Raw genomic sequence first — 57,671 nt, 5'->3', positions numbered from 1 at the left:
ATTGAAGAAGGAAACGAAGTGATTATTGTTCATGGCAATGGCCCGCAGGTAGGTCAGATCGTAGCGGCTTATGAAACCGCTGCGGCGACGGATAAGAAAAATGAAATGATGCCTTTTCCGGAATGTGGTGCGATGTCTCAGGGATATATTGGCTACCATTTACAGCAAAGCATTCGTGAAGAAATGGTAAAACGAGGCATCAAAAAAGAAGTAGCCACCGTCGTGACGCAAGTAGTGGTGGATGAAAAAGATCCCGGATTTCAAAACCCGACAAAACCGGTAGGTTCCTTTTATTCTAAAGAAGAAGCGGAAAAAATGGAAAAAGAAAAAGGATTTGTTATGAAGGAAGATTCAGGGCGTGGTTATCGAAGAATGGTGGCCTCCCCAGAACCTTTGGATGTGGTAGAAGCCAATCTAATCAAAAGCCTGGTAGACCAGAACCATGTGGTGATCGCTGGCGGAGGTGGCGGTATTCCGGTAGTTGACAAAGGTAATGGTGTGCTGGAAGGAGTTCCGGCCGTAGTGGATAAAGATTTTATATCGGCAAAAATGGCAGAACTGATGGACGTGGATTTACTGATTATCTTGACAGCGGTAGAAAAAGTAGCCATCCATTTTGGCAAACCAAACCAGAAAGAATTAACAAGATTGACAAAAGAGGAGGTTTACCAGTATATTGAAGAAGGGCATTTTGCTCCCGGCTCAATGCTTCCAAAGATGAAAACCGCCTTACGATTTGTTGAATCAGCACCGGGACGAGAAACACTGATTACCTCTTTAGAAAAAGCCAAAGAAGGAATTGAAGGGAAAACAGGCACGACCATTGTTAGCACTTAATGCCATTCTCATGAACCTTCTTTTGGATCTTATACAACCTTTGCAACGATTACATCCCTTGTTATCCTTCGGGTACTTCAAGGGATGTAATGTATCACCGGTTAAGGAGTGAGTTCATTGAGTGATAACATCAAGAAGATGGTATTTAGTCAAACCATTTATTCGATTTTCAAAAGTTTTATCATGATTTTTGTTAATATTTATCTTTGGCAAACAGGTGAAAGCATGCAAGGGGTAGCTCTTTTTAATATATTCAATTATACAGCTGCCTTCTTGTCTTTCTATATAGCGAATAAAATTGCATTGGTTAATATGAAATTAAATTACATAGGGTCTTCTCTTGCTTTTATTCTGTTATTTACCATAACAGCTATTTTTCAGGAAGGTGTTAACGATTATGCGGCGTTGATGGGAATCTTTGGAGGAATAGGTGACGGCCTGTTCTTTTTTAATATGAATTACTACCAAGCCTACCAACTGGACCGGGAAGAAGCGGATACGTTTATGAGTATGGTAGGCATGGTTACCAAAGCTTCTTCTATCGGAACACCGGTTATTTCTGGTATGGTGATCAATCGGTTTGGGTTTAACGCCATGATCTATGCACTGCTACTACTGGTTATCGCGCAAATGCTCAATGCCATTTCCCTTCCAAAAGCTAACATCCAACATATGTTTCGCATCAACTTCAAAAAAATGCTTCAGTGTAAAGATCAAAAACGGATCCTTCTGACCCATGCCATCCATGCTCCTTATGGTCAGTTTATTATTATGGCCAACAGCGTCTTCCTATATTCTTTTACCCGAAGTGAAGTGGTGATGGGTTATCTGAACACCCTCTTTGCCATTGCCTCCATCCTATTGTATATGGTTTACTTGAAGCTAAGAAGTCATTTCACCAGAAAAAACATGACCCGTATTGGGGTATTTGCCTTAGCATTTTCAATCATGGTGCTTTTTCAACCTAATTTCTGGACGTTTATTATCTTCAGCCTAACCGTAGGATTAGGTGACGCGTTTTTTAATAAACCCCTTACAGGAGCCCAGATTTACTATGCCAAACAGTACTCGGATGATGAGAGAGAAGTTCTTGGAAATCTAATGACACGAGTATTTCTGTTAACAACAGGCCGATGTGTGTTTTATTTATTAGTATTCTTTTTTTACAAAGATTATACCTCTCCTATTTTCACCATTTTTCTGGGGTATAATTTATTATCGCCTTATGTGAGTTATCGGTTAGCGAGAAAACAAATGGAATAGAGGTGTGATCATGACCAATATAACAGGCATCACAGTCAAAGAACTATTAGAGGCAGATTTTATGAGCAACGCCGATGTCCTGGCGGGAAAAAAAGGGCTGGAGAATATCATTCAGAAAGTGAACGTCATGGAAGTTCCGGATATCGTAGACTGGGTAGAAGAAGGAGAACTGTTACTAACCACCGCCTATGTGATAAAAGATGATCCTGACAAATTATATGATCTGGTGATAGAGCTTCACCAAAAGGGAGTGGCCGGGTTAGGGATTAAAACGCATCGGTATATCAAGGAGGTTCCTTCGTATATACTTGAAGAAGCGGATAAACGAGGCTTTCCACTGATTAAACTGCCCTATGAACTTTCTCATTCCACAGTGATTGCCAACAGCCTGACAAAAATCATTGGACAGCAGACGGAACTGTTGGAACGCATTGACCGGGTACAGAATAAACTGTTGAATACCATGCTGCGAGGCGGAGGCCTAGGAGCCATTGGAAAAGTCATTTGTGAAAGCCTTGAAAAATCCACCTTAGCTATTCGGGAATATGTGTTTGAAGAAAACATTATTTTCTGTAACGAAAAAAAGAAAGAAGCACTGGAAGAAATACTCAAAAAAGATCGGGAAAGTGGCAATGAATACGAATTGTATATGGAAAATGATTTCCGTCATTTTGAAACAGTAGATAATTTGAACGGAGAAAAAGTAAAACGCTATACGATTCCCATTTGTACCCAAGATCGAAATTTTGGCGCTATTTATATCTGGGACAGTGATCAGCGGCTAACCAGTCTGGAAATACGGATGATCAAATCTTCCAGTTCCATTATTGCGCTGGAAATATTAAAAAAACTATCCATGTTTGAAATTGAAAGTAAATACAAAATAGAGTTTTTTGATGATCTGTTTTCTAAAAACAATATGAAACAAAACCGAGCCTTGGAAAGAGCCGCTTATTTTGATTTTGACAAAAATTTATCCTATTCAGCCATCGTCATTTCTATCTCTGAACATCGGCGTCATAAAAAAGGAGAGCAGCTTCAAGCTCACTTAATGCATAAAGTGAACATTCGTATTTTAGGACTGGTTCAAAGATTGATTTATCACCATAAACAAAACATGATTTGTGGAAATAAGAGCGATAAAATCATTATTCTTTATGGATCTTCCAAAGAAGGAGATAGCACCGCTCTGAAAAAAGAAATCCTCTCTTTTTGCAATGAAATCATTCATTATTCAGATTTAGAAGCCATGAAACATATTCAAGTAGGAATCGGACGAAACTACAAAGATCCTAAAGCGCTTTGGCGCAGCTATCGGGAAGCCAAACGAGCTATCAGAGGCATGGAGATGGATGATAAAAAACGCATTGCTCATTATGCGGACCTAGGAATTTACAAATTACTTACCTATGACGAACTGGAACCGGAGCTTCAGGAATTTTACCGTGATATCCTAAAACTTTTAGTAGAATATGATAAAGAAAAAAACACAGAACTGGTTCCAACATTGAAAATGTATTTTCGTTTAGGTGGCAACCTGAAGAAAATTTCCAAAGAAATGTATACCCATTACAATACAATTATTTATCGGGTTCAACGAATCGAAGAGATTACAGGAACTAATCTGGAAAACTATGACGATCGGTTAAATCTGCAAATAGCACTAAAGATTTATGACATCATCGATGAGGAAAAGGTTTAGTAAAAGGAGAGAAGATAGAAAGTTCGACCTGTTTAGGAATAGTTAACAAAAGACAAGGATTTCTTTTATTCATTCTCACTAATGAATTGAAGCCGGTGTTAAGGTATCATTATAGACAAGGGTTGATGGCAATGAAAATAGATGGAATGGATCAACATTTTTATCAAGAATGCGTTACAAAAAAAAGGATAGGTTTTCGGGTACATTCCGTTTTTGAAAGTGCGGTTAACCTTATCAGCCAGGAAGGAATCTGGGCAACGGTGGTTTCAAAGGGCCGCTGGTTACCACCCAATGGTTTCCGGGTAAAAAATTTTCCAGAACTAAAGGAAAGATTGAAACAAGAAGACAGCTTCTGGATGGATGAAAACATTTTGCCCGACAAGCTTATCGATCTTCATATCCATCGCATCACCGAAAAGCCAGAACAAAGAGAATCCATGGAGATACTGGAAAAAAAAGTAGAATATTTACAGGAATATCTGAATATTTTTGGAAAAGAAGGATTTATGAGAAAGCCATTACCGGAAAAAATTCAATTATCCCTTACGGCCTTCGATCAAGGGTTGGATAATCAAGATGAAGAAAGGGTGAAAGATTCCCTTCAAGGCCTTATTGGGTTTGGAAAAGGATTAACGCCATCAATGGACGATTATTTAGCCGCTCGGATCCTTGTCTGGAAAATCTGGAAACAGATTTATCCCATCAAAGAAACCATTCACTTTGGTGATTTTGTAGTAGATGGGGCCGTACAAAAAACCACGGTTGTTAGTGAACGAATGCTTCAATTTGCCAATCAAGGCAGATGTTCAGAAGATTTGTTAAGACTGTTCAGAATGATGTTTCTTTCTTCTAAAGGACCAGAGTACGAAGATGCCATTAAAGAAGTAATGGAGATTGGCGGTTCCTCCGGAGAAGATTGGATTTATGGAATAATAAAAGAAACCAAACGTTTACTAGTGAACCGTAAAGGAGGAAACAACGCATGACCTTGAAATCCCACGTAAAAAAGAATGCTTACTATGACTCTGTGGTTCTGATGCAAGTAACCAAAGAATTGAAAAAGACAGAAGGCATCCAGGAAGTGATTGTCGGCATGGGAACAGACCTCAACAAAGAACTGGCCGAAAATCTGGGCTTGCTGACTGAAGAAATTAAAAATGCAACCGCTAACGATTTCTTTGTGACCCTTGAAGGAGAAGAAACGATCGATATGGAGGATATCCTTCTCAAGATCAAAACATTATTAAACCAGAAGAAAACCTCTGGAGGAGAAGATTACCGACCGGCAACTTTACGGTCAGCCATGAAAGTAATGCCGGAAGCAAACCTGGCTATTTTTTCGATTCCTGGCGAATATGCCTTTGATGAAGTTAAAAAGGCTTTGGAGCAAGACCTTCATGTCATGTTATTTAGTGATAATGTAAGCATTGAAGAAGAAAAAGAGCTCAAAGAATTGGCTCAGGAAAAAGGATTGCTGATGATGGGACCGGACTGCGGTACAGCCATCATTAATCAGACACCACTGGCTTTTGCCAATGTAGTAAAACCTGGAAATATTGGTATTGTAGGAGCTTCCGGAACCGGAACCCAGGAAGTTTCTGTGATTATTGATAAACTGGGTGCCGGTGTATCTCAAGTAATTGGAACCGGTGGAAGAGATCTAAAAGAAGAAATTGGTGGCATTATGATGCTGATGGGCATGGATGCGTTGGAAAAGGATGAAAAGACAGAAGTTATTGTCCTGATTTCAAAGCCTCCCAGCGAAAAAGTGGCCCACAAAATTCTTGAACGAGTAAAAGCTTGCCAAAAACCGGTAATTGTTGATTTTATTGACGGTGATCGGAAAATGATAGAGTCCTATGGTGCTTATGCTTGTATCAGTTTAGAAGATACGGCTCAAAAAGCGGTAGCCCTTTCAAAGGGTGAAAAACCGAAAGATTTTGACGGTTTTTCAATAGATGAGAAGCTAATTGACGAAATGGTGGAAAAAGAACTATCAAAATATTCACAGAAACAAAGATACGTGCGGGGCCTTTATACCGGAGGAACTTTGGCAGAAGAAGCACAAACCATTTTAACCGAAAGCCTTGGAGAAATTTTTTCCAATAAACCAAAAAAACCGGAACGAAAACTGGCCAACGTTTTTAAAAGCGAAAAACATACCGTTGTCGATTTGGGCGAAGACGAATTTACCATCGGAAAGCCTCATCCAATGATTGATCCTTCCGGAAGAGCCGATCGAATCGTAGAAGAAGGACAAGACGAAGAAGTAGCGGTACTGTTGATGGATATGGTGCTGGGATATGGAGCTCACGAAGATCCGGCCGGCGAAATGATTGAATCCATCCAACAAGCGAAAGCTCAGATGGAGTCCGTTAATGGTCATCTAACCGTGGTGGCTTCCATCTGTGGAACAGAAGGCGATCCGCAGGATATGGAAGAAAGCCGGAAAAAGCTGGAAGATGCCGGCGTTATCTTATTACCATCCAATGCACAGGCCGTAAAATTTGTAGAAAAAATACTGAAACGGATTCAGTAAAGCAAAAGAAACGGGTAATAAGTGAGGAGGACAGATATGTCAAAAGTTAACCAATTATTTGACAGTGAGCTAAACATTGTGAATCTGGGATTAGAGTCTTTTTCCAAAGAACTGAAATCTCAAAAGAAAAAGGTAGTACATGTGGACTGGAGACCTGTAGCGGGAGGCAATAAAAAATTGGCTGCCCTATTGGAAAAACTATCTTAAAAAAAGATAGTCAAAGACATACAAACAAGATGGGAGTGAGTCAATTGCTAAAACAAAAAATTCAAGAGGCAAATCAAGAAGCCATTGAAAAACTATTGAAAGCTCAACCCACTTTGGTGGGTATAGGGGTAGCCGGTAAGGATATTCCAGGCATGGATAAAAAAACCATATTGCATGCAGGGCCACCAATTCAATGGGAAAAGATGAGCGGGCCCTTAAAAGGAGCCGTCATTGGCGGATTGATTTATGAAGGACTTGCCGCCAACGAGAAAGAAGCCATTCAACTGGTAGAAGCAGGAGAAATCACCTTTGATTCCTGTCACCATCATCAAGCCGTAGGTCCAATGGCAGGGGTTGTGACGGCATCGATGCCCGTATGGATTATTGAAAATACTACTTTCCAAAACAAAGCTTACTGTACCCTTAATGAAGGACTTGGGAAAGTGTTACGCTACGGTGCGTATGGAGAAGATGTGATTAAGCGGTTAAAATGGATGGAAGAAGTTATGGCACCGGTATTAAAAGAAGCCTTAGAAAAATCCGGCCCCATCGACTTAAAAACCATGGTGGCACAAGTGGTTCAAATGGGCGATGAAGGGCATAATAGAAATAAGGCGGGTACCTCTTTGATCATTAGAGAACTAGCCCCTCATATCATAGAAACTTCTTTTGATAACCAGCAAAAGGCAGAAGTAATGAAGTTTATCAACAGTAACGATCATTTCTTCTTAAACCTGACCATGCCAGCTTTTAAGTCCAGCTTGGATCCTCTGGAAAACATTCCTTATTCAACCTTGGTATATACCATGGCACGAAACGGAACCGAGTTTGGAATACGAGTATCTGGTCTGGGAAATCAATGGTTTACAGCACCAGCGGAAATCATCGATGGACTGTTTTTCCCAGGATATAGCAAAGAAGATGCCAATCCAGATATTGGAGACAGCGTTATCACAGAAACAGCAGGCGTAGGTGGCTTCGCCATGGCCGCTGCCATTCCTATTGTACAATTTGTAGGCGGAACGCCACAAGACGCTATTAACTTTACAAAAAGCATGTACGAAATCACCGAAGAAGAAAACGATACCTATAAAGTACCTGTCCTGGATTTTAAAGGAACCCCGACAGGCATCGATATCCGCAAAGTAGTAGAAACCGGTATTCTACCGATTATCAATACGGGAATAGCCCATAAAGATCCGGGAGTAGGCCAGGTGGGAGCTGGTTTGGTAAGACCACCAATGAAATGTTTTGAAGATGCCCTAGAAGCTTTTAGTGAAAGAGTTGGCATTCTTTAAGATATATAAGACGTATCATAAGTGACTCTATAAGATGTACAGCAGGATGAAAAAGGTAAAAATATAAATCATATAAACACTATTCTAAGGAGGAATTATCAATGAACATTATGGATCTATGGAAAAACGTAAAAACCTATGATTTAACTCAAAATCTTAGTACTCAAACACCACCTTGGCCAACGTATGAGCCATTACAGTTAAAATTCTTCAAACGATTATCGCCAAACGGTGCAAACGGTCAACTAATCACCACATCTAACCACGTAGGTACTCATTTGGACGGCCCACTACATTTTGATACGGCGGGAGCGGATATTGCTTCTTTACCAATGGACAAACTAATGGGTCCGGCGGCGATTGTAGATCTTTCTGATATTGCGGAAGACTATGGTATCTATACGCCAAAAGATATTATGGAACGAGTAGAAGTGAAAAAAGGAGATATTCTAATCATCAACACAGGCTACCATAAATATGGTTGGGACCAACCAGAAGCTGATGAAAGAAGATACATGCTTCGTCATCCAGGACCTTCTATGGACTTTGTAGACTGGGTAAAAGAAATGGAAATTAAATGGATTGGTGTAGACTGCGGATCCGCTGACCATCCTTTCAACACAAAAATTCGTGATTGGGAACCAGGCGAAGCAAAAATGGCTGATGAATATCTAAAAGGAAAATACGGTAAAGGCCTGAACGAAATCTATGAATGGCCAAAAACGTATCAAGCAATGCATGTACAGGTATTCCCAAAACCACATGAAATTATCCACGCTGAAAACGTAGGTGGAGAAATCGATAAGGTGCTAAACAGAAGAATGATCGTAGGATGCTTCCCATGGAAATTTGTTGGTGGAGAATCCAGTATTTCCAGAATCGTTGCTTTTGACACAGAATAATCCTGGAAACAGAATGAGGCCCGCTTAGCGAAAACTAGGCGGGCAAATTACTATCATCAATCAAATCTGACAACAATCAAATCCAACAGATGGGAGGCAATAAGAGTGAAAGAACATATAGCCGCTTGCGTGCAAATTGCAATTAAACCAAATAACATCAAAGAAAATACGGATAAAGTATGCCATTGGATGGAAAAAGCCGCTAAAGAACATGAAGCCGAACTATTGCTGTTTCCGGAAAGCATTACCACCGGTTTCACACCGAATATGCCAAAAGAAGCGTTTTATGAATTATTACCGGAATCTGTGGAAAGTCACACTACTGAAGTCCGAAAACTGTGTAAAGAATTAAAGGTTCATCTGGTTTATCCTATTTACGAAAGAGGTTCCGAGAAAGGCGAAATCCTGAACAGTTCCTTACTGATAGATGATCAAGGCCAGATTTTAGGAAATTATCGAAAAACCCATCCTTTTCCTACGGAAAGACAATGGACAACGGCAGGAACAGAAACAGCGGTCATCGAAACCAAGTTAGGGAAAATTGGAATGATCATCTGCTATGACGGAGATTTTCCAGAACTAAGCCGAGTGCTAACCTTAAAAGGAGCAGAAATCATCACCAGACCTTCCGCACTTTTAAGAAGCTTTGATATATGGGAACTTACGAATAAAGGCAGAGCCTATGATAACCATGTATACCTGTTGGGCGCCAATGCTGTAGGGCCAGACGCCGGTGATAATTATTATTTTGGGCATAGCATGATTGTTAGCCCTATTGCACAGATCCTTGGTCAGGCAAGAGGAACAGAAGAGATTGTTTCTGCCAAACTGGATCCAAACCCCATTAAAAACGTAAGCTATGGTACCCGCTCACCGATGATCTTTGATCATGTAGAAGATCGTAATGTAGATGCCTATAAAGAAATTCTCACCGAAGGAACCTGCGCTTTCGAACCGGCTAAAAGAATTCCTTACCAAAAAAAGTAAGGGCAAGCAGGAACTCAAATAAGCAAACGAACAGGTAATCAAACAGGTAATCAAACAGGTAATCAAACAGGTAATCAAACAGGTAATCAAACAGGTAATCAAACAGGTAATCAAAGATATCATTAAACAAGTGAATATATCATCAGACAGCTAAGGAAAAAGAGGCATTATTGGAACCGTTAAGCAATAAATCAGCTAAATAATGAAGAAAAATATCCGGAAAGTCATCTGCAAGAAATAATGGAAAGTAGTGGAGGAGTGATGAGATGGAGTACGCATTGGAAAATGTAAAAGTGCTGGATCTGACCCGAGTTTTGGCAGGACCTTATGCTACCATGATTTTAGGCGATTTGGGAGCCGATATTATTAAAATAGAAATGCCGGGAATGGGCGACGATTCCAGAGCCTTTGGTCCTTACGTAAAAGAAGAAAGTGCCTACTTTATGAGCTTAAATCGGAATAAACGAAGCATTACCCTGAACCTGAAAGAAGAAGAAGGGAAAAAAATCTTTAAGGACTTAATTAAAAAAGTAGACGTGGTCGTCGAAAATTTCCGTCCAGGAACCATGGAAAAACTGGGCTTGGGTTATGATACCCTAAAAGAAATAAACCCAAAATTGATTTATGCTGCTTCCTCCGGTTTTGGTCATACAGGACCTTATAGCAAAAGAGCAGCCTACGATGCGGTAGTACAAGCCATGGGCGGAATAATGAGCATCACCGGTCAGGAAAATGGAAAACCTACCAGAGTAGGAACTTCCATTGGAGATATTAATGCCGGTATGTTTACGGCTATCGGTATTCTTTCCGCCTTATACCGAGTTAAAGAAACCGGGCAAGGACAAAAAGTAGACGTGGCGATGTTAGACTCTCAAGTAGCAATCCTTGAAAATGCCATTGCACGGCACGTGGTAACCGGAGAAATCCCCCAACCTCAAGGCAATCGACATCCAGCCATTGTTCCTTTTGAAACCTTCGAAACCCAAGACGGCGAAATCATGATTGCGGCAGGTAACGATGCTTTATGGAAAAAACTTTGTCAGGCCATGGATCATTCAGACCTTAGTGAGGATCCAAGATTTAAGACGAATCCACTCAGAAACGAAAATCACTCCGCTCTTAAACCAATCCTGGAAGAGATCACACAAGGGAAAACCACGGCTCAATGGCAGGACATACTGGACGAAGCTGGCGTGCCCAATGGGCCCATCAATACCATCGACAAAGTATTAGAAGATCCTCAGGTAAAAGCACGGGAAATGATTCTGGAAATGGATCATCCAAAAGCAGGTAAAATGAGGGTACCAGGAATACCAGTGAAGCTCAGCGATACACCCGGAAAAATTCGTCGTCCCGCTCCGCTTTTGGGAGAACATACAGAAGAAATATTAAAAGAATACTTTGACTATCAGGACGCAGAGATCGAAAAGTTAAAAGAAGACAAGATCTTATAAGCGAAACGAAGCGAAGTGAAGTAAAACACAACAAAGCATCGAAAAAAAGCAACGTTGAAAACCATCCCTCCAGCCTCAAAGACACGAAACCAAGCGTCAGGTCTTTAAGGTTGGAAGGGATGGTTTTTTAGAGCAAAACGGGATGCAGACATAATTTATATTGTGTAGCAAATAGAAAAAGAGTATAATGTTTATATGTGTTTCCAATTTTCTGATTTTGCAATATATGTCTAGGAAACCAATAATGAGCCTAAGGGCAAACAAAAGGAGGAGTAATCCATGAAAAAAAAGATCGCACTCATTCTCTGTTTCGTTCTTATAATAGGAGCTCCCGTTTTTGCCAGCGAACCAGTCGAAGGTGGATATTCACAAGAGACAACAGCAGAAACAACAGAAACGGCAACGGCGGAAGAATCTAGCGAAGAACAAAGTCAAAGCAATGAAGAAGAACAAAGTCAAAGCAATGAAGAAGAACAAAGCCCAGACAATGAAAAAAATGAAGAGAATAAAGAGAATGAAGAGAAGGTAGGATCTGACGAAGGGCAGGAAGAAACAAAAACATCAGAAGAAAAGACAGAGATAGTGAGCGATAAAGAAGAAGCAGCAGAAGAAGTATCTGACACAGCCGAAGATAAGGAAGCAGAAACAACAGAAGTGATAACGCCGGAAGAAACTAAGGATGAAAAAGAACAGGAAGCGTTAGTTGGCGGTGCTGAACTGGAAAAAGAAGAAGATATTGATGAAGAAGATACGGATAATGAAATAGCTTATCGTATGTTTAAGAATGTAAAGGGAAGCAATATGAACGCCCTTATAGAAGCATACCATCAAGAGATCAAAGAAGAAAAAGGGCTGAATAGAGATGCATACACGGTGCATATTTCAGAATATGCATACATCGATAAGGATAGATATATCATGTATATGCCGGAGCAGATAGGATCAGTGCTTATCAAGATTGACACGTTAGAGCAGCGGGTGTCCTTTCTGTCAGAAATAGAAAAGGTATATATTTTTATGTTACTACCGGAATATTAATGAGTGATAATACCTTAACAAAGGAGGTAGCTATGCATGGGGAAATCATATCAGCAATTCAAAAAAATCATCAGCATGACTCTTATCGCAATATTATTATTAACGTCGATTAGCCCTGTCTATGCAGAAGAAAATTACGAAGTAAAAAGCAGCGAAACATACCTAAAACAAGGACATCTTATCCTTACAGTACCTTCTTACTATGAAGGATGGGAGTTTTCCTTTGAAAATAGAGAAGGAAGCACGATAGAAAGACATGTTCAGATAGAAGAAAGAAAAGTAAGGGTCAGCGATCATTTTTCTACTGGAGATGGAGCGACTTCTCTTAGTGAACTGCAAGAATCTATTAATATAGCCTTAGGAGTTATGGGACACCCACCCATTAATGATTTAAGAAGTGAGACAGGAGAGTACGACCAATCTGAAATGGCAAATGGCTATACTTGGACCGTTGAAAAATCAACGATAGAACCTTTGGAGTATGTAGAAATAGTTGTTTATATTTTTACTAGCGATGGAGATTCTTTTGCTCCATCGGCCGAAGGAACAGAAAAAATTTACTTTGAATGGATCGACGAGCATGGAGATTCCGTCAGACATGACCTTGACTCAAATGAAGCTTGGCATGCTTTCCAAGTTCCTGAGGGGACTATTTCTTATACCATTGAATCGGCAGGGTCTGTTGATGATGATCACTTTTGGATTTATGGAGAAGGGTGGTTTTGGCAGGGTGGTTCTCATATGCGTACTGAACCATGGAGAAATCGTGAAGAGAAAGAAATAGAAAGCTACCCCTTGAAACATACAGGGACTTTAGAGATTGATTCAACCATAGAGTTTGAGTCTATCATGGGCGGTTATTCCTTTGAGGTGATTTTCTTTAATGCGATAAATGAAGATTTAAACCAGTTTGGAAAAAGCGAACTGCTGGTTGATTTTCGCTCTAGAATGCCTAACAATCCGCAGTGTCATCTGTATGGATCTTTAGAAGGAATAGAAAGCATAACCTTTGAATGGGAAGAAAATGGAATAACAGAAAGTGAGTCCTGGGAAGCTGAAGCATTGGTAGAAAATGGAGGATGGCTATCTGTTTGGTTACCGGAAGGAGAAGTTCAGTACACCGTCACCTCCAAAGGAGAGGTAGATGAAGACCATTACTGGATTTTAGGAAATATTGAATCTTACCGAACCTGGGAAACATGGAAATATAGACAGGAAGCAGAGAAAGAAGCATTTCCACTATCATACACCGGATCTTTTACCTTTTCTAATAACCGGGCACCGAGCAACGATTATGAACCTTACATTACCTTTGAAATGTTTAATGTCGCTCATGACGATCCAGGTACTTTTGGGAAATACGAAGTTATCATTCAAACTTTTTCTTTATCTTATCCAGATGAAAGCTGGTATGATAATCCAAGCGAAGGGCTGAAAAACATTGAATTGGAATGGAAGGGGATTGATGGCTCGAAAAAGTCCACTATTATTAATAGTATAGATTTAGAAGGCTGGGATGATTTAGTATCTATATGGATTCCAAGGGGAGAAAAACTTCATTATCGGATTAATACCAAAGGAGATACAATAGACAATCAGCAGTGGGTAGTAGGGGAAGTGTTTCAATGGGAGCCATCTGGGGTTGATAGAACCAGAATACAGGTACCTTGGATGGACTGGCTACTTCGGGAAGATGATTTATCGGAAGAAACGATAGAGCATACCTATGTTTATACAGACAGTTTAATAGTCAATAAGAATATAGGGATGGGTATAGAACTGTATGAAGTTAAGGATTCGTTAACAGAAGATCCAGAAGATCCTCATACAATTACAGTAGGGACATATGATTTAAACCCATTAGATCATATCGAGTTTATTGAGTTTGAAAAGAGCGATGGAGAAATAAAAATGATCGACTTAAATGACTTTATGGACAACTTCATGATTAACGTGTCTGTTCCCGCTGGCACTACGGCAATAAGAGTGAAAATGAAAGAGGATGCCGATTACAGGCTAAGATCAATTGAACCCATTCAAGCAGGAAATTTCTATGCCATGAGAGAAAGTGCTAATCCCGAAGATTATCCTCTAGAGCATGAGTTTATAATGAATGTAAGAGGTAGTCTAAGACTAGATTTAACGTTTAAGGATTTTGGTCGTTGGGTTGATGATTATGATAAAGATACTCCTAAGGAAATAGAAATAAGGGTTATTGAAGCTAAGGAAAAAGAAACATCAGAAACTTCTCAAAATCCAAGTTTGGGAACCGTGATCTTTGAATCTATCGATGAAAATGGTGAACCGGTGAAGATACAAGGAAGCTTAGGCTTAAAACCGAAAAACCGTATCAGAATAAGAGTTGAGATACCAGAAGGAAGTGATTTTGATAAAGTAAATGAATGGAGACTAGAGCCCATTAAAGAAGATGGTGGACCTGATGATGGGGGAATACCAATCGGATAACCTTCGAACAGAAAGATTCTTCTGTACCCTACAATACGACCTGATTCACATTAATGAATCTGAATCCCCAGGTAACTGTGCAAATCCCTGGGTGCTTATATAGATGAATACAACACGTGTCGACCGTATTCATCCCTTGGGGGTGTATGTCCTGAAGTATTCTAACATCAAGATCAATTAACCCTGGTTTCATAAAAATCAAAAGATGGAAAGGAGCTTAACTTAAAAAGTCCATTTTGTGTCTTGAAAACGGGGAGCATTATAGATGCTTAATCGAAGGGGTGATATAAATGAAAAGAAGTTACTTAGTATTTTTCCTTGTTCTATGCTATTTTATGGTTACAACCATAGGGGCTGTCTTTGCCTCCCCTTCCGTTGAAAATAATACGGAAAACTTTAAGATCGTAGACTGGGGTAATGATTGGATAGAATTAGAGTACGATAGATTTGATCTAAACGAGGTCGGGTTGACAGTAGATTATGTATTGGGACAAACGCCAGACCCGGACCCCGTTGATCCGGACCCAGAACCGACTGATCCGGACCCAGAACCGACTGATCCAGACCCAGACCCACCAGGCCCAGGTCCAGGCCCAGGTCCAGTTCCAGAACCGGTCGATCCGGACCCAGAACCGACTGATCCAGACCCCGTTGATCCGGACCCAGAACCGACTGATCCAGACCCCGTTGATCCAGATCAAGACCCAGATCCAGCAGGTTCAGATCCAGACCCGGAACCAGTCGACCCGGAACCAGTCGACCCGGAACCGGTTGATCCAGACCCAGATCAAGACCTAAACTTGACTGATCCAGATCCAGAGCCAGTCGATCCGGATCCGGAAATACCAAAATTTATAGTTCCTCCAGATCCAGAAAGTGGACCTTCTTATTTTATACTTGAGGATCCACATGGTGTTGCATTAGGAAGATATACGAAAATGACAACAGAAGATGGACAGTCATTTTATATAGATGAAAATGGCATTCGGATTGGTGGTCCAAGATTGCCGCAAACAGGAGATTCGACACCAATTGCTAGATGGTATGTGATGGTGATATGGTCACTTTTGAGTGCTTTTTGGATATTTAAGAATGAAAGAAATGGAGATGTAAAGAATTGCTGAAGAAGCATATCAAAAAAATGGCTGGCTGTGGATGCATTCTCATCGCATGTTACTACAGTATTTTGCTTTTTCAATACTATCAAGAAGCATATGTAACCCAAGAGACCTTTGAGATGATGAAGGAAGAACATAGGACAGATCAAAAAGACAAGAAAGAGATAGAAAAACTAGCATTATCATTGGTTCATCAAGAGACTAGCCGGGTACCGTTTATAGAAAGCTTGATGAATGAGAATGAAGATATTTTTGGGTGGATACGAGTAGAAGGAACACAAATTGACTTTCCGGTGATGTTTACACCGCAAGACCCGGAATATTATATCAACAGGGATTTTTATCAGAAAAAAACTACTAGAGGGACACCGTTTCTCGATGGCCGATTTAAGGATAATCATTCAAACTATATTATTTATGGCCATCACATGAAAGACGGCAGTATGTTTTCTGATCTTCTGAGATATACAGATGAGACTTTTTTTAAGGAGAACAGGATAATACAGTGGATCACACTTTATGAAGAGAAAGAATTTCACGTTATTGGGGCATTTTATTCAGAGTTGCATATGCTTCGCAATGATTTTCCATGGTATGAGTATCTGGAGTTTGAGAAACAGACGGAGTTGGATGACTTTATAGATCAGGTGCAAAGGGTTTCTCTTCATAAGATCAGCACCGACGTTGATTTCGACGTTGATTTTTCTGACCGGTTTATTACGCTGGTTACCTGTTCTTATCATGATGATACTGGAAGATTTGTAGTGGTAGGGAGAGAAGAGATTTTGGATCATTAAACCATCCCTCCAGCCTCAAAGACACGAAACCAAGCGTCAGGTCTTTAAGGTTGGAAGGGATGGTTTTTTACATAACCTCCGGCAAAAATAAATATAGTTCTTCTGATTTATCATAAGAAAGGCGAATGCCGTTGTGATATTCCACCGTCAGTATCAGATTCTCAAAAGCAGCACTGCCTTTATGAGCAGGAAAATCAAGGATCCACAGGGTTTCGCCAGAAGGCTCACCACCTATCAGCGATTCCTCCTCTTCTTCTCTTAAAGCTTGTTGAAACACTTTACCATTCATCCGAAATTCAGCTTCGACGGTTTTAGGAAGATACCTTAACTCCGGATATTCTTCCCAAAGACCATTGGAAGCACTTTGTTCGTCCAGCCGAAAGCCTATATATTTATCTCCGGTCTGATAATTTGGTTCATTACTGTGATGAATGGAATAAGTGGTAATAGAGGGGTTTGGTGGCTGGTATAAGTAGTAAGGGACAGAGCTGGGCCGGTTCAAGGTGGTAGCAGCACCCTTTGAAAAAGGTTGAACTTGATAATCATGAGCCGGAGAAACCTCTATTTCCGCCTGAAAACGGTTTAACCCTACCATTTCCGCTTCTTTTATTGTCCACTGATGTACACCCTGCTCCTGAGAAAATCCTTGATTTCTCTCAAGTTCCAACAGCTGTAACCCGATTTGTGCATCTTCCCATACTTCTCGCAAAGACCATTCATAATGAAGGGTGATCAGTTGCTTTTCCAGATCAACGGCATTCACAGACCAGCTTTCGTTAAAAATCATGGCTTCTTCCTGATTAAGTTGTTGAATTTCATGAGAAAGCATTGCTATTTCATTGGAGCCAACAAGGTGGTGCAGCTGATTATCAATACGGCTTACCTGAAGATCCAAGCGATACATTTGCATCAATAATAAGAGTAAAAAAACAATGATGCCTGAATTTGAACCAATATCTTCCCAAAATCCTTTTTTCTCTTCCATGAACAGTCCTCCCAAGGCGTAAGTAGTATGTTGATGGTACTCGTTTTGATTGTATCACAACAAGGATTTTTTCCAAAGAATGGCCAGGCTGTTTTTTTATCCGACGACAATTGCCACAAACACTCCTGTTGATCAGCAGGATTCTTTGCTTAAGCCTGGGGGAAGGGGGTAGATATGAAGCATAACAACTGTGTTTTAGAGAATTTTGTTTCAGAAAAATGACTAGTACTGTCGTATTAATTTTGGAGGTGAAAAGATGAAATCAGGGCTTCTCTCGTTATTTTGTTATCAATTATCCGTTGTCTACCGATCCGGTATTCCGCTTCTGGACGGGCTGAAAATTCTTTCAGCTGAAATAAAAGAGCCACAACTCAAACAGGCTGCCCAGGAAATTCAAGAAGAAATTAAAGAAGGAAAAAAACTTTCGGAAGCCTTGGAGAAACAACCCTTTTTTCCGGCTTACCTGAAAGGAATGCTTCGTATTGCAGAAGAAGCGGGTACTCTGGATGAAGAAACCTATCGCTTATCTGATTATTACGAAAAACAGGAAGAAATGGAAAAAGAAATGAAAAACGCCGTTGCTTACCCCCTTATCTTATCCGTTCTGATGGGAGCGGTGGTACTTATTTTAGTCCTTCAGGTGATTCCTTTGTTTCATCAGATATTACTAGGAATTGGCGGAGATATTTCCGGCAGCACACAAATGATGATAAACCTAAGCCAAAGCTTAAGAAATAATCTGGGGATATTGGTACTCCTTTTGATGGGACTGGCATTGGCTCTTCTAATCTTTGGAAGAAACAAAGGAAAAAACGTTACAATAGACCGATGGAAATACCATCTTCCGGTTTTTGGATCCGTTAACAGACAATGGTTGGCTTTTCGTCTGAGTCACGCCCTTCATATGCTGGTTTCAGCCGGACTTGCTTTTGATGATGCCCTCCATTTGTCAACATCAGCCATAGGGAACGAATATGCCAAACAAAAGATGGAAGCCTGCCGTCATAAAATTAGTGAAGGCATGGATATAGCACAGGCGATGGAAGAAATGAGTTTACTGCCGAAAATGATGATTCAGATGATTCGTATGGGAAATCAAACCGGTGAAATGGAAGGTTTTCTGAAAAGAAGCGCTGATCTTTATCAACAGGAATCCAGCAGAGCTCTTAAAAAAATAACGGTTGCAGTGGAGCCAACCTTGGTAACGATCCTTTCTCTTATTGTAGGGATTATTTTACTGACCGTAATGCTCCCATTGATTCAAATCATTTCCACCATCGGATAAAAGCTATGAAAGCGATGAAGGATTTTTTAACCGTATTAGTATAGCCGGAAGCATGTAGCAGGAGGGATCATAAGATGAAAACGGAAAAAGCAGGTATCGGGATCTCTTTACTGATCATCCTGGTGGTGACAGTCACCTTGTTTAGCAGCATCCACAGAGACTTGAACCAAGCCGGAGAAGAAAGCCTGCATCATATCACAGAAGCTGTTAAAAGAGCTGCTGTTCAGTGCTATGCTCTGGAAGGCAGCTATCCGCCGGACTTAGAGTATCTGGAAGAACATTATGGGCTGGTACTGAATCGGGACGCCTATTTTTATCATTATGAAATCATTGGATCGAATATTATGCCACAAATAGGAGTTTATCGACGATGGAACTAAGGACGGCAGCGAATCCTGGTTTCCTTTTATAAGGGAGGCGATAAAAATGAACAAGATCCGTCAACCGCAAGGCTACTCTCTGATAGAATTGATACTGGTCATGGCGCTGCTGGTGTTTTTAGGGCTGGGCACCTTCACCCTCATTATCGCCAGTAATGAAGCGACTCATCGAATGGTAGACCGTCAGGATCAACAATCACAGCGGCGAGTAGCGGCATCCTATATCAATACCAGACTTCGTCAAAACGACAAGGCCGGTGCCGTCAGCCTTCGAACAGATCCAGCATTACCCTCGGAAGCCTTAGTGATTGAAGAAGTCTATTTTGGAGAGATTTTTGAAAACTGGATTTATCAGGAAGATGGGAAGCTAAAAGAAATTATTATCAGTCCGGGTCAGGAACGGCGGCAAGATTTTAGTTATATCATTACTGAAATAGATTTTTTTGATGTTGAAAAAGACCCAGTATTAGGTGGACTATGGTTGTCTGTTGGTCATAATCTGGAGACGGATGAAGGATATCCGTCCGAAGATGTTCGACGCTTAGAATGGTTTTATCACATCAAAACCGAAGGAAAGACAGTAGAGGGAGACAGTCTAGAGACAGCCCAAAAAAACAGGGGTGAAGGCAATGACTAAAAAACAGGAAGGGTTTTCCTTGATTGAAGTAATCATTGCAGTGGGGATCTTGGCGCTTATCAGCGTATACGTATTGCAGGTACTGGTAACTTCCAGCCGGTTAAACGAAAAAGCAGAAGATCTGGACAATAGTGTATTCAAAACCAATCAATACATTCATCTTTTAGATGCTACGAATTCAATCGATGATTTTTTACGGCATGAAAGGATGCTCTTTGCTGATGTTGAAGAAGAAAATGGCATCAAAAGGGCAACCCTCTATTTAGATGCAACCTGGCAACCAGTAGAAAGAAGCCTGGCAGATGACGGGTTGACACCAGAGGCCGCATTTCGAATACAAATCTTTCTTGAACCACAGGAAATTCTTCTGTTGGAAGGAAGTCAGCTTGTACGCCTGACACTGAAATCTGAAAAAATTGGTTCCTATCTACTAGAAACTGAAAAAAATCCGTTGATTTACCAAATAAGTACCACCCGCTATTTACCCTAACAGGAGGGTTTCTGATGAGAAAAAAGCCTACGCATAGGAATAAAGATAACAACCTAAGGGAAACAGGAAACGCCGCCTCCCGAAGGGGAAGTGCAACGGTAATGGTGATCATGATGGTGATGACCCTCATGTTGTTGGGCGTTTTCTCCATGATGGCTTCTTATTCAGGACTAGCCATTGCCCGTCGTAATGCTGAATGGACAGAACATCATTATCAGCAGGAAAGTCAGGCGTCAGAAAAATTATTTCTTACACACCAAGCTCTTCATACAGCCTGGGAGAAGGTGAATCATGAAAAGGAGGAAAACGGCGAAAAGGATGAAACCAATAACTGGCATATGGTTTTTTACCAGGATGCTATGAAAACATTAGAAGAAATCTCCCTTCTTGAAACGGTTAGCTTGGAGCCATCCTTAAAAACAAGAGATACTTCATCGGAATCAGCCTTTTTTGCAGGAGAAATTCTTGTTTTAGCCGATAAAGAAGGCAAAACCCAGGATTTTCTGGTAGAATTTAAGGTAATAGCTCAACTACAGGCACCGCCGGAAATCAATATAACAAGCTGGCGAAGCATTCCGGAAATTTTTGAGTATGATGATGGCATCCTGTTTTGGGACGTGGAGGTGGATTAATTGATGCATGATGCAGAAACACTTTTAGAAATAGCGGTAAAGGAAGAAGCATCCGATTTATTTATTACGGTAGGCAGGCCTCCTACACTAAAGATTAATGGACGGTTCAGGCCTATGGAAAATGATTGTTTGAGACCGGAAGATACGGAAAAACTGGTGAAAAGCCTTTTTCATAAAGAAAAACATTACGAAGAATTTATAGAAAATGGAGAAAAAGACTTTTCGGTTTCGCTCTCCGGTATTGGACGATTTCGTGTAGCCGCTTATACTCAACGTAGTACCAGTGCGGCGGCCATCCGGGTACTTAGCTTTGAGCAGCCAGACCCAGAAGCTCTGGGAATTCCTTCTGGCATTCTGGATTTTTATCAACGAAAAAAAGGTTTGATTTTGGTGACAGGGCCAACAGGCAGCGGAAAATCCACCACCCTTTCAGCTATTATTCATTTAATTAACCAAAACAGGGAATGCCATATCTTAACCCTGGAAGATCCGATTGAATACCTGCATCGGCATCAAAAAAGCCTGGTAGATCAACGGGAAATTGGCATGGACACCAAAAGCTATGCCAAAGCCTTGCGCTCCGCCCTTCGACAAGCTCCCGATGTTATCCAAGTGGGCGAAATGAGGGATCATGAAACCATTTCCATTGCCTTAACGGCGGCTGAAACCGGTCATTTAGTGTTTTCTACTTTGCATACAGTAGGAGCAGCTAAATCCATCGATCGAATTATCGATGCTTTTCCTGCCAATCAACAAGATCAAATAAGAGTACAGTTGTCGACTGTCTTATATGCCGTTGTATCGCAACAATTAATGCCGTCAAAAGAAGGTGGATTGGTGCCAGCCTTTGAAATCTTAATTGTCAACGGTGCTATTCGAAACATGATCCGTGATGGTAAAATTCCACAAATAGATGCCGCTATTCAGACCGGTAAGGCTCAAGGCATGATCAGCATGGATATAAGCCTGGCAAAATTGGTGGAGGAAGATAAAATACATCGAGAAGATGCTCTGACTCACTGTGTTCATCCAGAAGTCTTAAAGAAATATTTACGTGGCTTTTCGTCATGAATTTGTAAGGTTTATTTAGGTGACAGCGGGGTAAAAAAATAGTATAATATTATGTAAACTCATAGAAACTTAGAAATCTAGTCCAATGAATAAAACAAGGTATAAAACAAGGTATAAAATAAGGGATAAAATAAAGAAGGTGGTAACCATGAGAAAATGGATAATCATGCTGTTGATAATGGGGTTTATGGTGGTGAATCCGCTGAAAGCAGAAGCTTCCGGTCCTGTTTTTGATACCAGTGATCTGGATAGGGGGGTTGTTCATGTTCATTACAATGCTTCCCATGACCGACCTTTAAGAGTGATGATTACAAAAGGTGATCAGCGATATACCTATCAATTAAAACCGGATGGCACCGTGGATAGTTTTCCGTTACAAATGGGCAACGGAACTTATAAGATAGACGTGGTTCAAAACATAGGCGGGAACCGGTACAGTTTTGTGGATAGTACGCAAGTGAACCTGGCTTTAGAAGATCCAAACCTGGTTTTTCTTAACTCGATTCAGGAAATTCGCTGGGCATCAGAAGATCCACCGATACAGAACAGTGCACGGATGATTGGTGATAAAACCAGCAAAGACCAACAAATCCAAACCGTTTATGAATATATAATCAATAACTACCGGTATGATTTTGATAAGATCCCGACGCTTACTTCAACGTATTTGCCGGATATCGTTCAAACTTATAGGGTGAAAAAAGGTATCTGTTATGATTATTCGTCTCTTTTGGCCGCCATGAAACGAAGCGAAGCCATCCCTGTTAAACTGGTGAAAGGATATACTTCTCACGTTGATGAATATCATGCCTGGAACGAAGTATACCTAAACGGCAAATGGCATATCATCGATTCCACCGTAGATGCAGTTTATCAGCAGCATGGAAACGATTTTACCATGATAAAAAATCCAAGTGAATATCAGAAAGTATACGAATATTAATCGCTTCTTTAAAACCTCGCCATGGTTGCTTTGCTAAGGCGAGGTTTTTAGATTTATCCTAAGAAAGATCATCATAGAATCACTACATCGCTGATTATTTCGTCTTGACTAATGGGAAGGGCTGTGCTAATTTTAAATGACTAAAAGGTTTTAGTTACCGTATAAGGGGCTTATCCAATGATTACTATTAAGGACATTGCAAAGAAAGCAGGCGTTTCCATTACAACGGTTTCTCAGGTGCTAAACCAAAAAGAAATTGGCATTAAAAAGGAAACCAAGGAACGCATTTTAAGGATTGCCGAAGAATTGGACTACAAGCCCAACTATTTGGCCCGAGGGCTTATCACCAAAAAAACGAATACCCTTGGCCTTATTATTCCCGATATCACCAATCCCTTTTTCCCCCAGGTGGTTCGGGCTATCGAAGATACCGGAAATCATCGAAATTACAATATCATTCTTTGCAATACCGATAATAATCAGAAAAAAGAAAAGCTCTATTTAGAGATGTTACAGAAAAAATATGTGGATGGCATTATTTTAACCAGTTCCACCCGAACCACAGAAGAGCATGGCCTCTTATTAGAAAAACTTAAATTACCCCTGGTATTACTGGATCGGGCCGCTGCCAGTCCCTTTGATTTTCCTAGCGTTTATACCTGTGGGTATCAGGGTGTGATGCTGGGAGTCAATTATTTACTGAAGCAAGGTCATCGGAAAATAGCCTACCTCTCCGGTCCGGAAACCTCTCTGGTTGGAAAAGAAAGGCTGGAAGGGTACATGGCCGCCCTTCAAAATGTTGGAATAACCGTTAACCCACAGCTTATCTACTACGGAGACTATAAAGCCGAAACCGGTGAAAAAGGCATCACTGAGCTATTGGAAAAAGACCGAAACTTCACGGCTGTTATGGCCGCCAACGATTTAATGGCCGTCGGAGCTATGCGATCTATTAAAAACCGTCAACTGAAAGTACCAGAAGATATTTCCGTGCTGGGTTTTGATAATATTCAGATTTCCAGACTGATCGATCCAGCCTTAACCACCATCCATCAGCCTTCCTATGAAATGGGAAAAATGGCTACGGATATGTTAATTCGCCTGATAGAAGGAAAAAAATTAGAGAAAAGGCAAGTGATCTTAAAACCAGAACTGCTGATCAGAGAATCTGTAGCTGAAAGAAAAAGCCAACCGTCCCCTTAACATTTCCTAAGAGAGAGGAGCATGTTCCATGAAAAAAGCAGCCTTAATCAACAGCCATATTTCCGGCGTTATTGCCGAAATGGGCCATACGGAGAGATTAACCATTGTGGATGCCGGTTTCCCTGTAGGAGATCAGGTAAAACGCATCGATTTGGCATTGAAAAAAGATGTGCCACGGTTTATGGAAACCTTGGAAGCCGTTTTGACTGAGTTACAGGTGGAAGAAGTCACCATTGCCAATGAAACCAAAGAAAGCAATCCGGTTTTTTATGAAGAAATCCTGAGTTGTCTTAAAAAGCATAATCCAAAGATCCATATTCGGGAAGTGATTCATGAAAATCTAAAGCTGGAAGCGGCTAAATCCAAAGCCATTGTCAGAACCGGAGAATACACACCTTTTGCAAATGTTATTTTGAAATCCGGCGTGGTGTTTTAAATGGCTTTACTGGAGATGCAAGCAATCAGCAAAAGCTTTCCCGGTGTACGGGCCTTGGATCGGGTAAGCCTGGACTTAAATAAGGGAGAAGTACTCGCCCTTTTAGGAGAAAATGGTGCTGGTAAATCCACCTTGATGAAAATCCTAAGTGGTGTTTATCAGGCCGATGAAGGAACCTTTCTGATCGATGGACAGCCGGTGTCCATTACATCCCCACAGGAAGCCATGGCTCGGGGAATTGGCATTATTCATCAGGAACTTAGCTTAATTCCTCATCTATCTATTCGGGAAAACATTTTTCTGGGAAGAGAGAAAGTTCATCCCATCACCAAAAAAATCGACTGGCAGTATTTAAGCCAGGAAAGTGAAAAATGGTTGACGGAACTGGGAATCACCGGTATCGATGTGACCCGTCCGGTGAAAAACCTAAGCATTGGAATTCAACAGATGGTCGAAATTGCCAGAATACTGTCCATGAACTGTCGAATCATTATCATGGACGAACCAACAGACGCACTGACACCACAGGAAGCCAAAACCCTGTTTCAGGTGATCAACGCCTTACGGAAAGCAGGCAAAGGCATTATTTATATCAGTCATAAACTGGAAGAAATCTTTCAAATTGCTGATCGGATCCATGTTTTACGAGACGGCAGCCATGTGGGGACCAAAGCCGTTTCAGAAGTCAACACGGATCAACTGATTCATATGATGGTGGGTCGAAACCTGGAAGATAAATTTCCCTGGGTGGCACCTAAACCGGAAAACCCCATCCTGGAGCTTAAAGGCGTTACAGCGCCAGGACATGTTTATGAAATTGATCTGGTAGCCAGAAAGGGAGAAGTGCTTGGTGTTTTCGGATTGATGGGAGCTGGACGGACAGAACTTTGCAAAACCATTTTTGGGGTTTATCCCTATGAAGGCGAAATACAGTTGGAAGGGTGTCCTGTAAAGATCAAAAAACCAAAAGACGCCATCGATAAAGGAATCGTTTACCTATCAGAAAACAGAAAATCAGAAGGCCTTTTTCTGGAACACGAAGTATATCGCAATGTAACACTGGCCTCTCTGGGCGAACTTACCACCGCTACTGGTCGGTTAAAAAAAGCAGAAGAGAAAAAAGCCGTCCAGGAATACATTGATAAACTTCGGGTGAAAACCCCAAGCATTGCTCAAAAAGTGAAAAATTTAAGCGGTGGCAATCAGCAAAAACTGGTTTTTGCCAAATGGTTAATGACCAATCCAAAAGTATTGATTTTAGATGAACCCACCAGAGGGGTAGATGTAGGAGCAAAAGTAGAAATCTATCATCTGATTAATGAGCTGAAACAAAAAGACGTGACCATTATCATGATCTCTTCCGAACTGCCAGAAGTCATGGGCATTAGTGACCGAATTCTTACTATGCATAAAGGACGGATAACCGGAGAGTTTCATCATGAAGAAGCCACTCAGGAAAAAATTATGGAACGTGCTGTAGGAGGGATTTCGTGAGCCGTATAAACGCTAAGCTGACCGCATGGAAAGAGCATATGAAAAAAGACGATCTGAAAACCAATTTGTTGAAATTTCAATCCATTATTGGCTTAGTGTTAATTTGTGTGGTGCTGAGCTTTCTGACACCCAGGTTTCTCACCGTCACCAACCTGTTTAACGTTCTTAGGCAGACCTCCTTAAACGCTATTATGGCCGTAGGGTTAACCTTCGTTATTTTAACCGGAGGCATCGACTTATCCGTAGGCTCTATTCTGGCCTTTTCCGGTGTCAGTGCCGCCCTCGTATCCCAAATGGGCTTACCGGCACCGATGGCGATGATCATCGGACTATTGGCCGGCAGTGGGTTAGGATTTATCAATGGACTGGTTATTACCAAAGGGAAAGTACCACCCTTTATTGCTACCTTAGCCATGATGACCATGGCCAGAGGGGGAACGCTGGTCATTAGCGGTGGACGACCCATCAGCGGCTTGGATGAAGGTTTTCACTTTATTGGCAGAGGCATGGTGGGTGTGGTGCCAGTACCGGTAATTCTAACCATCATCACCTTTTTGTTTGCTTACTATATTTTGACACAAACCAGGCAGGGCCGATACATTTACGCTACTGGAAGCAACGAAGAGGCGGCTCGCTTAACAGGAATCCATACAGACCGAATCAAGTTGTTTGCCTATACACTATCCGGGTTTACAGCCGCATTGGCAGCAATGATCATTATTTCTCGACTAGGCTCTGCACCACCTACGATAGGTGACGGAGCAGAACTGGACGCTATTGCCGCCGTGGTTATTGGAGGAACCAGTCTTGCTGGAGGAATCGGAAGCATCTTCGGAACCTTTATCGGAGCCACTATTATTGGCGTTCTCAACAATGGGCTGAACTTATTGAATGTATCCTCCTACTACCAACTGGTGGTTCGGGGCGTAGTTATTCTGATTGCTGTCTTATTAGATCGTAAAAAGGCTGATTAATTCATCAGCTTTTTATAAAAAAAAGGGGGTAACATAAGAAATGAGAAAGTTTAAGAAGCTTTTAGCTGTAGGAGGAATCCTGGTACTTTTACTGGGAGTACTAGCAGGTTGTGGTGGAGACACCGCCGAAGAAGCACCAGAAGTAGATGTAGAAGTAGAGCAGGAAGTAGACACCGTTGAAGAAGCAACAGGAGATATTGGTCTTGTCATCTCCACGCTGAACAACCCATTCTTTGTTTCCTTAGAAGAAGGAGCTGAAGAAGCCGCACAAGCCCTTGGTTACAACTTAATCGTACTGGATTCCAGAGACGATTCCGCTCAGGAACTGTCTAATGTGGAAGACCTGGTGCAACAAGAAGTAGCTGCGATCCTCATCAACCCAGTGGACAGTGATGCGGTAGAAAGCGCTATTCAAATGGCCAACGAAGCCAACATCCCTGTGATCACCTTAGACAGAAGTGCGGAAGGTGGCGAAGTGGTAGCTCACGTAGCTTCTGATAACGTAGCCGGAGGAGAAATGGCTGGACAGTTTATAGTTGAGCAGCTGGCAGGCGAAGGAAACGTAGTTGAATTAGAAGGCGTTCCAGGAGCTTCTGCTGCAAGAGATCGAGGAGCCGGTTTTAACGCCGCTGTTGAAGGAACTGATATTGAAGTAGTTGCACGCCAAACCGCTAACTTCAACCGAGAAGAAGGTCTTAGCGTTATGGAAAATATATTGGAAGCCGAAGAAACCATTGATGCTGTATTTGCACACAATGACGAAATGGCTTTAGGTGCCTTACAAGCCATCGAAGCATCCGGCCGAGAAATCATGGTAGTAGGTTTTGACGCGACCGACGATGCTCAGGCAGCCGTTGCAGAAGGTCAAATGGCCGCAACTGTTGCACAGCAACCAGAGCTTATTGGATCTCTGGGAATTGAAACAGCCGTTGCCCTGTTGGCAGGAGAAGAAGTAGAAAGCTACATTCCAGTAGCTTTAGAATTAATCACAGAGTAATCTTCAGGCAATGCAGGCAATAAAAGAAGAAACAATGACCTAAAAGCAAAAGGAGGCCGGTGTAACCATCGGCCTCCTTTTTAAGACTAGTGGGGTCAGGCTTGAATAATTTACTTATTTACTAATTTACTAACTTTAAGCGTCATTGATCTTCAACGTAACTTTAATCTAAATAATCGAAAATCACTTCATTGAATTGATCTAAATTAGGTGCAATGTACTCATATGTTGTCTCTCGCACTTCACTGCCATCAGGGTTGAGGGCTCGAACAATCAAATATTCTTCCTTTTCGTTTACTATATCCAACGCTACGATTTCTGTTATTTCTTCGTCATATTCAGACAGAGCTAATTCTATTCGATTCATGATGAAAATGGTGCTGTTTTCTTTTTCTTGCGAGAGAAGTGGTACATATTCAAAAATCATATTACTAAAAATAATGCCCGTTCTCATACCTGTTTCTTCTACGAGAAATACTTCTCCAAGGTGGCCGTCGCCTGGGTCGGCTTTTCGGAAATAAGCTCCTATTGACTTGTTGTACCAATCAGTTTGAAAGATATCATTAGCCAATTGGATGCCTTCGGGGTTTTCTTTTTCTATGATTCTCAGCATGCTTTCATCTACGGTCACATTCGTTTTTTCTTCTATTTGCTGACCAATTTCAATCATATCAACAGGACTTACTTCTTCCATTTCTTCCATTTCTTCATCCAATTGTTCTTCTGGTGGAACTTCTTCTGTTTCCAGGCCGTTGACCTCTTCTGGCAAATCTTCCGAAGCGGGATTATTACTGCTTGAACAACCAGTGAATATGAGCAACGCAATTAAAACAAATAGAAAGTAAATATTCTTCATCTGACCAACTCCTTTGGGATATATTGCTTTTTTATTATATCACAACCAATAAGAATTGATAATCTTGCTGCAAAACAGTGCCTGCTTATATGTTTTTTGCCCTGCGAAGTAGGTTTTTTTGATGCTAAAATTATCAAAAAGGCTAGGTCTGTGATTATGAAGCTGTCAGGAAAATATCCTTATGGGGAAGTATATGAAAAATGTCTATATTGATTTTTGAAAAGAATGACCAGAACATTTCTGTTCTAAAGTAGCTTTAATAAGGGGCTTATGAAACATTTTCAAAGTTAAGAGCTATTTGAATACTTATAGTGTCGTCATTGAAAGGGGTGCATGAAATGTTATAATGTAGAAGTAACTACTTAAATTCTTTGTAGGGTATGCGAAAACATTGAATTGCAATGATTATCGTAAAAGGACGTGGAATTTAGGTATCATATAGGTGGACAAAATTAAAGATGAGGTGATTATATGGCAATGGTAGAAGTTAGTTTCCCAGGTGGGAAAAAAGTCGACGCACATATGAAAGGATTTACAATCCATACAGACCAGCCCGTAGCTGCTGAAGGAGAGAACTCGGCACCGTCTCCGTTTGATCTTTTTCTAGCTTCCATAGCAACCTGCGCAGGTATATACGCTGTGAGCTTTTGTCAAAGCAAGGAACTTAGCACTGAAGGCCTTAAGCTTGAGCTAGACGGAGAAAGAGACTCGGAAACGGGACTTATAGGGAAAATGACACTTAGCTTGGCTCTTCCTGAGGGATTCCCTGACAAGTACAAGAAAGCGATGCAGAAGTCTATGGAACTGTGTACAGTAAAGAAACATTTAGCGAATCCCCCAAGTTTTGAGATGAAATTGATTTAGTAATTTCAATGGGGTCAGCAGTCAATGGGGTCAGCAGTCAATGGGGTCAGCAGTCAATGGGGTCAGCAGTCAATGGGGTCAGGCTTGAATAATTTACTTATTTGCCTGCTAATTTGATTTTATCAGAAATGAAGCCACTTGAAAAATAAGCAAAGAAAAGATTTGGTGGCTCACAATCAAAAAAGACATCGTGACTATGAGGATCATGCATGATATCCTGTTTGTAAAACAAGGTCAAGGCAAGGTCAAGGCAAGGTCAAGGTAAGAGCAAGAACAAGAACAAAAGCAAAGGCAAAAAATAGTGTAAAGTAGTGTAAAGTAGTGCAAAGTAGTGTATGAAAACACAGACCATAAAAAGTGGTCCCTAAATTACTGGAGGCATAAAATGAGAAAACTGGAAGACAATTCATTTAATTCCTGGGACGATGAAAGAAAAGCAGGAAAAACAAGATTTATCGTAACAATAGGCATGCGAAATGCGGCTATGATAACAGCAGGCGTCTTTTTTTTCAGGCATCTGACCACTGGACAAAATAACGGCATTGGTGAGACAGGAGATATTAGCCTGATGGTTCTTGTCTTTTTAGCAACCATGATTTCATCTATGGTAGGAGCCAATTATCGGTGGAAGAAAAACGAAGAAGGTGGACGATGAGAAGAATATTAGTGGATGCAGACGGATGTCCGGTGGTAAAGATAGCCATCAATTTGGCAAAAGAGTTTCAGGTACCCATTACATTAGTCAAAAACCATGCCCATGTTCTGGAAGATGACTATGCAGAAGTAGTGACAGTAGACATTACCAGCGACAGCGCCGATTATTATATTGTCAACCGCCTTTCAAAAGGCGATATCGTCATCACACAAGATCAGGGGCTAGCAGCCATGTGTCTGGGAAGAGGCGCTATCACCCTGAATCAGAATGGCCTGGTAATGGACCACCAGAATATCGACGGAATGCTTTCTAGCCGTCATATCAACCGAAAACTAAGAAATCAGGGAATTTACACATCAAAGCCCAAAAAACGGGATAAAAGCAAAGATCAGGAGTTTGAAAAAACACTGCGAAACATACTAGAGGATTGCAAGAATCCTTTATTGCCCTAATAGTTGAAAGTATCATAGAAGCTTAAAAATGACTAGCAACAAATCAAAACAAATCAAAACAGATCAAAACAGATCAAAACAGATCAAAATAGGTAGAAATAAGGTGAAAAAGCTATGAAAAAGAGGACAAAAACTTCTTTTTTATTCATTGATGAACTGAAGGTAGAGATCTTACGAAAAAAAATCAAAAATATGAATTTATCAGTTCATCCACCAGATGGAAGGGTAAGGCTTTCAGTACCTAAAGGGGTTGATGAAGAAGCCCTGCGGTTTTTTCTGACTTCCAGAGTGCCCTGGATTAAAAAACAGCAACATCGTTTGGAGAATCAGGAGCAAAGTTTTCCGAAGGATTACATAGCAGGAGAAAGCCATTATGTTGCCGGCGAAAGCTATTCACTCAATATCATTGAAGATCATAAAGAAAAGCAACGAGTAGAGATCGGGAACAGGAAAAAGGAACTGGATCTTTATGTACGTCCCGGTAAGGATAAAAGCAAGCGGGAGAAGATCATGCAAGAGTTTTATCGAAAATATCTGAAAGAGAAAATACCAGAACTGATCCGGAAATGGGAACCTGTTATGGGAGTAAAGGTAGAAGATTGGGGCGTTAAGCGAATGAAAACCAGATGGGGCACCTGCAACATCAGAGATAAGAGAATATGGATTAATCTCGATTTGGGAAAAAAGCATCCCCGCTGTCTAGAGTATATAGTTGTTCATGAGATGACTCATTTATTGGAAAGGTACCATAATGAGCGGTTTAAGTCCTACATGGACAACTTTTTACCAGACTGGAGAAGCATAAAAAAGGAACTGAATGGAAGGCAATCCAGTGATTGATTAGAAAAAGATGCTCCCTCTATCGGCAAGGGTAATTAAAGTCGTTTTAGAGGAAGCCTTTATGGATAGTGTTTTTCAAGGGCATCTGTGGCTGGGATTGATTACCGCTGCTAGTCATCAGATAAAGATACAGCCGCTTTTTCATCAATGATAAACGTAGTATCTGGATGATGATGCAGAGCGCTGGCAGGAATCTTGGTGGTGACAGGATGATGAAATATTTCTTTGAGAATAGGAGCCTTGGAAGAACCAGAAACCAACACCAGGATTTTCTTAGCATGAAGAATATTTTGGATGCCCATGGTAATGGCTTGTGTAGGAACTTCGTGGATGGAGTCAAAAAAACGACTATTCGCCTGGCGAGTACTCTCTTTAAGGGTAGTTATATGAACCCCTGACTCAAAAGTGGTTCCTGGTTCATTAAAACCAATATGGCCATTTTCACCAATTCCAAGAATCTGAAGATCGATGGGGTTGGAGGATAGCAAGGACTCATAGCGTGTACATTCCTTTTGGAGGTCTTCAGCATTTCCTTTTGGGATATGGACCTGCTCTCTACCAATCCCCAGTGGATTAAAAAGCTGATGGCGCATAAAGTGATGATAACTCTGGGGCTGGTGTTCATCGAGCCCCACGTATTCATCGAGATTAAAGGTTTTTATGTTGGAATAGTCGGTTTGATAGAGGGCATGATCCTCCAGGATACGTTGATAGAATCCAATAGGAGTAGAACCAGTGGCAAAACCAAAAGTACCTGCCGGATTATCCTGAAATTCCTGAAGAAACAAATCAAAAGCCGTCAGGCTTAATTGGTGATAGTCTTTGACAAAGAGTTTTTTCATCATAATGCCTCCTTCTAATTTTTTCGTCAGGTGATCCCCGGACGATAACCGGACGGTTATGTGAGCTTCCATTTCAATTACCGATCTGGGAACAGGTCCCTTTTTCGAACGCCTGCGATCCATATTATCCTGACTATAACGTCACCATTCACATGTATTTTTGCATACATATCATTTGAATGTATCCCTTCTTTATGATACGAATCTGTCTGAAACCATGAACTTGCAAATTGTTCATTATTTCTTGCGGTGAATAGAACTTTACGTCTCCTTCTTTGGATAATGGTACAAATGGATTAATAATAACTCTCAAAGGTGTTGGCAAATAAATATCTGCTATGTATATAAATCCATGGTTTTTAATCACTCTGGAAAGTTCCTTTGCAAAAGCCTTCGTATCTGGAAAATGATGATATGCTGCACAAACAGTTATTACATCAAAAAACCCTGCTTCAAAAGGGATTTTTTCACATCCAGCTACTTTGAATACCATTTCAGAACAAATCTTTGATGCATTCTTGATCATTTTATCAGAAATATCAATGCCATATCCATTAAACGTATTCTCCTGCGACAACATCTTCAATAGTGTTCCATTACCACAAGCGATGTCTAAGATTTTACTGTGATCTTTTACGACTATGTTTTCACATAACAGTCTTTTAAATTTCAATGTAAACTTCCCATCAATAGTTTCATTATAATAGTCCGCTTTATTATTGTAAGCCATCTTGGAAAGTTCATTAAAATTTTTCAAATTATTATCTCCTATGAATCAATTGTACTTCTTTTTTTAACCGCATAGTGAAACGAACAAATGTCAGAGAAGGGTTGCGTGCTCAACTTTTGCCGTCATCTCTCATCTCGATTTGTGGTACAATATGCTTTCTAATCAGTTCAATCCGATCTTTAGCTCTTGGCATAAATCGAGAAGTAATTGCAACCACTATCTTATTCCCAGCGTCCACATATAGTATATTTCCACCATCTCCTATGGCCGTAAAACATTTATTTTTCTTGTCGTCAACGATCCACCACAGATAGCCATAGGATCGTTCACCCCACTTGCTATGAACTTTGGTACTTTCTTCAATCCATTCCTTCGATATAATTTGTTGATTGCCCCATTTCCCCATATTCAGATATAACTGTCCGATTTTTGCCAGGTCTTTTGTCGTCAAGGTTAGTCCCCAACCCGCGGTATTAGTACCTTGTGGATCGATTATCCATCCGTTCACATATTTATCTTTTAGAAAAGCGGTGTATTCCTCTCTGTTATTTATGCCTAAATTATTTGGTTTCTTCATATCCAGTGGCTGAAAAAGATTTTCCGCGGCAAAGTCATTTAATGATTTACCAGTTGCTTTTTCAATGATTCCGGATAATACTTGTAATCCTATTGTTGAATACTTAAAATCTCCACTTAACGTTTTACCACCTAACAAATCCAACACCGTTTTTGTCCAATTTTCGCTTGAGTATACTTTTGTATACGGTTCGTACTTGTATTTGTATGGTGTAGTCATTGTTAATAAGTGCTTTATTGTTACTTTATGGATTGTTTTTTCTCTTTTTTTTACTTCATATTCCGGGAAAAAATCCAAAACAGTCTGCTCTACGTTTTGAATTAATCCCTGATCGATGGCAATTCCCATCAAAATAGATGTGATGCTTTTTGTAACAGAGGCTATGTGTAGCGTATCATTCTGTGTATATCCATGAAAATAATTCTCAAAAATTGTTTCTTGATTGTCTCGAATAACGATCCCTGCAATATTATGATAATCCTTTTGGATCAGTTCAGTTAAGTCTTTCGAGAACATTTTTATCATTTCTCCTATGCTTGATATTTTTTATAGATCCGATGATAAACAAAAATCAATATAATTAATCCAACTGAAGCGGATAAGCCACCAATCATCGTTCCAATACTGCTTTTCCAAAAAAATGATGCCATTGCAGAAAGGATGTATGTGGAGCCATATGTTATCCACATAATGCCATTTTCCTTATTATATGCTTTCGTATCGGATATGTCTTCTGTTTTCACCGTAGTTCCAGACCAAAAATGCATTGGTGTTTTCTTATTGATGGAATATATCCCTATACTAATAAACACGATTGCGCAAAGCATTACAGGCACCATAAAAATTATTCTTTCTCCCATTCATTTCAATCCCTTATAAAATAAATTTGATGACATATGCTCTAGCCTTCTTATAACTGGCAATTTCGATCTTTCAATAACCCCTTCAGAAAATCACAACCACAATATCCGACTTGTTTATGATTCTAACCGGGATTACACTATTACCCGGTCCTCTGCTGACAATCAGGGTCGATAGATTTTGCGTGCAGAGACCCGGAAACAACCCTTGATCAGGTGCAATTAACTCTCCAATAAAAGGTAGTTTAAACTGACTTCCATGGGGATGCCCTGAAAAAGTGATCTTTATGTTTTCGTCTACATATAGCTCAACAATCTCTGGTTGATGGGATAAACTTTGAAAAACTGAAACATCCATTAAATTCGCTAGATGTTCTGCTAATTGTAATATATTGGATCTTTCCATATCGTTCGATACGAAAAAATGCGGGTCTGATAAACCTATTATTTCTGTCTTGCCTCCAGCTTCTATCCAATTAACTTTAATGTCATCAAGTATCTGCACACGACTGTTTAGCAATTTCTGATGCATGATTCCATAATCACCCGACCATGTTTTGTGGTTTCCTAAAACATAGTAGACAGGAGCAATTTCCATCGCACCATATAAGAACACCATTGCATGATCAATGTCATACTTTCCTCTGTTAATTAAATCCCCTGCAACAACAATCATATCAGGAGCAACTGTTTTAATCTTTCTTAATAAACCTTTCTGGTCTCTTTCAAATTTTTTGTTATGTACATCGGAAATTTGAACAATAGTAAACTCATTAAACTCATTTGGTGTTTTATGATTAATGTAGTCAATTTGCGAAGTAGTTACAGCATTATTCGTGCATACTGAAAACAAAGATGTTGTTAAAATAATAACAACTGAAGTTAGGAGAATTTTGCTTTTCTTAATTTTTTTACCCATGCTTCACTTCCTTAGATGTTTTGAATAGGTTATACCTGATTGGGCAGAAACGTTAAGACTATGCACTCCAAATACAGGGAGATGGAAACCATAGTCAAATCGACCATCACTTGATGAGTGAAACCATACAATAATAGCAATTTCTATTCATCTCTCAAAAATTTTAATATATGTGACAGAAGTATCGTTGGTGCATCTTCCTGAACCAAGTGTCCTGCATTAGGTATCGACATAAATTTAGATGTGCTAATTTGATTATGCAATTTGTGACCTCTTTCAATTGGGATCCAATTATCTTGTTCTCCCCATACAATCAATACTGGATGATTTATTGTACTGTAAAGAGGCTCGATATCATTTGTATACCTTTCACTTGCTTGTACAATTTGACGATAAAATGCGTTCTGACCAGTTGAACCAAGCCACGGTTTAATTGTTCCCTTCAAGGTTTCTTGATCCATTGATCGATAGGTTGCTCCTTGAATATAAGCAGAAACCATAGCCTCATGTATGTAACCAGGAATTCCTTGAAAAGCTTTTTCGTGCTCTTTTACATGGGAGAAAAATGGAGATCCCCAAGGTGCCATTGCAACTGGATCAATTAGTATCATTTTATCAAAATCTCGTTTTTCCAATAGGTACGTACGCAAAGTAGTGGTTCCACCAAAATCATGCCCAACCACAATAGGCGCTTTAAGCCCCAGATGATTAAGAAGTTCTGCGAAAATCTTACTTTGAGTTCCGAGTGAAACATCTTTCCCTTCAGTTTTTTCTGACTGCCCATAACCTAAAAGATCGTAATAGAATACAGTAAACCATTGACTAAGCGAAGGAATGATATGTCGCCAATTAAAGGATGACCAAGGAGTTCCGTGTACAAGAATGATCGGTGAGCCTTCCCCTTGAACATCATATTTTATTTTTCCATATGACGAGCAGAATTCTTTTGTCAGTGTAAACATACTAAATCCCTCCCATACTGCTTCATATCCCCTCAGGGCCAGAGACCAACAGGATGTCAACCTTATTTAATTTCCATGATGTAAAAATTCTTCCATTTTTTTTACTCTGTCCATTCTCCCTCTTTTCCGATTTACGTTCAACTGCAAATCTAAAGGAGGTACTTTTATCTGAAACCCGTTCCAATTTACAACTTCCAAATGGTTTAATGCGAACGGGCCACAATCAACCGGTTCTGGTTCATCTAAAACAGGTGAAGGATCCGATGCAATATCAATTCTGACATCCATAAATATGACACCAAAGTCTTTGGTTAACCATCCATTTGTGTTGATGATTGGTTCTATTAAGTAATCTTTGAAAAGCTCCGTTATCTCTGCTACTGATTTTGAATCTATCATTATATCAATATCATGTGGATTTAATTCAACTCCACGGATGCAGGCAGCACAACTTCCAGTTAGCCACCAATTGATATTGCTATCTTGAACCATCGAGCAAAATTTCTTTAATCCCTTCTCCCATGGAACATCACAAAAATATCCTAATTGATCAAACATTCGTTGCGCATTTTGATAATATCGCTTCTTCATTTTATCCAAGTATTTTGCATTCTTCGGATATTTTTTTATATATCCTCGGCCATCCTTTTGATAAAAGCACATCTGTAAAATATTTTCATATTTCGGTTCAACATCATAGATTCTATATATAACTTCATCATTCAAATCTTCAAATACTATTTTCATTTCTTCGGCACCCCTTTTCAATGATATATAAAGTCATGAATTATGAAGGATTAGAGTTGATGACCATCGTTGCATTTTTTACAAAAAGATCAGGATTTGAAACGACTAATTCACCATGATTGTAACCTTCAAAAACTTGGATCGTTGCACCGGGAACATATTTCGCAAAGGTTCTAACAGACTTTTTTAACAGGATGGCCTCTTTGGAACCATACCAATAAACAAAACGTGCACCAGACTTGGCTATCGTGTCCGGTACCGTGTAACCAAAGACTGAAAATTGAACGTTTCGACAAGTTTCGACAGACATATGTTCGGCCGTTTTCAAGAGATCTTCAACCGCTTCCATGGTGAAGTATGAGTTTGTTAAGGCATTCAAAACAGTCTTGTTTCCTTTGCGAATCAATCTATTTTGTAAAGTTCGAATCCAAGCGAAGACATGCCTTAAAGGTTTGCTTATCGCCTCAACAGGACCCGCATCAATAATAACGATTTCTGATTGGATCTGACCTTGAGCCATTATTTCTACAGCAATGGTGCCTCCCAGTGAACACCCAATCATTCCGCGCACCTTCCCTTGAAGGTTCGCTTGTATGTAATCGTTGATCTGCCTGGCTGTATCCTCCACAGAAAGAAAAGTTGATTTTTCTCCGAGGTCATGCCCTGGCAGGGCAGGAACAATTAAACGATAATCCTTTTTTAATATCTCAATATGGGGTTGCCACATTTTCCAGGAAACACCATAACCGTGAATCAGCACAATTGCTGGGTTATTCTCCTCTCCTAATTCGAAAAACCGCAATTTATTTGCCCCTTTCAACAACAAGATAGTCTGGCTTATATGTTGCTTTTTTGAAAAAGTCAAACATTTCATGTGCCTGAGCAACCATTTCTTCAACCGCTATTCCATCTGCCTCTCCTTCATTCCAGATGCCTTCAGAACACCAGGATATCATCTTGTTGAGGTTCTCGATGTCGATATCTTCCATAAATCGCTCATAATCAACATTGGCAAATACTTGCTGATCCACTCTGGTTTGGAATGTTTTGTTTACTTTCGTAATCCACTCAGCCAACTCAAGATCTTTTTCCTTCTGGGCTTTAAGAATAAAGTGATACAGAAAAGGATATTGCTTATATAGCATGCTCTTAATCTCTAAATTTTTTTTGCGTATTTCAAAATAATCATTTTCATCATAGCTGATTTCCGCTTGAGCCTTATCTCCCAACATCTGTAATGCATAGTTATACATGAACATGTAAAGGGTTTTCTTGTTTTTAAAGTATTGGAACAAAGACCCTTTAGCTATCTGGGCCTTTGCTGCTATATCGTCGGTTGACGCATGTTTAAAATCGTCAGCCGAAAACACCTTAAGGGAAGCATTTACGATCCGCTTCTGTTTCTCCCGGTCCAATTTATAAAACTGTTCGTACATTCATCAATCCTCCCGTCTGAAATGATAACCTAAAAATGACTGACTCACTCACTTTCATATTAGAGTAATGACTGAGAAAATCAACCCCCCCATATCCACGCCCTGGTGCTATAAATAAAGATAAGCTGGTGGAAAGCGAAAGCCCCTCTATCATGCTCCTTTGTAAACCTAACTTTTGCCTTGTCCTTCCTTTTATTATCTTTTGAACTCGCCTTGTCCTATTTTCCTAGTCATAAAGAGACCGGTAGCTTTCTCGGATATCACCAGCCGCTAATTTTCCTTCACAATAGAGAGTTTCATCAGGTCAGTAAAGTTCGCCTTGAAAAAAATCGTCGGATCAGGAAGTTTCATTTACTATGGGAGTTTTAGGTTTACTTGCAATAGTGGTAGTGGCGATTGGGTTCATCCTTTTAGCAATGATAAAAATTTTTTCTAAAATGAGTTGACATTTACGTAACGTAATCGTTTATCTTATAGACAAGGGGTTAACAGCAGAAGGGAGAGCGAAATGATTAAGAAAGGAGCAGAAAACGATGGAATATAACATTAACAAGCTGGCAAAACTTGCGGGCGTTAGCACCCGTACCCTGCGATATTATGATGAGATAGAGATTTTATCTCCACGACGGATCCCTAGTAATGGGTACCGGGTTTACGGTCAAAAGGAAGTTGACGTACTTCAGCAAATAATGTTCTACCGAGAGTTAGGTGTACCCCTTGACGAAATCAAAAAAATCATCTGGTCAAAAGACTACGATGGGATCACATTGCTGCAAGGCCACCTGTCGGCCCTAAAAGAAAAAAAAGAGCAGATAGAGTTGCTGATATCCAATGTGGAAAAAACTATTGCAACATCGAAAGGAGAAGGAACAATGACTGACAAAGAAAAATTCGAAGGCTTCAAAAAGAAAATGATTGAAGACAATGAACAACAATATGGAGCAGAGATCCGAGAAGCCTATGGTGACGATGTTATAGATGCCAGCAACACCAAAATAATGGGCTTAACACCAGAGAAATATGAAAAAAGCCAAGCATTATCCCAGCAAATCAAAGAAGCATTAAACGCTGCCTTTGAGCAGCAGGATCCCTCCAGTGAAGCTGCCCAAAAGGCATGCGCTTTGCACAAAGAATGGCTTGGGTACTATTGGAATCATTACTCAAAAGAAGCACACCTTGGATTGGCCCAAACCTATGTCGATGACATTCGGTTCAAAAAGTATTACGATGACATTGCAGAAGGTTGCGCAGAATTTTTTCAAGAAGCTCTAAAGATCTATTGCCAATAAGAACGAGTGCTAGCGCTACTATTTGAGGACAGTCTAGATTTCGCGAAAGAAAATCTTAAGGGATAGCGAGTCAGGCTTAGTGGATAATCACATCCCCATATCAAACGATCGGTTGATTAGCAACAAATCCCATTCCATGTATCCGGAATTGCAGCGGATTGTCAAGGCAGTTACCAGACCGGATATGACAGATTACGAAAAAGCATACGCTCTCAGCTCAGCTACTGGGTGGCCGACAACGTGTTTCGTAAAGAGGAAAGAGTTAGGGTGGAGGAGTTTGACATTTCCTTTCAGGAGATGATGGAGAAGCGCAGGTTTAACCATATTTCCTCGTCATCATTGTAACTCCATAAACCTCATCAACCACGAAACACTGGGCAAGATGTAATAGGTAATGGTGAAGCCCCAAACCTCAATATTCCTTACTGTTTCAAAAAAAGTAGTATTCTTAGAACGTGTTCCCCCGAAAGCATGACTATGCCAACCGCCTCCCACCTGAGAGAATGAACGCAGAAAAGGAGGTGGTTTTCTATGACCTAAAAAGAAACAAAAGAAGGGCTCAAAGAGCAATAATGCTTTTATCCAATGGAGGACAATTCGATTATATTGGGGGGGATTTTGCGTTGACAAATACAAAAATCTCATTAGTTGTATAAAATACAGAATTTTATACAAAGTTTGCTAGATTTGCAGGTATAACTAAGGCATAATAAAAGCAGAGGGCATATGGGCAAGATAGATATACCCGCTTTTAAGAGAGCTGGCTCAGCATGAGACAGGAGGGGGGGCATACTTGATAACCATTTTTCAAAAAAATGCAGACGAACTATCGGTTTCCTTTCCCTACACACCCGAGAGAGTAAAGCGCATTAAGAAAATCACTGGCAGAAGATGGGATCCAAAAAGCAAGTGCTGGTTGGTGCCTAACACTTCTGGCAGTCAATCGCAACTAATGCATGAGTTTCAAGATGAAGAAATTATTTGGGACTCCATGACGCTGGAGAAAACAAAAGATGAAAAAGCGCTTGAAGTTCAGGCGGCTGATTCAAATAACACATTGACGCATCTTAAAAAGCAATTGACACTCAAAGGCTATACCAGCAAAACCATCAAGGCATATCTGGGTCAAGTGAAGAGGTTTTTAGAGTATGCAAACAAAGACACACAGGCACTTGATAAACAAGATGTTGAACAATACATGTATGTCTTGTTACATGATCAGGAAAACAGTCACTCATACGTCAATCAAACATTAAGTGCAATCAAGTTCTTTTTTCAGTTTGTCTTAAAACATAAGCCGTTGACTTACGAAATACCAAGACCTAAAAAAGAAAACAAGCTTCCTGAAGTCTTAAATAATGAAGAAGTGATTGCTGTTTTAAGCAAAGTGAGCAATCACAAACATAAAGCTATTTTATATTTGGTCTACTCTTCCGGACTCAGAGTGGGTGAAGTGGTGCGGCTTAAAGTTGAGAACATTGATGCACAAAGAATGATGATTCATATTAAGCAAGGGAAGGGAAGAAATGATCGATATACGATCTTATCGGAGGTGGCATTAAAAGTGCTTAGAAAATATGCGGCAATGGAGAAACCGACAGACTGGCTTTTTCCTGGCGGGAAAGAAAATAGTTTTTTAACTGAAAGATCAGTGCAAAAAGTATTTAGTAAAGCATGCCAGGAAGCGAATATTAAAAAGAGGGCATCAGTCCATACGCTGAGGCATTCTTTTGCAACGCATTTACTGGAAGGTGGAACAGATTTGCGATACATCCAAGAGCTGTTGGGACATAAAAGTTCCAAAACCACGGAGATATACACGCATGTGAGCAGTAAGAGTCTTAGAAAAATACAGAGTCCGTTGGATAGGTTGTTGGAAGAGTAAAACAAATGGGCTTTGTACTGTTACAGAAAGAAGTTGATATTAGCGAACCTTGGTTCGCTAATACCTATCGAAATAGGAGGTAAAGCGAACTGAGTGGCGGGAATAAGACGTTATGCAAAAGAACCAATTAGTTTGTAGAGGGTTAATAATAGGAGAGATAGTATGAAACAAGTAACCATTAGAAGTTTTAACGAATACATAGAATTCGTAGAAAAATATAAAGGAACTCATTTTTTCAGAGGACAGGCTAACAGTGAATGGGAAGTAGGTCCTAATATTTTTAGAGATGAGACAAAATTATCAGAGGAATGCAAATATATCAACAGGAAACTTACTGACAATAGCCTAGAAATACTGTCTCATATTCTTGAATTACAGCACTATGGTAATGGAACAAGACTGTGTGATTTAACAATTAATCCTTTAGTTGCGTTATATTTTTCCATTGAAGATGATTTGCTTGATAATAAAGATTCGGCAATTTTTGTATTTGATGAATCTGAAATTTTGGAAGTGAATAGTTTTGAACTTCAAGTTTTACTAATCTTAACAGTAAAAAAGATTGACGCAGTTATAGAATTGCAAAGTGAAGTGAAGAAAGTTACAAATAGATTAGTTGATATTGAAGAACTTGTATCAATTATTAGTAAAAACTATATCATAAACCATAATATTAAACTTTCTTATTCAAATATGAGAGCTTTGTTACAGGGTGGTACAGGACTATTTTTTGGTTTTGAATCAGATGGCAACATAATTAAACGTAAAAATAATTCGAAAATCAACTCTATAATTGCAAAATTGATTATTCCTAATGAACTTAAATCAGATTTGAGACAGAGATTAAAGAATTATGGAATAAGTAAGCCAGTTTTATATGATGATGTAAGTAATAATTACAAAGGTTTAGAGTATGAAGTAATTGAGAAAGAGAAAAGCAACAATTTTGGGTTTAATAAACTTGTATTAGATATTATTGTATCTGATGTAGTATTTGTAGAAAGTGAAATTCAACAAATAGTATCTGATGTTTTTGATAGCACTAAAGTTAGATTTGGTAGTAATTCTAGAATTTTTATATATGTATATTATAATGAAGAGGATAAAAGGTCTTTTAATTGGATTGCTAGGACAGAAAATAATAAGGACTTCAATTGCTATAACCTTAAGTATAATATTGAATATCATGCCAAAAGAATGACATATTTTAATCAAGAGATTTCAGTTGATACCATCTTTTCAAAAACAGAGCCAATTACTACATTATGTCTTGCAGAAATGAAAAATGCAATTAATTATTTTGAAGAATGGAAGTTAGAGAATATTACTTATGAAATATACCTTGATTTATTAAAACAGATTAGTAAGAAGATATACAATCCTATTATGTATGACTTACAAGATATTTACCATGGAGGAAATACCTATCACAACTATTATGAATATAGTGATTTATTTTGTGGTGATGTTTATAATTTAGTTTTCGAGCAAATTACCTATTTAGAAAGAAATGAGAACCCATCAATAATTAGTTGGTGTTTCAATAAATGCTTAAAGGCTTGCGATTCTAGTTATAAAAAATATGACAATGAGAGAATACGTATTAAAAATAGTTTATCAAGACTTTAGATTTTGAAGTTTTCATTGGTTCATTCGCATAACATGACCATTCCCGCTAAGGGTGCAAGAAGCACCGTCACGAAGCGAGTTCAGCACCACACCTCCTCACTGGGTGCAAGCACCGCCAAGGGGGTATTCCTTTGGGGACCAGTTCGAAGGCGTCGGGAATGGCAGAGACGTTATCCGAAATTATACTAGATTTTTGGAGGAGTTAATATGAAAGTATTAATTGATAATAGTACGATTACCGCAGCATTTAGAGCGGCTGGTAAAATCGAGATGAATAATAGAGAGCTTTTTGATTTAGATGTTGCCAGCTTGAGAGTACTAGTAGATACATTGGTATTAGCTGATGAGATTGCTGTACTCGATAATTACAAGCAGGAATACTCGGCTGAACGTAAGCTATGGCTAAATCACTCAGATATCTTTTTCCATGAGATTGATGATAAGCTTGATAAAAAAATGATAAAAGATGCAAGGGCTCATGTGTCCAACTGGAAAATGACACAACATCTTGGTACTGAGTTAAGTAGGTTGTTTGACGATATATCAATAATGTTCAAACACGCTTGGAGGCATTCAGAATCCTTTTTGGTATTAAAAGCATTAGGAGTAGAGGATAAGTATGGTTCATCGATTACTAAGGCTTTAAGAGACAATTTATATGGTCGGTCTGCTGAGATGGATAAATTCATTGACAAATCGTTGAAGTCCTACAATAAGGAAACTTCAAAGGTTGCACAGTCGATGATTTGGGCATCGATTAGAACCGTTTACTATCGAGAAGCATCAAAGCATCTTGGGGCTGAGTATAGCCCACATCCTCTGCGTAATCTATACAATACGAAATGTATTTTATTTGATAACCACCCCTATACAAGAAAGTATAAATTACATTCGAATAAGATTATTGATCCAAGAAAAGCAAAAACGAGAGAAGAGTGTATTATTATGTATGAAGAGATATCTAAAGGTGAAAGTTACTATAGTGAATTAAATTCATTCTTTAGTCAATTCTGGACTGAGTGTAACGAAAAAGACGATAATGTCTTTGGTGTCCAAACATATGATGTTGATATGCCTCCATTCTTAGCGTTTGTACTTAATAGAGCAAGTGGGTCAAAAGATATAATGGATGCTATTTTCAAGTTAAGAGAAGCGAAAGAAGTTGTAGCATTAAGAAATAAACTTAGATTCATACATCAAGAGTGCCTTGATGATAACCAAGCTAAACACATTAGAGAATTTGCAATTGAAATGCGGGATTTAAAGTCGTATATGCAAAGATATCTAGGTTATGATAGGGAGAAAGTGGGAGTTAGTGTGAAAATGCTTTCTTATGATATGACTGTACCAAGGTTTATGACAAAACCACTTTATCCTCATAAACCCCATTTGGCAATTATTCGAGATGTAGTTCTTGAACTAGCAAGTGCCAGTACAATGGGAAGAATGGTTGATAAGCTTTGGTATGAGAGAAAATTCTAAAGTGAGTCCACTACATGGACTTACATATGGCCATGCTAACGAGACGAGACTCACAATATGATTTTATAGTATAGTCATCTATATGTCAACTATAATTCCGTATAACGTCGTCTAACAGACTGTTCCCAACATGCGCAAGAACAAGGAAAATGCACACGTCGTCAATACGCGGAACGTTAGCAGACAGAATCAATAAGTTTTTATTTAAACATAGGTTATAACAATAATTATTTAACATATAAAGTATAGCTAAATAAGATAGAGAAGTATATAATAATACAACTTAGGCGGTGTACCATGAAAGAAAAAATACAAGTTGAGGCTTATTATCCAGATGAAATAAATGGTTCTGAAAGATTTAAATTAATTTTGGAAATAAAAAATTTAAGTGATAATGAAATTGTTATAAAAAATGTAAAGGAACATTTATCACCAGGCAAAATTACTTATCTTGATACTTCATCAACCCATTATGATTTGGAGAATATGTTCTTTTATAAAAATAGTATACTTGATGAAATGTGGGAACAAACAAAAGATGCAAGTAAGATTTTAATGTTGAAAAAATATCCAATAAAATATAGGTTGGCAAAAATACTTAGATTTTTATCTGAAAACTTTATACTTTATTCTCTTACGAGAATTATAGATACAAATGAGCTTTATAAAACATATTTTCCAGAAGAACATTATAATAATTCATTTTATTTAAATGATCAAACATTAGAAATTTTGAAAGCTGACTATATTGAGAAACTTGATGATGATAATGAAATAAAAAAGGCTTTCATTAGAAATGAAAAAAAATTAGAAAGTTTAAATAAAAAAATAGATGAATGTTCAAAAACAAATGATGGAAAAGAAATAGAATTTGGAAAAATTGTAAAACCAAATAATTATACAAAAATATCAATGCAATTTACATGTCATATGAAATGGAAATATAGTAAAGAAAATTTTATTATTAATATTTTATATAAAGATAAAGATGGAACTTTTAATGAAGTTTTTAAGGACATTGATTTAAGTATAAAACCTTCAAAATTAACAGTGATATGGGGTGCAATTTTAGGAGTTGTAATTACAATATTATTAACAAAAACGACTGAAATTATAGGATTAATAGATGGAAGTATACATGATAGTAGCATAATTTTTTCTTCATTTTTAGATTTTATTTTAGCTATTTGTTTAGGTTTTTTTGTTTACGATGGTTCTCGAAAATCATCTATAAAGGCTGAAGGTATTAGTGGAGGCGCAATTTTAGGAGTATTAGCAGTAATGGGTAAAGAAAAATTATTAGAAATTTTTTCAATATTAATTAAATAGGCAAAAGAAAATTAAGTACATAAGTGACACGAGTTTTGCTTAATGGCTACTGGAAGTTTCCATTGATTCCATCGCCTAACAGAGTGTGCCCAACATCCATCAGTAGTTTGAGTAGGGCTTCGTGAGAACTGATGGACGTCGGGAACACTCAGACCGTTCTCCGAAACCATACGTAAAAGGACGCGGCGTCCTGCCGCGGGTTTTGGAAGAACATTTTATAGAGTTTTGTTAATTCACATTTGTAGATAAGTGTGTAGTAAAGATTATTTATATTTGGCGAGGGAGGAAAAAGAGGGAATGAAAAAAACAACAACGTATATTTTAGTTGCTGCACTGATAGTTTTGCAGTTATATTCCTTAGTAAAGATAAATTCATTGCAAAGCATGATTGAAAACACCAATAACACCATCAATTCTGTTGAAAATCGGTTAGATAATCAAATTAACTCCATCTATCAAAATGTAGATCAAAAATTAGAGGCGCAAGCAAGCTTAATTCATAATTCCACCACAAAAGTAGGAAAACTGGATATTGTTACCATTACTATACCTATTACATTTACGATAGAGCCAAAGATAGTAACGGAAACTATGTCAGTAGCGCTTGATTTTAACGGAGAGATTGTCCGACTTGAGAAATCAGGATTGCAGTATTCCACTACCAAAAATTTTGAAATATCGGATAGTATTTCCCCCAAGATTATTATGGAGGATGATGGCGTAAAAAACATCGAAGAACACATGGGATTGAGGGTGTCAAACATAAGAGAGCAAGTATTCCCCTTCATTTTTGCTCGCTTTTCTGCGCAATCTTCCTATGGATCAAATGAATATCGTGCAAAAGGACATCTTGATATAGATTATAAGCCTTCACGGGAGAATAATAATACCTTTATTGATATGAAATATGTGATTAAAGTGGATGATGAAATCATAAAAGAGACACCCGTTGTGTGGGGAAAAAATAGTGAATCAGGGAGGATATTTACACTTGACATTGACGACAAATATTCTATAAATGATGGACAAATCCTTACTTCCAATATTGTGGCGGTAGACAGTTTTGGATTTACGCACGAATATTTGGTAACACATTTTGTAGTTGGTTCAAATGTGCAAAGAGAGCCTTATCTTAAACAAGAGAAGATAATAGCACCTAACGGGAAAATCGTTTACCTGTTTGACGAAAACAATTATGAGAAGATAAATTAGTAAAATATTCTCATATAGATAATGAGCATTATCTATATGTACATTATTAATAAAATCTGCAATATAGGTCAAGTTCATGATTCAGAGGGCGTATGGCATCATCTAACAAAACATTTGCATAAAGGTGCTGGAAGCACGTGTCAAGGGTATGTTCAGCACCACACCTTCTCACTGGGAGCGAAGCTCCACTATGGGGTATTCCTTTTGGGTCCAGTTCGAAGGCGTCGCAAATGCAGGAACGTTAGGCGAAAGAATCAATTTATGTTTAAGGAATTACTTAGTTTTAATCAAAACAGTTAAGAAAAAACCTAAGAAAATTATGAATCTATGGAGGTTATTTAATGTCTGGAATTAAATCCATGTACTAAAACAATAGATCGAAGGTACAAAATGAATTACAGGATAAGACAAGCAAGAAAAAATGATTATATGTTGCTAGATGAATTTATATACGAGGCTATTTTTATTCCAGAAGGTATGGAGGCACCTCCCAAAAGCATTATTAATCAACAAGATATACAGGTGTATGTTTCTGATTTTGGAAAGAAAAAAGATGATTATTGCCTGCTAGCTGAAGTTGATGAAGTAGTGGTAGGAGCAGCTTGGGTGAGAATTATGAATGATTACGGTCATCTTGACAGTGAAACACCATCATTGGCAATATCTGTGTATAATGAATATCGTGGACATGGAATAGGTACAGCTCTGATGGAACAATTACTGATATCATTAAAGGAAAAAGGATATAAGAAAACATCGTTAGCAGTACAGAAAGCAAATTATGCTTATAAATTGTACTTAAAGGTAGGGTATGAAATCGTTGATGAAAATGAAGAAGAATACATAATGGTTCGCTATTTTTGAATTTATTTATTGGCCTTTTCAATTGATTTCTATATTTTGTAAATTAAATTGTCAGGTTATAGCAACACCCATTGATTCCATCGCCTAACGGTGGGTATATAAAATGGCTTCGGCAACTTCGGGCACCCGCGAAACGTTATGTGCAAGTTTGAGTTAAATCTAAATACTAAGAGGATACAATAATGAAGAATAGAATATCAACCGCGACGGAAGTCATAAATTATAGGATTGAAGATGTTTGGGATGCTATTACGGACAATGAAAATTGGCAATGGCGAAGTGATCTTCAGGATCTCAAAATCCTTAATGATGAAACTTTTGTCGAATATGGCAAAGGAGGCATGGAGATTCATTTCACAATAACTAAGAAAGAAAAGCATGAGGTCTATGGATTTACCATGAACAGCAAACATTTCTCAGGAGAATGGATAGGTATTTTTGAAGAATTACCGGAAAACAAAACAAGAATTACATTTACTGGCAAGAGCGTTTGCCCAAGAAACAGAAATATTACTGTTAGATGAACCCACGGCTAGCTTGGATTTCAAAAACCAAATGCTTCTTTGGCAAACCATTCGCAGGAACATGAAATCAGGAAAAACAGCAATGATTTGCACTCACGATCCCAACCATGTTCTTTGGTTTTGTGATTCTGTAGTGGTTTTGGGAAGGCAGGGAACCATTGTGGCTAGTGGATGCCCTCGGAAAGTACTGACGAATAAGGTGCTTAATGAGATCTACGGCGAAGTAAGCCAAGTGAAACAACTGGATAATCGTTCCGTTGTAATTCCATTATTTCATGAAAGCTGTTGATCATGGAGGGGATTTTTTGAAAAGAGAAAGAGAAATAAAGATGAAAGATGCCATTCAACAATGTTGGGATAAAAATGCCATTGAGTACGATGAAGGCTATGACCATGGCATTAAAAGCAATCGTGAGAAAGAAGCATGGATGAAGTGGCTGGCACAGAGGATCGGTGACGAATCGAAGATTATTTTAGATATTGGAACGGGCACTGGTAATTTGGCGCTTATGTTGGCTGAAATGGGTCATTATGTGAAAGGCATCGATGTTTCAGCAGCCATGCTGGAGATAGCTATTGAAAAGAGCGTCGCATATCGGGACAAGATTACCTATGAGCAACAAGACGTACATGATTTGGCACTTGAGGTTGAAGCCAGGTATGATGCAGTGGTGGGACGTAATGTACTATGGACTTTGACGGATCCGCAACAAGCATTGCAGGGCTGGTATCGAGTGATCAAACCAGGCGGAATGTTTATTATGATAGATGGGAACTGGTTTACCCCCACCTATTGCCAAAAATGGGGTAAAAGACTGGGGGGAATACTGCAGAGCATGGGAATGGCTGAAAAAGAAAATAGCAGCTATAGCCACGAAATGATCAATAACTTGCCATTGATTGAACAAGATGGAGTGCATCATTTTATACGAATAGCAGAGAAGGTAGGCTTTGAGTCAGTGACACAACACCCACTCAAACCCTTGGATCAGATTATTAATAAGCAGATGTCCTTTGTTCAAAGATTGATAAATGCACATCATCGCTATGGTATTGTTGGCTATAAAGCAAGGGGAGTAAGATGAAATGGAAACAACTTGAGAGCCTATCCATAGAGGGAAAAAACCACTTTTGTCATAAATATAGTAGTTAGCATTTTAAGACCTTGCTATCTCGAAGATAGATGCGGTATAATATATACTAACTAAGTAATTAAATCGCTGGAGGCGGACATCATGAAAAACATGCGTCTGAAAGCCAACGATATCTACGTAAGTCAAACAAGGGAAAAACCCTTCAATTTTGTGATTGCAAAACCGGTCTCTCATAAGAAGAGCCGGTTTTTTGTGTGAAAAAAGAGGAGAGAAGGTGTAAAAATGCGACTGGAAATAACGTTTAAAGCAGAAAAAAGAGTAAGTTTGCCGATACATTACAATTATTATTTACAGGGGATGATTTATCGGCACATATCCAAAGAACTGGCCACATTTTTGCATGACAATGGGTTTCCTTACGAAAACAGGAAATTTCGTCTTTTTTGCTTTAGTCAATTGGAGGGAGATTCTGTCTACGTGAAAAAGAACAAGCGTATTGAGTTCGATGGCTTGATTAAACTCAATATCACATCACCAATTCCGGAATTCTGCCAGGAACTAGGGAACAGCTTGTTATTTGCTGAGACAGTAGAACTAGCCAATCAAACCCTAAAAGTCCAAGAGGTTGCTGCTCGTTCGAATCGAGTAATCGATTCGAAAGGAACCTTTAAACTTATCTCGCCTGCAACGGTATATAGCACTCTACAGCGGCCGGATGGAGGAAAATATACGGTTTATCATTCACCGGAAGAAAAAGAATTTGAGCAACAGGTAGATAAAAACCTGAGAAAAAAATACATGTCTTTATATGGTCAGGAGCCACCCAAAGGCCTCGTAAAAACCCAGCCCTTGAATCCAAGCCGCCAAAGCGTCATATACTACAAAACCAGTTTTATAAAAGGCTACTCATGTCAGATGCAAATGGAAGGTCCGATTCAACTACTTCAAATGGCTATGGACACAGGGATTGGTAGTAAAAATAGTCAAGGATTTGGATGCCTCAAAGAAATTGAAAGGAGGTGAAAAAATGTTAGTTTCTTCAATGATTCAAATTGGAATGCCTATTGCTGAAAGTTCTTGTCTGTCAGCGAAAGAACGGGTTAAGTGGCTTTCGGATATTGAGTCAGATACTTGTAAGAATTACTTCCGAAATGTTTTTTTGGTGGAGGTGGGAGAAACAAAGACAGCACTACAGTATATGCAAGTGGGAAAAGTTGACCCAGAAGATCAAAAAAAGTTTATTGTCGATCATTTAAGCCGAAGCTCCGCATTTCCTGTTATTTTTCCTCAAGGAGGAAACCCAATAAAAGCTCAAGGAGTCTATCCGGCTCCCTGCTACTTGATGTACGAGGCTCACATCAATGGCATGACAAAGATTGAGGAGTTTAGAGAAAAAACATTGATGCCGCGGCTGAAAAGAACCCTTACTTTTCGAGACTGGAAAGAAGAGGAACTGCAGCAACTGGCTCAGCGAGTTTGTGAAACACTGGTACAAAATGCTGGAGCGTATATAACGGAAGAAAAACAGTTGGGCATACTGGCGCTGGTGAATTCAGACTGGAAGGGGCACTTGCTTTTAGATGAATCGAAAAGTGGCGAAAAAAATCTCATTCGAGTAGCAGAAAGCAAACTCCACCCAGGCAGATACTATTACCTGCAGGGTGAAGCGTTGTTGGAATCTCTGCTGGAAGCAAGGCTGGAAGAAGCCGCTACTCTGGGGAAGCAAAAGAAAGCTATATCTACTTTTTCGCATCAATCAGAAGAAGTAGTGTCCATCTATAACAAATCCTGGCCATGGCTTTCATCTACATGGGACGCCCCGAAATCCATTTACTGGGAAGAAAAAGATTGGACTCCTGGAATAAAGATTGATCGCAAGCATTACGAAGCATTTCTGTACGCATCACAATTCCTAAAAAGAATTCAAGTCCCTATATCTAATCCTATATTAAAAGAAATGTTTGCTCCAGCAGATCGGCCGGAAGCTAAAAGAAACATTAAACCTACCAGTTACGAAACCATCTACGGAATTCCAATTGTGCTACCTTTACTAGACGATCTTCCCTCTGTCCGTTACCAAAAATACGAACGAATGATGAAAAAAGAAGCAAAGGGCAAAACCCTACATCTGGAAGTACTGGCGGGAATGAAAGAAAGCATGGTACCAGAAATGAGCGATCATTACCGACTAACCATTCTTTATTATTCTGGGGATATGACAAAGGGAGCCATACACATACGGGCAATTCTGGAAGATATTATTCCCAGTGTGGCTCATCGTATTCAGGATATTTTGGCGGAGTTAAATCAAAAAGAATTATCTGCGATACAGGATGCTTTTGGGCTAGATAAAAAACCAATGTATCGGACAGAAAACCTGCCGTCGTTGCTGGGGAATGCGTATGGATCCAGTTACCTGTGGAATGCTCTGCAGGATACACTGCATCGAAACCCGTTAAGCCAAAGACAGGCACTACGGCTAACGGTAAAAAAACTGAATGAACTGGCAAACCAGAATGCAGATTGGGAGATGAAACAAGAATTAACATTTCTATTAAGTTTTCAATATTTTCTGTCGGAGTACCAGAACATGCTCAACATCAGTGAAAAGGAAGAGGTGAATCTATTGAGCCAGTGGAAAAATAGGTTGAGTCAATACCAGAAAGGATCCATAGACGAATCGGAGTTGCAGACACCTCAACAAACAGGCTTTACTACAGGGTTATTCCTTAAGCAATTTGGAAATGCCTACTATCGAAAAACAGGTAAAGACTTTGTAAAAACACGGGTAATGACCTTTGGCAGTCGTCTTACACCAGAAGTAATCTGGAAAAATGGCCTGCTTAAATGCGAAGAGCTCACAGGTAAGTGGGATTTAAAACATGCAGCCAATTATTGGTCTGTACTTCCGCCTCTGTTACTGGCCTTTATAGATCAGGAGCCGGAGAAAAACTGGAAACAAAAAGAAAAAGATTTATTTATGACTGCTTTTTGGGCTGGTTACCATATGTATCAAAAGCCTGAAGAAAACGATGAAGAAAATCAAAATCAGGGAGGCGAAAAAAATGAGTATTCATAACGGCGAGTTTTTATTTATTAAATCCGTCAAAGATGGTATTCCAAACAGAGATCCCCTAAATGACAGCGATGCAAGAAGACTCTTTCCAGAAGAGGATGGTCGTATTTCCTTGTCCGATGTATCCGTCAAGAGAGACACCAGGGATTTTGTTTTGGATAAGCATCCGGATGGAGGTGAGGATCAGAAAAACTTTATTTTTGTTCAGCAAAAAGCCAATGAAAATGGAAAGTTGCTAGGAAGAAAAGGACTGGCAGAAAGGATTGCAGAGCAGACTGGCCGTCAGGAAGATGCCAAATCAAATATGAAAGCATTGTTGACAGAGCACTGCTTTGATGTGCGAATCTTCGGGGTGGTATATTCAGTCAAACCAAAATTCCATTTAACAGGACCCGTTCAGCTAGGTTGGGGCCATTCCATGCACCCAGTGGATACGCAGTATGTCCAAGGAACAGTGGTCATGCCCAGTTCTGAAGGCGTAGACAGTCAGGGAGAAGACCAGGGAAAAACCCAGGGAACCATATGGACAACCTATACCCTTCCCTTTGCAGTCTTTATGATGCCTGGGGTTATCAATGAAAAAAATGCAGAACATACCGGCATGACAGAAGAAGATCAGGAACTGTTGCTACAGGCCCTGTGGCAGGGAACCCAGCATCGTCAGGCCAGAGGCAGGGGTCAGCAACAACCGCTGTTGCTGGTTCATGTGGAGTATAAAGATCCTTTTTATCGGATTGGCTATTTGGAAGACTTAGTTTCCCTGTTACCAGAGCCAGATACCTGGAGACAGGATGACAAAAGACCGGCTTCCCTACGGGACATAGAAATAGATGTGACGGAATTGATGGAAACCATCGAGCAGCAACAAGAAAAAATTCATCGCTGCCGTATCTGGAAACACCCTTCCCTAATCTTGAAAGGAGCCCAGGAAAAATTCTTACAGGAATCCTGGTAAAAGGAGGCGAAGACGGATGCAAGTGATTGCCTTCGATATTAAAAGCAGCATCGCGCATTTTAGAAAACCAGATACCACTACCACTCATTTAACTTATCCTTTCATTACACCAACAGCAGCCAAAGGCATGGTGGGTGCCATACTGGGAGAAGAAGACTTTACCACCTCCGATCGGGTAGGTATTCGTCTCCTAAAACCTGTAAGAACCATGGCTCAGCAAATGTCCATGTTGGGTAAAATAGGTGGGGCAACCTGTGATACGTATAATCGCCCAACAACCATGGAACTTTTAGTAAGTCCAGCATACCGAATCTACTATGCTGGAGAGGAATACGCAGAAAAACTGTATCATCAAATACGGGAAGGGAAAGCCGTTTATCCCACCTATTTAGGGAGCGCTTTTGCCCTAACCAAACCAGTAAACCCGCAAAAGTTAGATGCTGAACATTCAGACTCCCTTAAAAACAAACTGGTTCAATCCTTGACCGTTGTTCCAGTTCCTGTGATTGAAGAACTGGAACTAGTGGAAGATGCTCATTATTGTCGAGCCAATGGATTTCTTCGATACTATACAGGTAACCGTCACTTTGAAAAATCCGTAGATTATTTGTACGAACAAAATGGAAAGAGCATCACTTTTAAGCCCAAAAGCATTGAAACCTTTAAAGAAGAAGCCGTGAGTTTGTTTTCGACGGAAGAGGGATCACTATGCCTGCTGTAAAACCCTTTGAAGCATGTGTTGCAAGGCCCGCAGATGCTGAAAATGAATACCCGCTGATCAGTCACCTTGCTGGAGCCCTTGAAATTGGAATATCTTGGCTGCAGGAAGAAGATGAGACACAACGGCACTTATTTCAAATAGCGGTTTTATGCCACGATACCTTTAAAGCGCAACCAGAGTGGCAGCGGTATATTAACCGGAAAAACACAAGAGGGGATGGGCCGATCCACGCCCCTCCAGGTGCCTATCTCTTTTCGTACATTGGCTATCACTATCTAAAACAGGAAAACCAATGGGAAGCGTTCTGCTGTGAATGGATTCGGTTCATACGGGACATCGCAGATCACCACGGAACACTGAAAAATCTGGATACATTAGAAGAAGGTAGATGGATCAAAGCACTGACGGAAGAAACCATAGATTTCTCCGGTGCAGAAACCTTCTTTCACCAGCAGATTCCAGTACTAAAATCCATTTCCATCAACGCAGCATCCCTGGAAAAATGGCGAAAACAAGTAAGGGATCTTGTGGAAGAGGTACTGGATGAAATGGACCTGGGCCGTGAGGAATGGAATGCAATGGAAGCCATGCTGGAGTTGCAAAACTGGCGCCAGAGAACAACGGCATTGATGGTAGCCGATCGATTTGAGATCCAGCAAACAGAAACCCACTGGCTGGAAAAAACAGAGCATCAGAAAAATCTGAAAGAAATAAGCGCATTCTGCCAGAAAGCGGCCCACCATCCGTTGGCTCCTAGGAGACAAAAGGCGATGGAAAGCATTATGAAACAAGTGCAGGAGGAAAAGGAACGTCAAATTTTCACACTGGAAATGCCCACGGGATATGGAAAAACCTTAACAGCCCTTCGAATTGCTTCTTGGATGGGAGCGGAATTGGCATATAAAAAAGTGATCTATGTAGCACCCTACTTGTCCATCTTAGAACAAACCTTAAAGGTGATTCAGGATGCCATGCAGGCACAAGTGCTGGAACATCATTCCCTGGCCATTATGGAAGAAACCGCTCAGGAAGAAGCTGGAACCCTAGCAACTACCTATCGAAATAGCCGATTGGCAACAGAGGCATGGGCACACAGTATCGTGTGCACCACTTTTCAGCAGTTTTTTCGAGGAATACTGCCCCGGAAAGCTCAGCATACCCTAAGGCGCGCCTTTTTAAAGGATGCCGTCATCATTATTGATGAGCCGCAAATATTTAATGCAGATCTTTGGAATGTGTTTTTAATCAGCCTTGAAGCTATGAGCAGAATGATGAACCTTAAAATCATTTTTTTATCCGCCACCATGCCACCCTTTCAGTATGGATTGACCCAAGAACCGGCACGACTTTCCTTTACAACACAAGATCAACCGGAACGCTTTGTTCTTCGAATCCTACCAGATCCAATGAATGAAGAAGAGATTATTGATCACTGTGTTGCTGGAAATTATAGGACACAGTGCGTCATTGTCAATACTATTCGGGATGCCTATCGGATTTATAAAGGTTTGGAGGAAGAAGAGATAGAAGAACCACGGGAGTTATACTTGGTTCATGGCCTGATGACACCACTTCATAAAAAAATGATCATTGAAAAAATCAGAGAACGACTGACCGCAGTATCTTCAGAACGAATTTTGGTGGTTTCCACCCAAGTTCTGGAAGCTGGCGTAGACGTCAGTTTTCAGCGAATCATTCGTGCCAGAACCATTATGCCTTCTTTGATTCAGGCAGCAGGTAGAGTAAATCGGCATAATGAAATGGGCAACGAGGGAAGAGGTATTTTGGAAATGGTAACCTTACTAAGGGAAGGCCAGCGAGATACCAGCACCGCCATTTATCCAAGAGGATTGCTACGTATCACCGATCAGCAGCTAGAAGAAAAAATGGAATGGAAAGAATCGGAAGTCGACCAGTTGATTCAAAACTACTATGTTGAAATGTTTCGAGAAAACACTTATGAACAAAGCATTGTATACATTCGTGATGCCCTAGAAGGAAAATGGGATAAATTGGGGAATCTGGAAGTCTTCAGCCAGAGTTATCAGAAACTTTCGGTTTTCATCCCTTGGGATCCTTCAGAGGAAGATCAAAAATACTTACCAGAAGCCTTTATTCAATTGCAAAAAAGATTCCAGATCAACTGTGCCAAAGACCTATACGATTGTTATCAGGACTGGAATTACATGAAAAACAGGAGCTATGAAGACCGCAAAGCTTTTATGGTTCTATTTCATTATTACGTTATTGGTGTAAGCCTAAAAGACGCCTTACAGCATGTGCCTAGAGAAGATTTCTTGCAAGGCAAAACACCAATACTCTTTTCGGAAGATGGATATCACCAGGAAACTGGATTGACCTCACATTTCGAAGAAGATTACAATAAGTTTTTGTAAAATACTTTTGTCGTCGACCACCAGTGATGCAAAAAACACGGGAGATCGACGACAAATAACAAAACCATATAACGCTTGTGCTTAGGTGGTTTCACTGAAATTGAGTAAGGAAGAGTAGAAAAACTCAAATAATTGTGTTACACTTAATCTAGATTTATCAACGTCTTTTGCGGCCGCAAGCCTTCCTATAAGGAATTGAAACTTTCCTCTACGGCTGATTTGTAACAATCTTGCTTATCGCCGCAAGCCTTCCTATAAGGAATTGAAACCAAATATGACTAGCTAAAACCTTGCCATCATCAGCCATGCCGCAAGCCTTCCTATAAGGAATTGAAACTCT

At 39.6% G+C, this 57,671-nt stretch carries 56 protein-coding genes (1 of these 56 running past the window's edge); 45 read left to right on the top strand and 11 right to left on the bottom strand.

Annotated elements, in window-relative coordinates; all coding sequences use genetic code 11:
* From arcC to BLV55_RS10655, 14 genes are all read left to right on the top strand, one after another.
* On the top strand, positions 1–837 hold the 3' portion of the coding sequence (gene arcC / locus BLV55_RS10720; protein WP_093314270.1) for a carbamate kinase. The gene continues 126 nt to the left of window position 1, outside the view; 837 of the gene's 963 nt are visible here — the last part of the coding sequence; its start codon lies beyond the left edge, outside the window; the stop codon is at positions 835–837.
* Between the two features lie 117 nt (positions 838–954).
* Entirely contained in the window at positions 955–2,100 is a 1,146-nt protein-coding gene (locus tag BLV55_RS10715; protein ID WP_093314268.1) for an MFS transporter, read from the top strand.
* 10 nt (positions 2,101–2,110) lie between these two features.
* On the top strand, positions 2,111–3,802 hold the full coding sequence (locus BLV55_RS10710) for a PucR family transcriptional regulator (protein WP_093314266.1): 1,692 nt from the start codon (positions 2,111–2,113) through the stop codon (positions 3,800–3,802).
* 131 nt (positions 3,803–3,933) lie between these two features.
* Positions 3,934–4,788, top strand: a complete 855-nt coding sequence (locus tag BLV55_RS10705; RefSeq protein WP_176968379.1) for an oxamate carbamoyltransferase subunit AllH family protein — start codon at positions 3,934–3,936, stop codon at positions 4,786–4,788.
* Positions 4,785–6,341 (top strand): acyl-CoA synthetase FdrA, encoded by a 1,557-nt coding sequence (fdrA, locus tag BLV55_RS10700; RefSeq protein ID WP_093314262.1) that lies wholly within the window; start codon positions 4,785–4,787, stop codon positions 6,339–6,341. The genes BLV55_RS10705 and fdrA overlap by 4 nt, the downstream gene beginning before the upstream one ends.
* Before the next feature lie 36 nt (positions 6,342–6,377).
* Positions 6,378–6,548: a fdrA domain protein gene (locus BLV55_RS10695; protein WP_093314260.1), complete on the top strand. Its 171-nt coding sequence runs from the start codon at positions 6,378–6,380 to the stop codon at positions 6,546–6,548.
* A gap of 44 nt (positions 6,549–6,592) precedes the next feature.
* Positions 6,593–7,846 carry a YlbE family protein gene (locus BLV55_RS10690; protein WP_330386612.1) on the top strand — a complete coding sequence of 418 codons (1,254 nt, stop codon included), beginning with the start codon at positions 6,593–6,595 and terminating at the stop codon, positions 7,844–7,846.
* A 101-nt stretch (positions 7,847–7,947) separates the two neighbouring features.
* Positions 7,948–8,748 carry a cyclase family protein gene (locus tag BLV55_RS10685; RefSeq protein WP_093314256.1) on the top strand — a complete coding sequence of 267 codons (801 nt, stop codon included), beginning with the start codon at positions 7,948–7,950 and terminating at the stop codon, positions 8,746–8,748.
* 105 nt (positions 8,749–8,853) lie between these two features.
* Entirely contained in the window at positions 8,854–9,735 is an 882-nt protein-coding gene (locus BLV55_RS10680) for a carbon-nitrogen hydrolase family protein (protein WP_093314254.1), read from the top strand.
* A 266-nt stretch (positions 9,736–10,001) separates the two neighbouring features.
* Positions 10,002–11,189: a CaiB/BaiF CoA transferase family protein gene (locus tag BLV55_RS10675; RefSeq protein WP_093314251.1), complete on the top strand. Its 1,188-nt coding sequence runs from the start codon at positions 10,002–10,004 to the stop codon at positions 11,187–11,189.
* A 279-nt stretch (positions 11,190–11,468) separates the two neighbouring features.
* On the top strand, positions 11,469–12,227 hold the full coding sequence (locus BLV55_RS10670; protein WP_093314249.1) for a hypothetical protein: 759 nt from the start codon (positions 11,469–11,471) through the stop codon (positions 12,225–12,227).
* A 36-nt stretch (positions 12,228–12,263) separates the two neighbouring features.
* A complete protein-coding gene (locus tag BLV55_RS10665; RefSeq protein WP_093314247.1) occupies positions 12,264–14,693 on the top strand; it encodes a hypothetical protein in 2,430 nt (809 codons plus the stop codon).
* Positions 14,694–14,983: 290 nt separating this feature from the next.
* Positions 14,984–15,817, top strand: coding sequence for a hypothetical protein (locus tag BLV55_RS14615; protein WP_176968378.1), 834 nt, complete (start codon positions 14,984–14,986; stop codon positions 15,815–15,817).
* The gene (locus BLV55_RS10655; RefSeq protein WP_093314245.1) at positions 15,811–16,608 is read left to right on the top strand and encodes a class B sortase; all 798 of its coding nucleotides are present in this window, start codon (positions 15,811–15,813) and stop codon (positions 16,606–16,608) included. The genes BLV55_RS14615 and BLV55_RS10655 overlap by 7 nt, the downstream gene beginning before the upstream one ends.
* Positions 16,609–16,675: 67 nt before the next feature.
* Here BLV55_RS10655 and BLV55_RS10650 read toward each other — a convergent pair whose 3' ends face one another.
* Positions 16,676–17,593 carry a hypothetical protein gene (locus BLV55_RS10650; protein WP_093314243.1) on the bottom strand — a complete coding sequence of 306 codons (918 nt, stop codon included), beginning with the start codon at positions 17,591–17,593 and terminating at the stop codon, positions 16,676–16,678.
* A 256-nt stretch (positions 17,594–17,849) separates the two neighbouring features.
* On the opposite strand from BLV55_RS10650, the gene BLV55_RS10645 reads away from it, so the two are divergent.
* The 12 genes from BLV55_RS10645 to rbsB all read left to right on the top strand — a co-directional run bounded on the left by BLV55_RS10645 (position 17,850) and on the right by rbsB (position 28,135).
* The gene (locus tag BLV55_RS10645) at positions 17,850–18,878 is read left to right on the top strand and encodes a type II secretion system F family protein (RefSeq protein WP_093314241.1); all 1,029 of its coding nucleotides are present in this window, start codon (positions 17,850–17,852) and stop codon (positions 18,876–18,878) included.
* A 74-nt stretch (positions 18,879–18,952) separates the two neighbouring features.
* Positions 18,953–19,258 (top strand): hypothetical protein, encoded by a 306-nt coding sequence (locus tag BLV55_RS10640; protein WP_093314239.1) that lies wholly within the window; start codon positions 18,953–18,955, stop codon positions 19,256–19,258.
* A 46-nt stretch (positions 19,259–19,304) separates the two neighbouring features.
* Entirely contained in the window at positions 19,305–19,895 is a 591-nt protein-coding gene (locus BLV55_RS10635) for a DUF4860 domain-containing protein (RefSeq protein WP_093314237.1), read from the top strand.
* Positions 19,888–20,385, top strand: a complete 498-nt coding sequence (locus tag BLV55_RS10630; protein ID WP_093314235.1) for a PulJ/GspJ family protein — start codon at positions 19,888–19,890, stop codon at positions 20,383–20,385. Before BLV55_RS10635 ends, BLV55_RS10630 begins: the two co-directional genes overlap by 8 nt.
* Before the next feature lie 14 nt (positions 20,386–20,399).
* A complete protein-coding gene (locus BLV55_RS10625) occupies positions 20,400–21,017 on the top strand; it encodes a hypothetical protein (protein ID WP_093314233.1) in 618 nt (205 codons plus the stop codon).
* A 3-nt stretch (positions 21,018–21,020) separates the two neighbouring features.
* Positions 21,021–22,088 carry a type IV pilus twitching motility protein PilT gene (locus BLV55_RS10620; protein ID WP_093314231.1) on the top strand — a complete coding sequence of 356 codons (1,068 nt, stop codon included), beginning with the start codon at positions 21,021–21,023 and terminating at the stop codon, positions 22,086–22,088.
* Between the two features lie 148 nt (positions 22,089–22,236).
* Positions 22,237–23,031 (top strand): transglutaminase-like domain-containing protein, encoded by a 795-nt coding sequence (locus BLV55_RS10615; RefSeq protein WP_176968377.1) that lies wholly within the window; start codon positions 22,237–22,239, stop codon positions 23,029–23,031.
* 177 nt (positions 23,032–23,208) lie between these two features.
* The gene (locus tag BLV55_RS10610; protein WP_093314227.1) at positions 23,209–24,234 is read left to right on the top strand and encodes a LacI family DNA-binding transcriptional regulator; all 1,026 of its coding nucleotides are present in this window, start codon (positions 23,209–23,211) and stop codon (positions 24,232–24,234) included.
* 28 nt (positions 24,235–24,262) lie between these two features.
* On the top strand, positions 24,263–24,670 hold the full coding sequence (gene rbsD, locus BLV55_RS10605) for a D-ribose pyranase (protein WP_093314225.1): 408 nt from the start codon (positions 24,263–24,265) through the stop codon (positions 24,668–24,670).
* Positions 24,671–26,164: a sugar ABC transporter ATP-binding protein gene (locus BLV55_RS10600; protein WP_093314223.1), complete on the top strand. Its 1,494-nt coding sequence runs from the start codon at positions 24,671–24,673 to the stop codon at positions 26,162–26,164. It begins immediately after the preceding gene.
* Positions 26,161–27,138 carry an ABC transporter permease gene (locus BLV55_RS10595; RefSeq protein ID WP_330386611.1) on the top strand — a complete coding sequence of 326 codons (978 nt, stop codon included), beginning with the start codon at positions 26,161–26,163 and terminating at the stop codon, positions 27,136–27,138. Before BLV55_RS10600 ends, BLV55_RS10595 begins: the two co-directional genes overlap by 4 nt.
* Positions 27,139–27,178: 40 nt before the next feature.
* Entirely contained in the window at positions 27,179–28,135 is a 957-nt protein-coding gene (gene rbsB / locus BLV55_RS10590; RefSeq protein WP_093314221.1) for a ribose ABC transporter substrate-binding protein RbsB, read from the top strand.
* A gap of 163 nt (positions 28,136–28,298) precedes the next feature.
* Here the strand turns inward: rbsB and BLV55_RS10585 are convergent, their stop codons facing one another.
* Positions 28,299–28,991, bottom strand: a complete 693-nt coding sequence (locus BLV55_RS10585; protein WP_093314219.1) for a hypothetical protein — start codon at positions 28,989–28,991, stop codon at positions 28,299–28,301.
* Between the two features lie 471 nt (positions 28,992–29,462).
* Here BLV55_RS10585 and BLV55_RS10580 point away from each other — a divergent pair, with 471 nt between their 5' ends.
* The 4 genes from BLV55_RS10580 (at position 29,463) to BLV55_RS10565 (ending at position 31,802) form a co-directional block, all read left to right on the top strand.
* Positions 29,463–29,855, top strand: coding sequence for an OsmC family protein (locus BLV55_RS10580; protein WP_093314217.1), 393 nt, complete (start codon positions 29,463–29,465; stop codon positions 29,853–29,855).
* A gap of 385 nt (positions 29,856–30,240) precedes the next feature.
* Positions 30,241–30,510, top strand: a complete 270-nt coding sequence (locus BLV55_RS10575; protein ID WP_093314215.1) for a hypothetical protein — start codon at positions 30,241–30,243, stop codon at positions 30,508–30,510.
* Positions 30,507–30,962 carry a YaiI/YqxD family protein gene (locus BLV55_RS10570; RefSeq protein WP_093314213.1) on the top strand — a complete coding sequence of 152 codons (456 nt, stop codon included), beginning with the start codon at positions 30,507–30,509 and terminating at the stop codon, positions 30,960–30,962. The genes BLV55_RS10575 and BLV55_RS10570 overlap by 4 nt, the downstream gene beginning before the upstream one ends.
* 114 nt (positions 30,963–31,076) lie before the next feature.
* The gene (locus BLV55_RS10565; protein WP_093314211.1) at positions 31,077–31,802 is read left to right on the top strand and encodes a M48 family metallopeptidase; all 726 of its coding nucleotides are present in this window, start codon (positions 31,077–31,079) and stop codon (positions 31,800–31,802) included.
* 110 nt (positions 31,803–31,912) lie between these two features.
* On the opposite strand, the gene nagB is transcribed toward BLV55_RS10565, so the two are convergent.
* From nagB to BLV55_RS10520, 9 genes are all read right to left on the bottom strand, one after another.
* The gene (gene nagB / locus BLV55_RS10560) at positions 31,913–32,644 is read right to left on the bottom strand and encodes a glucosamine-6-phosphate deaminase (protein WP_093314209.1); all 732 of its coding nucleotides are present in this window, start codon (positions 32,642–32,644) and stop codon (positions 31,913–31,915) included.
* A gap of 148 nt (positions 32,645–32,792) precedes the next feature.
* The gene (locus BLV55_RS10555) at positions 32,793–33,401 is read right to left on the bottom strand and encodes a class I SAM-dependent methyltransferase (protein WP_093314207.1); all 609 of its coding nucleotides are present in this window, start codon (positions 33,399–33,401) and stop codon (positions 32,793–32,795) included.
* Between the two features lie 82 nt (positions 33,402–33,483).
* Positions 33,484–34,467 (bottom strand): serine hydrolase domain-containing protein, encoded by a 984-nt coding sequence (locus tag BLV55_RS10550; protein ID WP_330386610.1) that lies wholly within the window; start codon positions 34,465–34,467, stop codon positions 33,484–33,486.
* A gap of 14 nt (positions 34,468–34,481) precedes the next feature.
* On the bottom strand, positions 34,482–34,811 hold the full coding sequence (locus tag BLV55_RS10545; RefSeq protein ID WP_093314203.1) for a hypothetical protein: 330 nt from the start codon (positions 34,809–34,811) through the stop codon (positions 34,482–34,484).
* 85 nt (positions 34,812–34,896) lie between these two features.
* Complete coding sequence (locus BLV55_RS10540; RefSeq protein ID WP_093314201.1) at positions 34,897–35,730, bottom strand: metallophosphoesterase; 834 nt, start codon at positions 35,728–35,730, stop codon at positions 34,897–34,899.
* Positions 35,731–35,873: 143 nt separating this feature from the next.
* Positions 35,874–36,692 (bottom strand): alpha/beta fold hydrolase, encoded by an 819-nt coding sequence (locus BLV55_RS10535; RefSeq protein WP_093314199.1) that lies wholly within the window; start codon positions 36,690–36,692, stop codon positions 35,874–35,876.
* 66 nt (positions 36,693–36,758) lie between these two features.
* Positions 36,759–37,439 carry a nucleotidyltransferase domain-containing protein gene (locus tag BLV55_RS10530; RefSeq protein WP_207646069.1) on the bottom strand — a complete coding sequence of 227 codons (681 nt, stop codon included), beginning with the start codon at positions 37,437–37,439 and terminating at the stop codon, positions 36,759–36,761.
* A 40-nt stretch (positions 37,440–37,479) separates the two neighbouring features.
* Positions 37,480–38,337, bottom strand: a complete 858-nt coding sequence (locus tag BLV55_RS10525) for an alpha/beta fold hydrolase (RefSeq protein WP_143033196.1) — start codon at positions 38,335–38,337, stop codon at positions 37,480–37,482.
* Complete coding sequence (locus BLV55_RS10520) at positions 38,243–38,875, bottom strand: TetR/AcrR family transcriptional regulator (RefSeq protein ID WP_093314195.1); 633 nt, start codon at positions 38,873–38,875, stop codon at positions 38,243–38,245. The genes BLV55_RS10525 and BLV55_RS10520 overlap by 95 nt, the downstream gene beginning before the upstream one ends.
* 533 nt (positions 38,876–39,408) lie before the next feature.
* On the opposite strand from BLV55_RS10520, the gene BLV55_RS10515 reads away from it, so the two are divergent.
* The 15 genes from BLV55_RS10515 to cas3 all read left to right on the top strand — a co-directional run bounded on the left by BLV55_RS10515 (position 39,409) and on the right by cas3 (position 57,331).
* Complete coding sequence (locus tag BLV55_RS10515) at positions 39,409–40,164, top strand: MerR family transcriptional regulator (RefSeq protein WP_093314193.1); 756 nt, start codon at positions 39,409–39,411, stop codon at positions 40,162–40,164.
* A gap of 793 nt (positions 40,165–40,957) precedes the next feature.
* Positions 40,958–42,049 carry a site-specific tyrosine recombinase/integron integrase gene (xerA, locus tag BLV55_RS10510; RefSeq protein WP_242870105.1) on the top strand — a complete coding sequence of 364 codons (1,092 nt, stop codon included), beginning with the start codon at positions 40,958–40,960 and terminating at the stop codon, positions 42,047–42,049.
* A 162-nt stretch (positions 42,050–42,211) separates the two neighbouring features.
* Positions 42,212–43,678 carry an FRG domain-containing protein gene (locus BLV55_RS10505; protein ID WP_093314191.1) on the top strand — a complete coding sequence of 489 codons (1,467 nt, stop codon included), beginning with the start codon at positions 42,212–42,214 and terminating at the stop codon, positions 43,676–43,678.
* 207 nt (positions 43,679–43,885) lie between these two features.
* Positions 43,886–45,160 (top strand): hypothetical protein, encoded by a 1,275-nt coding sequence (locus BLV55_RS10500; protein WP_093314189.1) that lies wholly within the window; start codon positions 43,886–43,888, stop codon positions 45,158–45,160.
* Positions 45,161–45,457: 297 nt separating this feature from the next.
* Positions 45,458–46,489: a hypothetical protein gene (locus BLV55_RS10495; protein ID WP_093314187.1), complete on the top strand. Its 1,032-nt coding sequence runs from the start codon at positions 45,458–45,460 to the stop codon at positions 46,487–46,489.
* A 297-nt stretch (positions 46,490–46,786) separates the two neighbouring features.
* Positions 46,787–47,701, top strand: a complete 915-nt coding sequence (locus tag BLV55_RS10490; protein ID WP_093314185.1) for a hypothetical protein — start codon at positions 46,787–46,789, stop codon at positions 47,699–47,701.
* A 390-nt stretch (positions 47,702–48,091) separates the two neighbouring features.
* Positions 48,092–48,565: a GNAT family N-acetyltransferase gene (locus BLV55_RS10485; RefSeq protein ID WP_093314182.1), complete on the top strand. Its 474-nt coding sequence runs from the start codon at positions 48,092–48,094 to the stop codon at positions 48,563–48,565.
* A 182-nt stretch (positions 48,566–48,747) separates the two neighbouring features.
* Positions 48,748–49,089 carry an SRPBCC family protein gene (locus BLV55_RS10480; RefSeq protein ID WP_093314180.1) on the top strand — a complete coding sequence of 114 codons (342 nt, stop codon included), beginning with the start codon at positions 48,748–48,750 and terminating at the stop codon, positions 49,087–49,089.
* Positions 49,004–49,378 carry an ATP-binding cassette domain-containing protein gene (locus BLV55_RS14610; protein ID WP_176968376.1) on the top strand — a complete coding sequence of 125 codons (375 nt, stop codon included), beginning with the start codon at positions 49,004–49,006 and terminating at the stop codon, positions 49,376–49,378. The genes BLV55_RS10480 and BLV55_RS14610 overlap by 86 nt, the downstream gene beginning before the upstream one ends.
* A gap of 16 nt (positions 49,379–49,394) precedes the next feature.
* On the top strand, positions 49,395–50,174 hold the full coding sequence (locus tag BLV55_RS10470; RefSeq protein WP_176968375.1) for a class I SAM-dependent methyltransferase: 780 nt from the start codon (positions 49,395–49,397) through the stop codon (positions 50,172–50,174).
* Positions 50,175–50,465: 291 nt separating this feature from the next.
* Positions 50,466–51,206, top strand: a complete 741-nt coding sequence (gene cas6, locus BLV55_RS10465; RefSeq protein WP_093314173.1) for a CRISPR-associated endoribonuclease Cas6 — start codon at positions 50,466–50,468, stop codon at positions 51,204–51,206.
* Positions 51,207–51,210: 4 nt separating this feature from the next.
* Positions 51,211–53,262, top strand: a complete 2,052-nt coding sequence (locus tag BLV55_RS10460) for a hypothetical protein (protein ID WP_093314171.1) — start codon at positions 51,211–51,213, stop codon at positions 53,260–53,262.
* A complete protein-coding gene (locus BLV55_RS10455) occupies positions 53,249–54,214 on the top strand; it encodes a CRISPR-associated protein (RefSeq protein ID WP_176968374.1) in 966 nt (321 codons plus the stop codon). Before BLV55_RS10460 ends, BLV55_RS10455 begins: the two co-directional genes overlap by 14 nt.
* A 16-nt stretch (positions 54,215–54,230) precedes the next feature.
* Entirely contained in the window at positions 54,231–54,935 is a 705-nt protein-coding gene (gene cas5 / locus BLV55_RS10450) for a CRISPR-associated protein Cas5 (protein ID WP_093314169.1), read from the top strand.
* Positions 54,923–57,331, top strand: a complete 2,409-nt coding sequence (cas3, locus tag BLV55_RS10445) for a CRISPR-associated helicase Cas3' (protein WP_093314167.1) — start codon at positions 54,923–54,925, stop codon at positions 57,329–57,331. Before cas5 ends, cas3 begins: the two co-directional genes overlap by 13 nt.
* Positions 57,332–57,671: the final 340 nt, after the last annotated feature.

Origin of the sequence: Tindallia californiensis (genome assembly GCF_900107405.1) — a bacterium.
In the GTDB taxonomy this organism is placed as follows: domain Bacteria; phylum Bacillota; class Clostridia; order Peptostreptococcales; family Tindalliaceae; genus Tindallia; species Tindallia californiensis.
The sequence above is the reverse complement of the archived record's forward strand: the minus strand, read 5'-3'. Positions and strand labels throughout refer to the sequence as shown.

Bases quoted from the DNA above. Each gene is read 5' to 3' on its own strand.
- BLV55_RS10535 (WP_093314199.1), bottom strand. From the start codon at position 36,692: ATGTTTACACTGACAAAAGAATTCTGCTCGTCATATGGAAAAATAAAA.
- BLV55_RS10540 (WP_093314201.1), bottom strand. From the start codon at position 35,730: ATGGGTAAAAAAATTAAGAAAAGCAAAATTCTCCTAACTTCAGTTGTT.
- BLV55_RS10585 (WP_093314219.1), bottom strand. From the start codon at position 28,991: ATGAAGAATATTTACTTTCTATTTGTTTTAATTGCGTTGCTCATATTC.
- BLV55_RS10650 (WP_093314243.1), bottom strand. From the start codon at position 17,593: ATGGAAGAGAAAAAAGGATTTTGGGAAGATATTGGTTCAAATTCAGGC.
- BLV55_RS10485 (WP_093314182.1), top strand. From the start codon at position 48,092: ATGAATTACAGGATAAGACAAGCAAGAAAAAATGATTATATGTTGCTA.
- BLV55_RS10640 (WP_093314239.1), top strand. From the start codon at position 18,953: ATGAAAACGGAAAAAGCAGGTATCGGGATCTCTTTACTGATCATCCTG.
- cas3 (WP_093314167.1), top strand. From the start codon at position 54,923: ATGCCTGCTGTAAAACCCTTTGAAGCATGTGTTGCAAGGCCCGCAGAT.
- BLV55_RS10500 (WP_093314189.1), top strand. From the start codon at position 43,886: ATGAAAGTATTAATTGATAATAGTACGATTACCGCAGCATTTAGAGCG.
- BLV55_RS10495 (WP_093314187.1), top strand. From the start codon at position 45,458: ATGAAAGAAAAAATACAAGTTGAGGCTTATTATCCAGATGAAATAAAT.
- BLV55_RS10630 (WP_093314235.1), top strand. From the start codon at position 19,888: ATGACTAAAAAACAGGAAGGGTTTTCCTTGATTGAAGTAATCATTGCA.
- BLV55_RS10635 (WP_093314237.1), top strand. From the start codon at position 19,305: ATGAACAAGATCCGTCAACCGCAAGGCTACTCTCTGATAGAATTGATA.
- BLV55_RS10620 (WP_093314231.1), top strand. From the start codon at position 21,021: ATGCATGATGCAGAAACACTTTTAGAAATAGCGGTAAAGGAAGAAGCA.
- cas6 (WP_093314173.1), top strand. From the start codon at position 50,466: ATGCGACTGGAAATAACGTTTAAAGCAGAAAAAAGAGTAAGTTTGCCG.
- BLV55_RS10505 (WP_093314191.1), top strand. From the start codon at position 42,212: ATGAAACAAGTAACCATTAGAAGTTTTAACGAATACATAGAATTCGTA.
- BLV55_RS10645 (WP_093314241.1), top strand. From the start codon at position 17,850: ATGAAATCAGGGCTTCTCTCGTTATTTTGTTATCAATTATCCGTTGTC.
- BLV55_RS10480 (WP_093314180.1), top strand. From the start codon at position 48,748: ATGAAGAATAGAATATCAACCGCGACGGAAGTCATAAATTATAGGATT.
- BLV55_RS10520 (WP_093314195.1), bottom strand. From the start codon at position 38,875: ATGTACGAACAGTTTTATAAATTGGACCGGGAGAAACAGAAGCGGATC.
- BLV55_RS10460 (WP_093314171.1), top strand. From the start codon at position 51,211: ATGTTAGTTTCTTCAATGATTCAAATTGGAATGCCTATTGCTGAAAGT.
- BLV55_RS10550 (WP_330386610.1), bottom strand. From the start codon at position 34,467: ATGTTCTCGAAAGACTTAACTGAACTGATCCAAAAGGATTATCATAAT.
- rbsB (WP_093314221.1), top strand. From the start codon at position 27,179: ATGAGAAAGTTTAAGAAGCTTTTAGCTGTAGGAGGAATCCTGGTACTT.
- BLV55_RS10570 (WP_093314213.1), top strand. From the start codon at position 30,507: ATGAGAAGAATATTAGTGGATGCAGACGGATGTCCGGTGGTAAAGATA.
- BLV55_RS10575 (WP_093314215.1), top strand. From the start codon at position 30,241: ATGAGAAAACTGGAAGACAATTCATTTAATTCCTGGGACGATGAAAGA.
- fdrA (WP_093314262.1), top strand. From the start codon at position 4,785: ATGACCTTGAAATCCCACGTAAAAAAGAATGCTTACTATGACTCTGTG.
- BLV55_RS14615 (WP_176968378.1), top strand. From the start codon at position 14,984: ATGAAAAGAAGTTACTTAGTATTTTTCCTTGTTCTATGCTATTTTATG.
- BLV55_RS10665 (WP_093314247.1), top strand. From the start codon at position 12,264: ATGGGGAAATCATATCAGCAATTCAAAAAAATCATCAGCATGACTCTT.
- BLV55_RS10705 (WP_176968379.1), top strand. From the start codon at position 3,934: ATGAAAATAGATGGAATGGATCAACATTTTTATCAAGAATGCGTTACA.
- BLV55_RS10455 (WP_176968374.1), top strand. From the start codon at position 53,249: ATGAGTATTCATAACGGCGAGTTTTTATTTATTAAATCCGTCAAAGAT.
- nagB (WP_093314209.1), bottom strand. From the start codon at position 32,644: ATGAAAAAACTCTTTGTCAAAGACTATCACCAATTAAGCCTGACGGCT.
- BLV55_RS10670 (WP_093314249.1), top strand. From the start codon at position 11,469: ATGAAAAAAAAGATCGCACTCATTCTCTGTTTCGTTCTTATAATAGGA.
- BLV55_RS10600 (WP_093314223.1), top strand. From the start codon at position 24,671: ATGGCTTTACTGGAGATGCAAGCAATCAGCAAAAGCTTTCCCGGTGTA.
- BLV55_RS10710 (WP_093314266.1), top strand. From the start codon at position 2,111: ATGACCAATATAACAGGCATCACAGTCAAAGAACTATTAGAGGCAGAT.
- BLV55_RS10565 (WP_093314211.1), top strand. From the start codon at position 31,077: ATGAAAAAGAGGACAAAAACTTCTTTTTTATTCATTGATGAACTGAAG.
- BLV55_RS10695 (WP_093314260.1), top strand. From the start codon at position 6,378: ATGTCAAAAGTTAACCAATTATTTGACAGTGAGCTAAACATTGTGAAT.
- BLV55_RS10515 (WP_093314193.1), top strand. From the start codon at position 39,409: ATGGAATATAACATTAACAAGCTGGCAAAACTTGCGGGCGTTAGCACC.
- BLV55_RS10675 (WP_093314251.1), top strand. From the start codon at position 10,002: ATGGAGTACGCATTGGAAAATGTAAAAGTGCTGGATCTGACCCGAGTT.
- BLV55_RS10625 (WP_093314233.1), top strand. From the start codon at position 20,400: ATGAGAAAAAAGCCTACGCATAGGAATAAAGATAACAACCTAAGGGAA.
- BLV55_RS10610 (WP_093314227.1), top strand. From the start codon at position 23,209: ATGATTACTATTAAGGACATTGCAAAGAAAGCAGGCGTTTCCATTACA.
- BLV55_RS10580 (WP_093314217.1), top strand. From the start codon at position 29,463: ATGGCAATGGTAGAAGTTAGTTTCCCAGGTGGGAAAAAAGTCGACGCA.
- BLV55_RS10545 (WP_093314203.1), bottom strand. From the start codon at position 34,811: ATGGGAGAAAGAATAATTTTTATGGTGCCTGTAATGCTTTGCGCAATC.
- BLV55_RS10615 (WP_176968377.1), top strand. From the start codon at position 22,237: ATGAGAAAATGGATAATCATGCTGTTGATAATGGGGTTTATGGTGGTG.
- BLV55_RS10685 (WP_093314256.1), top strand. From the start codon at position 7,948: ATGAACATTATGGATCTATGGAAAAACGTAAAAACCTATGATTTAACT.
- BLV55_RS10530 (WP_207646069.1), bottom strand. From the start codon at position 37,439: ATGAAAATAGTATTTGAAGATTTGAATGATGAAGTTATATATAGAATC.
- rbsD (WP_093314225.1), top strand. From the start codon at position 24,263: ATGAAAAAAGCAGCCTTAATCAACAGCCATATTTCCGGCGTTATTGCC.
- cas5 (WP_093314169.1), top strand. From the start codon at position 54,231: ATGCAAGTGATTGCCTTCGATATTAAAAGCAGCATCGCGCATTTTAGA.
- BLV55_RS10490 (WP_093314185.1), top strand. From the start codon at position 46,787: ATGAAAAAAACAACAACGTATATTTTAGTTGCTGCACTGATAGTTTTG.